The 56498-nt window shown below is 40.0% G+C and carries 64 protein-coding genes and 2 pseudogenes (2 of these 66 only partly in view); 25 read left to right on the top strand and 41 right to left on the bottom strand.

Features of this window, described 5'->3' with window-relative positions:
* The 7 genes from clpP to ACFOU2_RS21245 all read right to left on the bottom strand — a co-directional run.
* Positions 1-496: the 5' portion of an ATP-dependent Clp endopeptidase proteolytic subunit ClpP gene (clpP, locus tag ACFOU2_RS21275; protein WP_377918289.1), read on the bottom strand. 98 nt of this gene lie to the left of the window's left edge; the window shows 496 of its 594 coding nt (coding positions 1-496); its start codon is at positions 494-496; its stop codon lies off the left edge, out of view.
* Positions 497-510: 14 nt separating this feature from the next.
* A complete protein-coding gene (locus tag ACFOU2_RS21270; RefSeq protein WP_377918288.1) occupies positions 511-1206 on the bottom strand; it encodes a sigma-70 family RNA polymerase sigma factor in 696 nt (231 codons plus the stop codon).
* A 370-nt stretch (positions 1207-1576) separates the two neighbouring features.
* Positions 1577-1876, bottom strand: coding sequence for a YxcD family protein (locus ACFOU2_RS21265; RefSeq protein WP_377918287.1), 300 nt, complete (start codon positions 1874-1876; stop codon positions 1577-1579).
* The gene (locus ACFOU2_RS21260; RefSeq protein ID WP_377918286.1) at positions 1864-2313 is read right to left on the bottom strand and encodes a hypothetical protein; all 450 of its coding nucleotides are present in this window, start codon (positions 2311-2313) and stop codon (positions 1864-1866) included. Before ACFOU2_RS21260 ends, ACFOU2_RS21265 begins: the two co-directional genes overlap by 13 nt.
* Before the next feature lie 176 nt (positions 2314-2489).
* Positions 2490-3245, bottom strand: a complete 756-nt coding sequence (locus ACFOU2_RS21255; protein WP_377918694.1) for a divergent polysaccharide deacetylase family protein — start codon at positions 3243-3245, stop codon at positions 2490-2492.
* A 166-nt stretch (positions 3246-3411) separates the two neighbouring features.
* Complete coding sequence (locus ACFOU2_RS21250) at positions 3412-4608, bottom strand: hypothetical protein (RefSeq protein WP_377918285.1); 1197 nt, start codon at positions 4606-4608, stop codon at positions 3412-3414.
* An 87-nt stretch (positions 4609-4695) separates the two neighbouring features.
* On the bottom strand, positions 4696-5955 hold the full coding sequence (locus tag ACFOU2_RS21245; RefSeq protein ID WP_377918284.1) for an erythromycin esterase family protein: 1260 nt from the start codon (positions 5953-5955) through the stop codon (positions 4696-4698).
* Positions 5956-6188: 233 nt separating this feature from the next.
* Here ACFOU2_RS21245 and ACFOU2_RS21240 point away from each other — a divergent pair, with 233 nt between their 5' ends.
* Positions 6189-6347, top strand: a complete 159-nt coding sequence (locus ACFOU2_RS21240; RefSeq protein WP_377918693.1) for a YjcZ family sporulation protein — start codon at positions 6189-6191, stop codon at positions 6345-6347.
* Between the two features lie 437 nt (positions 6348-6784).
* Here ACFOU2_RS21240 and ACFOU2_RS21235 read toward each other — a convergent pair whose 3' ends face one another.
* Positions 6785-6976 carry a cold-inducible protein YdjO-related protein gene (locus ACFOU2_RS21235; protein ID WP_377918283.1) on the bottom strand — a complete coding sequence of 64 codons (192 nt, stop codon included), beginning with the start codon at positions 6974-6976 and terminating at the stop codon, positions 6785-6787.
* A 499-nt stretch (positions 6977-7475) separates the two neighbouring features.
* Here ACFOU2_RS21235 and ACFOU2_RS21230 point away from each other — a divergent pair, with 499 nt between their 5' ends.
* Positions 7476-8237, top strand: a complete 762-nt coding sequence (locus ACFOU2_RS21230) for a 3D domain-containing protein (RefSeq protein WP_377918282.1) — start codon at positions 7476-7478, stop codon at positions 8235-8237.
* 268 nt (positions 8238-8505) lie between these two features.
* On the opposite strand, the gene ACFOU2_RS21225 is transcribed toward ACFOU2_RS21230, so the two are convergent.
* The 3 genes from ACFOU2_RS21225 to ACFOU2_RS21215 form a co-directional block, all read right to left on the bottom strand.
* Positions 8506-8967: a hypothetical protein gene (locus ACFOU2_RS21225; RefSeq protein WP_377918281.1), complete on the bottom strand. Its 462-nt coding sequence runs from the start codon at positions 8965-8967 to the stop codon at positions 8506-8508.
* A gap of 288 nt (positions 8968-9255) precedes the next feature.
* Entirely contained in the window at positions 9256-9339 is an 84-nt protein-coding gene (locus ACFOU2_RS21220; protein WP_377918692.1) for a putative holin-like toxin, read from the bottom strand.
* A 413-nt stretch (positions 9340-9752) separates the two neighbouring features.
* Positions 9753-10691: an FkbM family methyltransferase gene (locus ACFOU2_RS21215; protein WP_377918280.1), complete on the bottom strand. Its 939-nt coding sequence runs from the start codon at positions 10689-10691 to the stop codon at positions 9753-9755.
* A 173-nt stretch (positions 10692-10864) separates the two neighbouring features.
* On the opposite strand from ACFOU2_RS21215, the pseudogene ACFOU2_RS21210 reads away from it, so the two are divergent.
* A pseudogene (locus ACFOU2_RS21210) lies at positions 10865-11608 on the top strand (alpha-amylase family glycosyl hydrolase); the annotation flags it as partial.
* 77 nt (positions 11609-11685) lie between these two features.
* Here the strand turns inward: ACFOU2_RS21210 and ACFOU2_RS21205 are convergent.
* Positions 11686-12153 carry a GNAT family N-acetyltransferase gene (locus tag ACFOU2_RS21205; protein WP_377918279.1) on the bottom strand — a complete coding sequence of 156 codons (468 nt, stop codon included), beginning with the start codon at positions 12151-12153 and terminating at the stop codon, positions 11686-11688.
* A 290-nt stretch (positions 12154-12443) separates the two neighbouring features.
* On the opposite strand from ACFOU2_RS21205, the gene ACFOU2_RS21200 reads away from it, so the two are divergent.
* Entirely contained in the window at positions 12444-13628 is a 1185-nt protein-coding gene (locus tag ACFOU2_RS21200) for an aminotransferase class I/II-fold pyridoxal phosphate-dependent enzyme (protein ID WP_377918278.1), read from the top strand.
* 180 nt (positions 13629-13808) lie between these two features.
* On the opposite strand, the gene ACFOU2_RS21195 is transcribed toward ACFOU2_RS21200, so the two are convergent.
* Both ACFOU2_RS21195 and ACFOU2_RS21190 read right to left on the bottom strand, forming a co-directional pair.
* A complete protein-coding gene (locus ACFOU2_RS21195) occupies positions 13809-14006 on the bottom strand; it encodes a hypothetical protein (RefSeq protein WP_377918277.1) in 198 nt (65 codons plus the stop codon).
* A 294-nt stretch (positions 14007-14300) separates the two neighbouring features.
* On the bottom strand, positions 14301-15218 hold the full coding sequence (locus ACFOU2_RS21190) for a DMT family transporter (RefSeq protein WP_377918276.1): 918 nt from the start codon (positions 15216-15218) through the stop codon (positions 14301-14303).
* Between the two features lie 149 nt (positions 15219-15367).
* Between ACFOU2_RS21190 and pdxR the strand changes: the two genes are divergently transcribed.
* Positions 15368-16804 carry a MocR-like pyridoxine biosynthesis transcription factor PdxR gene (pdxR, locus tag ACFOU2_RS21185; protein ID WP_377918275.1) on the top strand — a complete coding sequence of 479 codons (1437 nt, stop codon included), beginning with the start codon at positions 15368-15370 and terminating at the stop codon, positions 16802-16804.
* Between the two features lie 134 nt (positions 16805-16938).
* Positions 16939-17199 (top strand): hypothetical protein, encoded by a 261-nt coding sequence (locus ACFOU2_RS21180; RefSeq protein ID WP_377918691.1) that lies wholly within the window; start codon positions 16939-16941, stop codon positions 17197-17199.
* 199 nt (positions 17200-17398) lie between these two features.
* Here ACFOU2_RS21180 and ACFOU2_RS21175 read toward each other — a convergent pair whose 3' ends face one another.
* From ACFOU2_RS21175 to ACFOU2_RS21150, 6 genes are all read right to left on the bottom strand, one after another.
* Positions 17399-18595, bottom strand: a complete 1197-nt coding sequence (locus ACFOU2_RS21175; RefSeq protein WP_377918690.1) for a YeeE/YedE family protein — start codon at positions 18593-18595, stop codon at positions 17399-17401.
* Positions 18596-18934: 339 nt separating this feature from the next.
* Entirely contained in the window at positions 18935-19858 is a 924-nt protein-coding gene (gene cysK, locus ACFOU2_RS21170; RefSeq protein ID WP_377918274.1) for a cysteine synthase A, read from the bottom strand.
* A 143-nt stretch (positions 19859-20001) separates the two neighbouring features.
* Positions 20002-20508 (bottom strand): hypothetical protein, encoded by a 507-nt coding sequence (locus ACFOU2_RS21165; RefSeq protein ID WP_377918273.1) that lies wholly within the window; start codon positions 20506-20508, stop codon positions 20002-20004.
* Between the two features lie 116 nt (positions 20509-20624).
* A complete protein-coding gene (locus ACFOU2_RS21160) occupies positions 20625-22640 on the bottom strand; it encodes a DUF6449 domain-containing protein (RefSeq protein ID WP_377918272.1) in 2016 nt (671 codons plus the stop codon).
* A complete protein-coding gene (locus tag ACFOU2_RS21155) occupies positions 22615-23514 on the bottom strand; it encodes an ABC transporter ATP-binding protein (protein WP_377918271.1) in 900 nt (299 codons plus the stop codon). Before ACFOU2_RS21155 ends, ACFOU2_RS21160 begins: the two co-directional genes overlap by 26 nt.
* Entirely contained in the window at positions 23507-23896 is a 390-nt protein-coding gene (locus ACFOU2_RS21150; RefSeq protein ID WP_377918270.1) for a GntR family transcriptional regulator, read from the bottom strand. Before ACFOU2_RS21150 ends, ACFOU2_RS21155 begins: the two co-directional genes overlap by 8 nt.
* 254 nt (positions 23897-24150) lie before the next feature.
* Between ACFOU2_RS21150 and ACFOU2_RS21145 the strand changes: the two genes are divergently transcribed.
* The gene (locus ACFOU2_RS21145; protein WP_377918269.1) at positions 24151-24327 is read left to right on the top strand and encodes a hypothetical protein; all 177 of its coding nucleotides are present in this window, start codon (positions 24151-24153) and stop codon (positions 24325-24327) included.
* A 311-nt stretch (positions 24328-24638) separates the two neighbouring features.
* Here the strand turns inward: ACFOU2_RS21145 and ACFOU2_RS21140 are convergent, their stop codons facing one another.
* From ACFOU2_RS21140 to ACFOU2_RS21130, 3 genes are all read right to left on the bottom strand, one after another.
* Positions 24639-24857, bottom strand: coding sequence for a multicopper oxidase domain-containing protein (locus ACFOU2_RS21140; protein WP_377918268.1), 219 nt, complete (start codon positions 24855-24857; stop codon positions 24639-24641).
* A 195-nt stretch (positions 24858-25052) separates the two neighbouring features.
* A complete protein-coding gene (locus ACFOU2_RS21135) occupies positions 25053-25274 on the bottom strand; it encodes a hypothetical protein (RefSeq protein WP_377918267.1) in 222 nt (73 codons plus the stop codon).
* Between the two features lie 81 nt (positions 25275-25355).
* Positions 25356-25580, bottom strand: coding sequence for a hypothetical protein (locus tag ACFOU2_RS21130; RefSeq protein ID WP_377918266.1), 225 nt, complete (start codon positions 25578-25580; stop codon positions 25356-25358).
* Positions 25581-25944: 364 nt separating this feature from the next.
* On the opposite strand from ACFOU2_RS21130, the gene ACFOU2_RS21125 reads away from it, so the two are divergent.
* On the top strand, positions 25945-26280 hold the full coding sequence (locus ACFOU2_RS21125; protein WP_377918265.1) for a hypothetical protein: 336 nt from the start codon (positions 25945-25947) through the stop codon (positions 26278-26280).
* Between the two features lie 651 nt (positions 26281-26931).
* On the opposite strand, the gene ACFOU2_RS21120 is transcribed toward ACFOU2_RS21125, so the two are convergent.
* Together ACFOU2_RS21120 and ACFOU2_RS21115 are read right to left on the bottom strand one after the other, a co-directional pair.
* Entirely contained in the window at positions 26932-27087 is a 156-nt protein-coding gene (locus ACFOU2_RS21120; protein ID WP_377918264.1) for a hypothetical protein, read from the bottom strand.
* A 225-nt stretch (positions 27088-27312) separates the two neighbouring features.
* Positions 27313-27444 (bottom strand): DUF3954 domain-containing protein, encoded by a 132-nt coding sequence (locus ACFOU2_RS21115; RefSeq protein WP_377918263.1) that lies wholly within the window; start codon positions 27442-27444, stop codon positions 27313-27315.
* A 204-nt stretch (positions 27445-27648) separates the two neighbouring features.
* Here ACFOU2_RS21115 and ACFOU2_RS21110 point away from each other — a divergent pair, with 204 nt between their 5' ends.
* The 4 genes and pseudogenes from ACFOU2_RS21110 (at position 27649) to ACFOU2_RS21095 (ending at position 30612) form a co-directional block, all read left to right on the top strand.
* Positions 27649-27816, top strand: coding sequence for a hypothetical protein (locus tag ACFOU2_RS21110; protein ID WP_377918262.1), 168 nt, complete (start codon positions 27649-27651; stop codon positions 27814-27816).
* A 581-nt stretch (positions 27817-28397) separates the two neighbouring features.
* Positions 28398-28685 carry a hypothetical protein gene (locus ACFOU2_RS21105; protein WP_377918261.1) on the top strand — a complete coding sequence of 96 codons (288 nt, stop codon included), beginning with the start codon at positions 28398-28400 and terminating at the stop codon, positions 28683-28685.
* A gap of 1079 nt (positions 28686-29764) precedes the next feature.
* A pseudogene (locus ACFOU2_RS21100) lies at positions 29765-29857 on the top strand (DDE-type integrase/transposase/recombinase); the annotation flags it as partial.
* 179 nt (positions 29858-30036) lie between these two features.
* Positions 30037-30612: an Arm DNA-binding domain-containing protein gene (locus ACFOU2_RS21095; protein ID WP_377918689.1), complete on the top strand. Its 576-nt coding sequence runs from the start codon at positions 30037-30039 to the stop codon at positions 30610-30612.
* Here the strand turns inward: ACFOU2_RS21095 and cysI are convergent.
* Both cysI and ACFOU2_RS21085 read right to left on the bottom strand, forming a co-directional pair.
* Positions 30575-32293 (bottom strand): assimilatory sulfite reductase (NADPH) hemoprotein subunit, encoded by a 1719-nt coding sequence (gene cysI, locus ACFOU2_RS21090; protein ID WP_377918260.1) that lies wholly within the window; start codon positions 32291-32293, stop codon positions 30575-30577. The genes ACFOU2_RS21095 and cysI overlap by 38 nt on opposite strands.
* Positions 32294-32320: 27 nt before the next feature.
* Entirely contained in the window at positions 32321-34135 is a 1815-nt protein-coding gene (locus ACFOU2_RS21085) for an assimilatory sulfite reductase (NADPH) flavoprotein subunit (RefSeq protein ID WP_377918259.1), read from the bottom strand.
* Between the two features lie 292 nt (positions 34136-34427).
* Between ACFOU2_RS21085 and ACFOU2_RS21080 the strand changes: the two genes are divergently transcribed.
* Positions 34428-35330 (top strand): LysR family transcriptional regulator, encoded by a 903-nt coding sequence (locus tag ACFOU2_RS21080; protein WP_377918258.1) that lies wholly within the window; start codon positions 34428-34430, stop codon positions 35328-35330.
* 54 nt (positions 35331-35384) lie between these two features.
* Here ACFOU2_RS21080 and ACFOU2_RS21075 read toward each other — a convergent pair whose 3' ends face one another.
* From ACFOU2_RS21075 to ACFOU2_RS21035, 9 genes are all read right to left on the bottom strand, one after another.
* Positions 35385-36038 carry a potassium channel family protein gene (locus ACFOU2_RS21075; protein ID WP_377918257.1) on the bottom strand — a complete coding sequence of 218 codons (654 nt, stop codon included), beginning with the start codon at positions 36036-36038 and terminating at the stop codon, positions 35385-35387.
* 33 nt (positions 36039-36071) lie between these two features.
* Positions 36072-37415 carry a TrkH family potassium uptake protein gene (locus ACFOU2_RS21070; protein WP_377918256.1) on the bottom strand — a complete coding sequence of 448 codons (1344 nt, stop codon included), beginning with the start codon at positions 37413-37415 and terminating at the stop codon, positions 36072-36074.
* 212 nt (positions 37416-37627) lie between these two features.
* Entirely contained in the window at positions 37628-38542 is a 915-nt protein-coding gene (locus tag ACFOU2_RS21065; RefSeq protein ID WP_377918255.1) for an NAD(P)/FAD-dependent oxidoreductase, read from the bottom strand.
* Between the two features lie 395 nt (positions 38543-38937).
* A complete protein-coding gene (locus tag ACFOU2_RS21060) occupies positions 38938-39951 on the bottom strand; it encodes a metal ABC transporter substrate-binding protein (RefSeq protein WP_377918254.1) in 1014 nt (337 codons plus the stop codon).
* A 208-nt stretch (positions 39952-40159) separates the two neighbouring features.
* A complete protein-coding gene (locus tag ACFOU2_RS21055) occupies positions 40160-41335 on the bottom strand; it encodes a hypothetical protein (protein WP_377918253.1) in 1176 nt (391 codons plus the stop codon).
* Between the two features lie 185 nt (positions 41336-41520).
* Positions 41521-41721 carry a TIGR03943 family putative permease subunit gene (locus ACFOU2_RS21050; protein ID WP_377918688.1) on the bottom strand — a complete coding sequence of 67 codons (201 nt, stop codon included), beginning with the start codon at positions 41719-41721 and terminating at the stop codon, positions 41521-41523.
* A 424-nt stretch (positions 41722-42145) separates the two neighbouring features.
* Complete coding sequence (locus tag ACFOU2_RS21045) at positions 42146-43006, bottom strand: TIGR03943 family putative permease subunit (protein ID WP_377918252.1); 861 nt, start codon at positions 43004-43006, stop codon at positions 42146-42148.
* An 11-nt stretch (positions 43007-43017) separates the two neighbouring features.
* A complete protein-coding gene (locus tag ACFOU2_RS21040) occupies positions 43018-43890 on the bottom strand; it encodes a permease (protein WP_377918251.1) in 873 nt (290 codons plus the stop codon).
* A gap of 240 nt (positions 43891-44130) precedes the next feature.
* Positions 44131-45354, bottom strand: a complete 1224-nt coding sequence (locus tag ACFOU2_RS21035) for a DNA polymerase IV (RefSeq protein WP_377918250.1) — start codon at positions 45352-45354, stop codon at positions 44131-44133.
* A gap of 184 nt (positions 45355-45538) precedes the next feature.
* Here ACFOU2_RS21035 and ACFOU2_RS21030 point away from each other — a divergent pair, with 184 nt between their 5' ends.
* Positions 45539-45781, top strand: coding sequence for a hypothetical protein (locus ACFOU2_RS21030; RefSeq protein WP_377918249.1), 243 nt, complete (start codon positions 45539-45541; stop codon positions 45779-45781).
* Between the two features lie 30 nt (positions 45782-45811).
* Here ACFOU2_RS21030 and ACFOU2_RS21025 read toward each other — a convergent pair whose 3' ends face one another.
* The gene (locus ACFOU2_RS21025) at positions 45812-45934 is read right to left on the bottom strand and encodes a hypothetical protein (RefSeq protein ID WP_377918248.1); all 123 of its coding nucleotides are present in this window, start codon (positions 45932-45934) and stop codon (positions 45812-45814) included.
* A gap of 222 nt (positions 45935-46156) precedes the next feature.
* On the opposite strand from ACFOU2_RS21025, the gene ACFOU2_RS21020 reads away from it, so the two are divergent.
* Positions 46157-47326: an alanyl-tRNA editing protein gene (locus ACFOU2_RS21020; protein ID WP_377918247.1), complete on the top strand. Its 1170-nt coding sequence runs from the start codon at positions 46157-46159 to the stop codon at positions 47324-47326.
* Positions 47327-47502: 176 nt separating this feature from the next.
* Positions 47503-47949 (top strand): cupredoxin domain-containing protein, encoded by a 447-nt coding sequence (locus ACFOU2_RS21015; protein WP_377918246.1) that lies wholly within the window; start codon positions 47503-47505, stop codon positions 47947-47949.
* Positions 47950-48257: 308 nt separating this feature from the next.
* On the opposite strand, the gene ACFOU2_RS21010 is transcribed toward ACFOU2_RS21015, so the two are convergent.
* Together ACFOU2_RS21010 and ACFOU2_RS21005 are read right to left on the bottom strand one after the other, a co-directional pair.
* A complete protein-coding gene (locus ACFOU2_RS21010; protein WP_377918245.1) occupies positions 48258-48467 on the bottom strand; it encodes a hypothetical protein in 210 nt (69 codons plus the stop codon).
* Positions 48468-48553: 86 nt separating this feature from the next.
* The gene (locus ACFOU2_RS21005) at positions 48554-48754 is read right to left on the bottom strand and encodes a YqaE/Pmp3 family membrane protein (protein WP_377918244.1); all 201 of its coding nucleotides are present in this window, start codon (positions 48752-48754) and stop codon (positions 48554-48556) included.
* Between the two features lie 262 nt (positions 48755-49016).
* Here ACFOU2_RS21005 and ACFOU2_RS21000 point away from each other — a divergent pair, with 262 nt between their 5' ends.
* Positions 49017-49199, top strand: a complete 183-nt coding sequence (locus ACFOU2_RS21000; protein WP_377918243.1) for a hypothetical protein — start codon at positions 49017-49019, stop codon at positions 49197-49199.
* 249 nt (positions 49200-49448) lie between these two features.
* Here ACFOU2_RS21000 and ACFOU2_RS20995 read toward each other — a convergent pair whose 3' ends face one another.
* Positions 49449-49616 (bottom strand): hypothetical protein, encoded by a 168-nt coding sequence (locus tag ACFOU2_RS20995; RefSeq protein WP_377918242.1) that lies wholly within the window; start codon positions 49614-49616, stop codon positions 49449-49451.
* A 460-nt stretch (positions 49617-50076) separates the two neighbouring features.
* On the opposite strand from ACFOU2_RS20995, the gene ACFOU2_RS20990 reads away from it, so the two are divergent.
* From ACFOU2_RS20990 to ACFOU2_RS20980, 3 genes are all read left to right on the top strand, one after another.
* Positions 50077-50259, top strand: a complete 183-nt coding sequence (locus tag ACFOU2_RS20990; protein ID WP_377918241.1) for a Spo0E family sporulation regulatory protein-aspartic acid phosphatase — start codon at positions 50077-50079, stop codon at positions 50257-50259.
* Positions 50260-50662: 403 nt separating this feature from the next.
* The gene (locus tag ACFOU2_RS20985) at positions 50663-50854 is read left to right on the top strand and encodes a hypothetical protein (RefSeq protein WP_377918240.1); all 192 of its coding nucleotides are present in this window, start codon (positions 50663-50665) and stop codon (positions 50852-50854) included.
* 192 nt (positions 50855-51046) lie between these two features.
* Positions 51047-51247, top strand: coding sequence for a hypothetical protein (locus tag ACFOU2_RS20980; protein ID WP_377918239.1), 201 nt, complete (start codon positions 51047-51049; stop codon positions 51245-51247).
* A gap of 56 nt (positions 51248-51303) precedes the next feature.
* Here ACFOU2_RS20980 and ACFOU2_RS20975 read toward each other — a convergent pair whose 3' ends face one another.
* Positions 51304-51462 (bottom strand): Fur-regulated basic protein FbpA, encoded by a 159-nt coding sequence (locus ACFOU2_RS20975; protein ID WP_377918238.1) that lies wholly within the window; start codon positions 51460-51462, stop codon positions 51304-51306.
* 316 nt (positions 51463-51778) lie between these two features.
* On the opposite strand from ACFOU2_RS20975, the gene ACFOU2_RS20970 reads away from it, so the two are divergent.
* From ACFOU2_RS20970 to ACFOU2_RS20950, 5 genes are all read left to right on the top strand, one after another.
* Positions 51779-53317 (top strand): spore germination protein, encoded by a 1539-nt coding sequence (locus tag ACFOU2_RS20970; protein WP_377918237.1) that lies wholly within the window; start codon positions 51779-51781, stop codon positions 53315-53317.
* Positions 53314-54423 carry a GerAB/ArcD/ProY family transporter gene (locus ACFOU2_RS20965; protein ID WP_377918236.1) on the top strand — a complete coding sequence of 370 codons (1110 nt, stop codon included), beginning with the start codon at positions 53314-53316 and terminating at the stop codon, positions 54421-54423. The genes ACFOU2_RS20970 and ACFOU2_RS20965 overlap by 4 nt, the downstream gene beginning before the upstream one ends.
* A complete protein-coding gene (locus tag ACFOU2_RS20960; RefSeq protein ID WP_377918235.1) occupies positions 54407-55543 on the top strand; it encodes a Ger(x)C family spore germination protein in 1137 nt (378 codons plus the stop codon). The genes ACFOU2_RS20965 and ACFOU2_RS20960 overlap by 17 nt, the downstream gene beginning before the upstream one ends.
* Positions 55544-55903: 360 nt before the next feature.
* Positions 55904-56086: a hypothetical protein gene (locus ACFOU2_RS20955; RefSeq protein ID WP_377918234.1), complete on the top strand. Its 183-nt coding sequence runs from the start codon at positions 55904-55906 to the stop codon at positions 56084-56086.
* A gap of 248 nt (positions 56087-56334) precedes the next feature.
* Positions 56335-56498 carry the 5' portion of a hypothetical protein gene (locus ACFOU2_RS20950; RefSeq protein ID WP_377918233.1) on the top strand. Its footprint extends 532 nt past the window's final position, so only the first 164 of its 696 coding nucleotides appear in the window; its start codon is at positions 56335-56337; the stop codon falls past the right edge of the window.

Raw genomic sequence — 56498 nt, 5'->3', positions numbered from 1 at the left:
CAGGCTGGCCGGTTCGTTCTGCTATGATGTGATTGATATGCTCTTTTAGTTTCAAAATTCGTTTAGCGGATATTTCAATCTCCGTCGCCTGGCCTTTTGCTCCACCAAGCGGTTGATGGACCATGATTTCACTATTTGGAAGGGCAAACCTTTTCCCTTTTGTTCCGGCAAGGAGCAGCAGAGCACCGAAGGAAGCTGCCATCCCGATGCAGATCGTCCTTACGTCCGGTTGAATGTAGTTCATCGTATCAAAGATGGCAAACCCCGCAGAGGTGGAGCCGCCGGGACTGTTAATATAGATGGAAATGTCTTTCTCCGGGTCATCCGCCGCCAAAAATAAAAGTTGGGCCACCACACTGCTGGCTGTATGATCATTAATTTCATCACCAATGATAATAATACGGTCTTTTAATAAGCGGGAATAGATATCATAAGACCTTTCCCCCATTTTCGTTTGTTCAATGACATATGGAATTGTATTCATCTGTTCCTCCATTTCCTGCCTTTAAGTTAAGCAGCAAGTTTCATAGTCGGTTGAGAACCTGCATGTTTTCGCTGCGCCGGATAAATCGGCTTTACAGACTGCGCAGAAAGAAGAGTTGGAATGAAGCGGATGATTAGTTCCGGTTTTTGTGCGTGGATGGCTTCAACGAGCACTTCATATAACTCCGTTTTTTCTCCCTTCGTATCGTCCTTCTGTTCTTTCAGCGATTTCAATCGGTTTCGCGTGCGAAAAATTGCAGATTTGACAGCTCCCTCTGATGAGGAGAAGAGGTTGGCAATGTCTGATAGACTGTACTGAAACACTTCCTTTAAAACAAACATAACAGTTTGACTCGGAGTCAAATGGGAAAGCATTGCTTTTACCAATGAATCCAATTCAGGAAGATAAGTAAACGGGTCATAAGATGGTTCAGCGCTCAACTTGACTTCTCCCTTTTTTGTGCGTAGTTGATCCACCCACTGATTTCTGGCTACTTTGTACAATAAAGAAAGGCTGATGTCATTCTCTTTACAATCTTCCTTTACATATTTCTTATAAACTTTGGCTATCGCCTCTTGGGCCAAATCTTCCCCATCCCAGCGACTTCCTGTTAAATAACAACAATAGCGCTTTAATGCAGAATAATGTTCCATTATATAAGATGAATGTGGCTGTACAGCATCCATACTTGACGTCCGGCCATTTCCAAGCTTGGTTTTCACTATCATCACTCCTTTAGAGCTCTCTATAAAAGGAACGCAAAAACGACGTAAAAAGTTACGGGCAGGAAACACTTTTTTGTTAAGTTAAAAAAGGTTAGTAATGATGTTTAGCAAGATCACTGATTTAAAGGGATTTGTTATAAAGAGCGGTTGTTTTGTGGTTTGAGATGATTGAAAAAGGACAACGTGTAACGCTGCCCTTTTTATTGTTCTTTTTTAATTTTTAACATAGAATGAGCATTTGCCTGAAATTTAGATGACACTTTCATTTCTTCAACTATGTATCCTTTGTCTTTTTTAAATCCATGTTAACATGAAATATTGAAAACGATAACCTAAGAAAGAACGAGAGGATACCTCTCGTTCTTTGTTAACGGTTGATTCGCGCATAGGCAATGATGCCTTCGTCATCATCCAACTTTAGTTCCAACCCCGCGCCAAATGGATCTATACCGAATTGTGTATCGAGCCAAAGACGAAGAGCTTCTATAATATTGGCTGTAATCAGCACTTGTTTGCGCCCATGAACATAGGATTCAGCTGAGAAACCGTAATCGTCATCATACATGAGTTCGATTTCTACTTCCTGAGGTTCTACTTGCTTTTTATTCGCAATGTATAAACAAAGGGCATTTACAATATCCTGTTCTGAAATTTTTAGCCTCTCCATGGATTCATTTCCTCTTCTTTACGTTTCTTTTTAAAGTGGACAAAGATTTTACGAATGATGGAAATCAACAAGGCGATGGCCATGATATTAATAAATAGACCAATAATGCTGCCTAAGATGCCAAGGTTGCCTAAAAGGCTGCCAAGCAGCAATCCTGCAAGTCCACCGAATAGAAGACCTTTCATGATGCCTCCTTTTCTTGACTTCGTTACAGTACTTTTAGATGGAGTGGTGGATTTTTTATTGAAAAAGTTCGTTTGTGTGTCTTTCTTAGGCGTACTTGTTGATGCGCCGCTGTTGTTTAAATTAAATGATCTCTTACCTGATTTATATGATTTGGCACTTACTACAGTTGCCTCATCATGAAACACGGCTCCGCCAACAGGTGTAAACGCAATGGCTGCTGCCATAACTGCTGTCATTAATTTTTTGATCACTTTCATTTTCCCCCTTAAAATAAGCTGTATCATCTAATGTATTCAGGTATGATGCTAGAATCTGATCTTCTTCTAGTATATACGTATCTTCCTATTAAGAGGTTTCAAAAATTTTAAAAAAAGTTTTCTTGATCAATATTCCAAACATTGAATCAACAAACAAAGAAGCACGCCATTTACGGCATGCTTTTGTTAATCACTTTATATTCCGGAATGAGTTCTGATAACGGAACAATTTTTGCTTCGTGCTCGTAGACCGGAATGTATTGTCTTAATACGTTAACGACTTTTGGCCCCGTTATGCCGACATGGCCGATGGCAATCATTTGTTGATCATCTTTTAGTTTTCTCGCTAAAATGTTGGCTTGTTTGACGATATGCTGGGTCGTGTAGATATCATCAAAAAACAGTTCATTTTCTAAATAAGGAATGTTCAGCTCTTTCGCTAATTTGGGAATGACGCTTTTTCCCGTTGTTTTGCTATCAAGATAAAAAAGGCCTCTTTCTTTGCATACTTCCAGCACGATGCGCATCACCCGTTCATCTGCGGTGGCTTTTGAGCCCATATGATGATTCATGCCAACAGCATGCGGAATCGCATCAATTGCAGCCTCCACTCTTTTGCGAATCTCCTGGTTGCTTAAATCTGTCGTAATCGCACCTGGGCCGAGCCAGCTCTTCTTCCCTTTCATCGGTTCCATTGGCAAATGAACAATCACTTCATGTCCATATTGATGAGCTCGTTTGGCATCTTCCACGGTTGTTTCAAGGAACGGCATGATGGCAATGGTCAATGTGGCGGGAAGTTTTAACATCTCATCTGTCCCTTGCATATTGTTGCCAAAATCATCAATGACAATGGCTAGTTCCTTTTGAGGAATGGAAGTTTGAGAAGGCTTTTCTCCATAAACGGAAGTTGTGAATATAATCATGAGAAGAACGAAAGCCGAGATTGTTTTCAAATCACTCACTCCTTTTTCTTATCATGTCCATTTTTGCTAGAGGGAATCATCCCGGCGCTTGAAAGCTCTCACGCCCTCGCCTGCGCGATGAAAATGGCGGTCTGAAAACGTAAAAAACATGCTTCCAGGCGTCCTCTTACCACCATTTGAATCCATCTTCCTGCAGCAATTTGTGAGAAACTTTCGGTCCTCTTGATCCTGCCGGATATTCATATAATGACAGGCCTTCTTGAAAAGCATCCAAGATTGGCTGAACAAACTTCCAGGCTGCTTCTACTTCTCCCCAACGGGCAAAGAAAGTGTCATTTCCTTTAAATGCATCAAAAAGCAAGCGTTCATATGCCTCTTGCACATCTTTAGATGCCTCTTTGAAATCGAGCTCCACTTGTTCTGTTTTTTCATCCTCAACTAAATCTTTACTATTAATTCGGAATGAAACGGTATTGGATGGACTGATTTGGATTTCCAATAAATTCGGTGGCAGCCCTTCATTCTTTTGATTCGATGATCTATTTATTGGTTGTTTGAACTCCACGACAATTTTCGTCATCTTTTTGTTCATGCGCTTACCTGTTCGAATATAAAAGGGAACCCCTGACCAGCGGGGATTATCGATATATAAACGGGCAGCGATAAATGTTTCGGTTTGGGAAAGAGGATCAATGCCCGGTTCTTGCCTATAAGCGATTACGCGATGACCATCCGTTTCGCCTTGTCCGTATTGTCCCCGAATGATGTGTTTGGCTGTATTGTCCCGATGAATGGGTCTTAATGATGTCAAGACGTCTTTTTTCTTCTCATGAACTCTTTCGTCTGTTTCTCCATTTGGGGGCTCCATTGCGACCAACATCAAGATCTGCAGTAAATGATTTTGAAACATATCACGAAGAGCACCTGATTTCTCGTAATAATCCGCTCTTCCTTCCACTCCTACTAATTCACTGGCCGTAATTTGAACATTCACGATATGATGATGGTTCCATAGAGGTTCAAATATCGAATTGGCAAACCTTAATGTTTGAAGGTTTTGGACCAATTCCAGCAACTTGCGGTAATCTGTCTTGTTGCGGGCATCAAGGGCACAATAATGAAACATATCAAGAAAATCGTCAAAGTTCGGATCCAGCTCGTCCACTTGTTTTGAAAAGGTTTCTAAGGAGTCATGAATATCGGCACGAAACTCTTCATCTGTTTTCTCCCCTTTTGCCGACCCGATGATCGCTACAGAGGAAGGGAGTTTTTGCTCAAGAAATAACTGATACAACGCAGGAAAGATTTTTCTTCTAGCTAAGTCTCCTGTTGCTCCAAAAAGAACAAAAGTCATCGATTCCATTACATCTCCTCCAATGAAAAGAAAGTGTCTGCTTTAAAATGTTCATTATGGTCAAGTAAATGACTATTATGCTTTCATAAAATCTTTTTAGGACAAAGCTCTCTCGGTGATGAGCGGATTTAGAGCTTTTGTTTCGTCTATGTAGATAAAAGCATCATATCGATCCGACATTTTTGAAGGAACATAGTTCCCAAGATATTCATATTCAGGATGATAGACGACTCCGATGGCGCGATGTCCGATTGGTTGACTAAATAAGGCTCTATTTTTCTGATTGAAAAGTAAGATCTTATTGAAGGCCCCTGTTTGATGCATCAAATCTTCCCAACTTCCCTTTTCAGCTGAAGGCACCGGCATCTTTTCGATTGCCTCTCCCCATTTTCTCGCCGCAATGACGGTTCCTCTATGGGTACCAAATCCAAGAGAAAATACATTTTTATGACCCGCTCTTTCACGCAAAATTTGACCTACATTTACCAATCCTTCATCAACCATATCTGTTGCTCTTGCGTCTCCAATATGGGTATTATGTTCCCAAACGATGGCTTTCGCATCATCCCCGTAATACGATACAATTTGCTCCAGGGCACTGACCATATGATGGTCACGGATATTCCAATCATCCGGTCTGCCCTGTACCATCGCTCTGTAATATCGTTCGGCATTCACTGTCACCAGTCCGTTAATCTCAAGGTTTAAAGCGGTCTCATGTTCATCTTGGTATGTCAGGCGATTTTGACGGATTTTGATCAATAGTCGCATCACTTCATCGACGCAATCTTCCCCGTAAAAGGCAGCATGGATGCCGTAGTTTTCAGGTCTGCGATCATGTGCCTCAAAACAAGAAAAAGCTTTTTTCGCCGTTTCGATATCCTTTGATCCCTTTTTCTCAAGTTGGTGGATGACTTCCTCCATGGATTCCCAAAGACTATAGACATCTATTCCATAAAACCCTGCCTTTTTTTTTGATGATTGATTGTATTTTTGAATCCATTGTATAAAGGATAAGATTTCTTCATTTGCCCACATCCATGTAGGCCAGCGGTCGAAATCCTTTAAAGCATCTAATGGAGACATCCTATCGTATCCCTTTACATAGCGGTTTACAGTAAAACTGGAAGGCCAGTCTCCTTCTACAGCTACAAAGGAAAAGTCTTTCTTTTCAATTAATTTCTTGGAGAGCTCTGCCCTTACTGTATAAAATTCGGATGTACCATGGGAAGCTTCCCCCAGCAAAACATATTTTGCCTCTCCAATAGCTTCTACGATTGCATCTAAATCGTCATAATGATCAAATCGGATAGCCTGTTCTTCAATTGCCTGGACCATCGTTTGGTAATCGGACATTTTTTCACCTTCCATCCCATTTTTCTTATGATTTCCTTGAAACCACCAGAAAAGAAATGGAAAATTTATCATGATATGATTCATCTTAACCGGAGTTCCAGGAGGCCTGACTGTAAGGGGTAAACTCATTTTTTAACAAGACTGGCTCATAAATTCCTTCTATACGTACTATAAAGAGAATCATTACATTACTGCTTAGTGATTCCTAAAGAATCCAAGTTTAAAAAGGAGGAATAAGCGTGAGTGCTCCGGTTGCAGGTGCAGCTACAGGTTTCGGTTACGGTGGAGGCTTTGCTTTATTAGTAGTGTTATTTATCTTATTAATCATCATTGGTGCTAGCTGCTATGGCGGCTGCGGTTGCGGCTACGGTTACGGATATGGTTTTTATTAATAATGATTAAAAGAGGCTGTCCCATAAGTCTCTAATCAATGGCAAAAGTTGATCTTTACTGAAAGGACCCGTCACGGAATTCTTTGAATTTGCAGGATTTTCATGACGGGTCCCTTTCAGGAGGATGACTCAAAAGGTATGACAATAATATAATTATGTAAACATATCTGTTTACGGATTCTTTCATACGCTTAAAGAGGAAATTGATGGACATGCTTTCTAGACTATAGGATAATTGTGTGACTCTTGTTTGATTTTGATTTTTAGTTTTAATTGTTTATTTAGCACACAGTTCAATCGCCTCATAAATAGTTTTTGTTTGGGTTTGTTCAAATGTGCGAATAAAGCCACACCAAACAAAAAACAGCGCGATAGTAATCGCGCTGTTTTTTGTCATGATTTGGGAAAAGCAAAAAAAGGATCTTTTCCAATCGTTTTTAATCCACTTTTATTTTTGGTAATCCACGTACTTCTGCTTTCATATCGCTGCCACAGATTGGACATGATAAATCCGGTGTAGAAAATTCCTCTCTCATCCAGCCGTTGCATGTATCGGATTCGCATGCATATACATTTGTATCTTCAATTATGTTAACAATCTCTTCTTTCCCCTTCTTAGCAAAGTACATGAGCAAAACTCCTTTTTTCTTAGTATGCACAGCTATTCTTTTTTTATCCCGTTCTAACGACACAGTCCCCAGCCGAGTGAAGTTCCCTTTATTATAAATTGGATGTCTCAAGATGTACCTTTTCTAGTGTGTCACCCGATTTTTTTGTTTCTCTCTTTTGATCATATATAAGCCAAACAGCAATGCAAGCAAATGAAGAAAATCCCCGAATTGAATTGATATATAAAAATGATTGTTTACATTAACATCTTCCAAACTTCTCATCTATATACTTTTCGTTTTTATTTCTGAAAATCCTTTAATAGATATGGCTAAATGGCAAAGAAAAGCCTTTCTATTCAATCTTCTAGTAACTCAGCAAAAAAATGTTACAAAGGAAAAAGGCTCTGTATTGTTTTTGTAACTTAATTAATACTCCCCTGTAATCGCTTTGTCTTTTTAGGTTGCTAGAATGGGAAACAGAAATCGAGAAAACATAGAAACGAAGGGGAGAATACATATGAAAAAATTAGCACTAACAATGGGAACAGCAGCTATGCTGTCAGCGGGATTTTCAGGACAAGCATTTGCAGATACGCATCAAGTTAAAAAAGGCGACACATTATGGGGGATTGCACAGGAACATAACACGACCGTCGATCAATTAAAAGACTGGAATAAATTAAATTCTGATTTGATATATCCTAAACAAGTCTTAACCGTTTCTCCAGAAGAAACGACTTATATTGTCAAAAAGGGAGATACTTTATTTAAAATCTCTCAAGCTCATGGAGTGTCTGTCAAAGACTTAATGAACGTGAATGGGCTTTCTTCCGACTTAATCCATCCTGGTGATTCATTAACCATTAAAACCGGCGGAAATGCAATCGCGCCGGCTAAGCAAGAAATCGATGCCGCGACAAGCGTGCCGGCGCCAGCCCCGCAACCGGCTGCTCCTGCAGCAAGCCAGCAACCAGCACAGGAGCCTGCCGGTAAAGAGATGACGGTAACGGCTACAGCTTATACAGCCAATTGTGAGGGTTGCTCAGGTATCACGGCAACAGGTGTGAACCTAAAAGAAAATCCATCATCAAAAGTCATTGCTGTTGACCCATCTGTCATTCCATTGGGTTCAAAAGTGTATGTGGAAGGCTATGGTTATGCGACAGCTGCTGATACGGGATCAGCGATTAAAGGAAACAAAATTGACGTTTTCTTACCTTCTCAGGACCAAGCAGTTCAATGGGGAGTTAAAACAGTGAACGTCAAGGTAGTTGAATAATCATGAAAAAGGGTTACTTCTTTAGGAGGCAACCTTTTTTCATCATTTTAACAGCATCCTAACTGAGAATTTGATTTCTTCTTCCTGCGTTTTATGATATGATGGTATTATAAATATAATGATACTAAAAAGACCGCAGTTGCTGCCAACAATTGTGGTCCCCGCCGTCGTTTCTTTCGGGAATCGGCCATATAGTGTGAAAAATAGACCTCTTCCTTCGAATTTAGCGGTTCAAGAGAGGTCTATTTTTTATGCCCTATCCAAATCTTTATTTCAATCTCAACGAATGCATTCTTTCCAAATCGTCTCTCATTTTTTCCTGATCATACCCTAACAGCTCACAGTAAGCTAAAATGCTCCCTTGCATTCTGGCAAAATTGACTTCTGCATCATTTGTTTTAATACATAATGAGTAGCATCTAAGAAGCTCTCTCAGCTTCCTTTCTACCATATCCCTGCTTATATTTTGATCGATTAAAATCAATCTCTTATTTTCCTCAATGGTATCTTTCAATAAAAATTTAAAGTGAATCTCATCTTTTGCTTTTTCCAAGCAATTGATGGCTGCTTTACTGAATTCAATATCATCGATATGATAAAAATGGGAATATTGCTTATATAGCTCTCTTGCCGCATTTAAAGAGTAATTTGTAACATTTGGCATATTACCTCCAAATTCACTCAAATATTTTTTGAGCGGCAATGGCAGCATGTATTGATTTAAATCCACGGTTCCTTCTCCCCCTATGTCAAACTCCTTCTCCTCTATCATATTAAAAAATAGCGGTCAGATGGTTTTACTTTGTGGTTACATTTCCATGACAATCTGTAATGGAAAAAAGGAAAAAGGACCGGGGTCATTTGGCATAATAACAAACATAAACGTATCAGTTAAAAAGAGAAAAGACCGCAGTTGCTGCCAACAACTGCGGCCATACAATAGTCGTTCCTTTCGGGAATCGGCCATATAGTGTGAAAAATAGACCTCTTCCTTCGAATTTAGCGGTTCAAGGGAGGTCTATTTTTTATGGTTAAACATCAGTATGGCAATGATGAGTGTGGCAAATGAAATCATTAATGTTAGTGCTTCGTATACTGACATAGGCATCACCCCCTTTCTTTGAGGGGCTAGCCGACCACCCTTGAGAAACGAACTATTGAATACTATCATTATAGCACATTTCGGTCAGAAAAATAAGAACATACATTCCATTTTTGAGATTGGTAGATAGGACCTAAAGAGAATTTGTAAAAATTGGACGAAAAATCGAAATCAGACTTTAAGCAAACAAAAACAGAGCCTCGTAGGAAAGCCCTGTTTAACTCCATGATCGTTATAGCATTTGTTCAATCCTTTTTCAACATGATATAGTAAGTAAATCCTAAGCAGACAACACCTGTTCCGAACAACGAGTATTTGAGAATATCCAATAGTTCCATTTGATCAAACCTCCAGGATTATTTATTGGTAGTTTTTCACAAATGAACCGTTTCATGCATTTCGCTTTTTTACGACTAGTATACCTCCAAGTTCAGCTGTCTTTCCATGCTCTCATCAGACATAAGCAAGAAGTCTGTATGAACATAATCGGATTTAAACAACTCTTTTAGATTGCCGTAGCTCACAATGGGCATCTTGATGAGCCGGTCATTTAAATCGTAAACATAAATGATGAAATATCGTTGTAAAAACGTTAAAAACTCATCGATTTCCACGCCGGAATTTTCTATATAACGGCTATCATATTCAATAAACCCCACTCCTGTTCGACAGTTTTGAAACAAGGTCTCCATCCCTTTTAAAACGAATGCCTCAAAACCTTCCACGTCGACTTTAAACAAAAGGTGGTGAGACTGTAATGATTCCTTTTCAAAAAGTGAATCGATCGTAATCGTCGGCACGATGCTTTCTTCAATCATGTTATGTGAAGGCATATAGGAAGCAGAAGATGTTCCAGACCAATGTGTGTCGATATAAAACAATTGGTCCTCTTTTTCTTGATCAGACGCAAACGCATGGACTATATGAATTTGTGATTTATTCGGGTGTTCTTCCCTCGATTTCACGATATACTCAAGCAAATATTGATTTGCTTCAATCCCATATACTTTTGTTTCGAAATGATAATTTGCCGAAAAAAGACATTCACCGTAATTGACACCGACATCGATGACTAAAGATGGCTCATAAAGCTCAACGGCTTTTCTCCAAAATTCCGTCAACCTTTCTTGGGTCACTCCCTCTTTAATCAATAAAGCCCGGCCCCTGTTCTCGCTTGGATTAATATAAAGGATGTTTGAGGAAGGTAGTTTAATAAAGTTAGGAAGTTTGTGGATGTTCAATGTTTTATACTTTAAAAAGATACCTGTATCAATTAAAAACTTCCATACTTTCGGATATTTTTCCCACATTCTCATTAACAGCGATTTACGAATCAGTGCTTTGGAGACCATGTTTATATGTTCCTTTCCCTTTATGTAATGATGGCTCATGAACGATATATATGTAGATGTGTCCTTTCCCTTTCCTACATGTTTCTTGCTGCAAAAGATAAATCCCTTCCCTAATCCATATGCTTAACAATTCTTTAACACCCCTTTAATGATCGCTTAACAATTTATATGATGTAACCGATTATTACAATATCAATCCTCAATATGGAAGTCTGGAAGATTTTCGTAAACTGATGAAAGAAGCCGATAAGCGGAATGTGACATTTATTATGGACCTTGTTGTCAACCATACGAGCAGCGAACATCCCTGGTTTTTGGAAGCGCTTAAAGATAAAAACAGTAAATACCGCGATTATTATATCTGGGCAAATGAACATACCGATCTTAATGAAAAAGGCTCATGGGGACAGCAAGTATGGCATAAAGCTTCAAACGGAGAATACTTTTATAGTACTTTCTGGGAAGGAATGCCGGATTTAAACTATGACAATCCGGAAGTACGCAAAGAGATCATCAACATCGGAAAGTTTTGGCTCAAACAAGGTGTCGATGGTTTTCGCCTTGATGCCGCGATGCATATTTACAAAGGTCAAACAGAAGAAGGTGCCAAGAAAAATTATGAATGGTGGAATGAATTCCGTACAGCGATGAAGGAGACAAATCCAAACGCTTATTTAGTCGGTGAAGTGTGGGATCAGCCTCAAACAGTAGCACCTTACTATAAATATTTAGATTCCCTGTTTAACTTCGATTTGGCAGGTAAAATCGTCAACTCCGTCAAAAATGAGAAAGATGAAGGAGTAGCGAATTTAAAGGTTTCACATAAAGATAAGGTGATTTTCTCTACGGAAAAAGGAGCAGTGAAAGTAAAATCAACTTTAGCCATCCCTGCTTACACTACGGTTTTATTAAAATAAGTTCAGGTAACCCTAAACAAAAGAGCCCTGCCTTTTGGCAAGAGCTCTTTTGTTTAATAAGATGGTTCCCCCGTCACTTATTCTCCGATTAACTTTTTCTCAAAGCAGCCCACTTGATTTTTTCCAAGCGGCTTTGTGGTGTAATGCTCAAAACCGAGCCGCTCCCAAAACACGCGCGCTCTCGGATTTTGTTGCAAAACACCTAAGCGCAATGCGGATATCCCTTGATCTAGCATCTGTTGTTCAAACATTAGATAAGCCTGTGTTCCATATCCATAGCCGTGATAATCACTATGAATCATGAAAGAACCGATCCATGGATAACCATCTTTCGGATTTTTCAGCATATAGTCAATGAAACCGATATATGTATCATCCGCTTTAATAAACAAACTGATCGTTTCTTCGTTCATGTACTCTTTACGCGTCACTTCCATGGTGCGTGTTTCCTCACCATTTTCCAAACGGTTATATTCCATGTTGGAGTTTAATAGCTCATGGGCAATATATAATGTTTCTTCTGTTATCGGCTCAAATGAAATCACGCGATTCTTCCTTTCCTTTTTACTTCCTAATGGTTATTATAAAACATTAGGATAGGTTCCCGGTAGAAGGTATATCCATTTTCAGACCATTCCATCTGTTTTTTAGCTTAACTCTGTTATCATTTTATATTGAACTATCAAATGAAAAAGTAATTTATCATTAATTATGTGATTGCTAGAGAAGTAAATAGGGTGTATATTTATAAAAATAAGTCATTTTAACCAATTTATATAACTGTTTTCTCTTATCAAACATTTACTATTTCTTCAGTTAGTGAGGTATGTGAAACATGAAACACGTATTAAATCCCCAGGTCCAACAAATCGAAATTTCCGGCATTCGTCAGTTTGCGGAAAAAATCAATTCTTATCCCGATGTCATTTCTCTTACAATTGGTCAACCGGATTTCCCGACACCGAACCATATTAAGGAAGCGGGAAAGCTCGCCATCGATCAAAACATGACATCGTATGCCCATACAGCTGGATTAATTGAGCTAAGGGAAGCGGCGGCAATCTACTTCTCTTCTAAATATGGTTTGCATTATAGTCCATACAGCGAAATTTTGGTAACAAACGGTGCAACAGAAGCGATTTTTATCGCGCTTAGAACGATTTTAACCGAAGGCGATGAAGTGTTACTGCCGACTCCTGCTTATTCAGGATATGAACCGGTTATCACATTGTGCGGCGGTAAAACGGTTTGTGTGGATACAACCGATACTGCATTTAAATTGACGAAAGAGCAAGTATTAAAGCACCTTACTCCACGCACAAAAGCGGTCATTCTCGGCTACCCTTCCAATCCGACAGGAGCCATTATGTCCAAAGGGGAACTCGAAGACTTAAGCATGGTATTAAGAGACTTAGATATTTACGTCATTACAGATGAAATTTATAGTGAACTTGTTTATGGACAACTACACGCATCCATTGCCACCATCGATGGAATGAGGGAAAAAACGATCGTGATTAACGGTTTATCTAAGTCCCATGCGATGACCGGCTGGCGAATCGGCTTTACTCTCGCTCCTGAGCATTTAACGAAAGAAATGATGAAAGTTCATCAATATGCGAATACGAGTATCAATACGATCGCCCAAGTGGCGGCTGTTTCTGCTTTAACAGCCGGTAAAGACGATGCTCTTTTCATGAAACAAGAATATCAGGCACGCCGTGATTACTTGTGCAGTGAACTAACTGCGCTTGGATTTGAGCTGTTTGTACCCGAGGGCGCTTTTTATATTTTCCCGTCCATCAAAAATTTCCATCACGATTCATACGAATTTAGTGTTCAATTATTGGAGCAAGCAGGCATTGGTGTGCTTCCGAGTACGGTCTTCACGAACGGTGGAAATGAACATATTCGCATTTCATATGCCTACTCAATGGAAAAACTAGAAGAAGCGATAAAACGATTGAAAACGTTTCTTAGTACGTACGAGAAGCCTGTAAACCTGGTATCCGTGTCCTAAGGAAAAAGACAGCTCCCCCCATTAGGAGGGTACTGAAAAAGGGGGTGACTCAAAAGGAGAAAAATCGCCCCTTTTGAGTCACCCCACGCAAAATGGACCGTTATATAAATCCATTAATACCAAGGGTTTTGATTGACGGTCCATTTTGCATAAAACATAAAACCCATCATTTTTTTGAACTTATGGGTCAGCCTCTTTTATAATGTTGACCTTATCTAAAAATGTACAAGCCCCTGCCACATGAGGCAGGGGCTTGCTCGATTTAATTTTACCATTCTCTTTGTGTTCGTCACGATGGCGGTTAGAAGCGATTGGATGGCCATACCGAATAGCCAGCCCCACATATTTAGCCCTGTCTAGCCCTTGAGCCTGTTTCATCTCCCCATTCTTTGCCTCAATTTCATATCGAATTCTCTTTCGTTCTTGGAACTCGGGTGTCTGTTGATTCTTATTCGTATTGTTTCACTTCCGACCATGAAACCAAAGAACGGTTTCATGGTCAGACGCTCCAACGCCTCTCAAGAGTGTACAGTCGCCTCCGCTTTTCTTGTTGTCTAGCTCCGGCTCCTAATCTTTCGGTCGTTTCACTTCTGACCATGAAACCAAAGAACGGTTTCCTGGTCAGACGCCCAACGCCTCTCAAGATTGTACAGTCGCCTCCGCTTTTCTTCATTACATCGCTTTTTTTAGGAGCTTTCCTTGTTTCCAATACGTTTGAAGGGTTGAGCGATTTGCTAAAAATACCCCTGTCAAAATGAAAAAAGCCCCGATTCCTATCACTGGATTGATGGGTTCGTCTAAAAATAAATAGCCTGCAATTACAGCAATTAGCGGTGACACATAAAGCCATGTAGATGGAAATACCGGATTGGTTTTGGAGATGAGCCAATAATATAATCCGTGCCCTCCGATGGACCCGATAAAAATCAAATAGAGAATCGGCCACTGCACATCCCATGAAGCCAAGACAGCGGGATTTGGCCTCTCCATAAATATGGAAAAAATAAGCAGCATGAACCCGCCGTAAAACATTTGAATTCCATTTATTAAAAATGGTGACACATCCGGCAGATCTGATAAAATCTCCTTTGAAAGGATGGAACCCATTCCATAAAACAGCTCTCCCCCCAATATAACAAGACAAGCAATTCCCCATAAATAAGAAAGCTCCTGGTGAAAGCCCGGCAATGAAATACAACTCACTCCTACAAGAGCCATCATAAGAGCGATAAATTGTTCTCCTTTAATTTTTGTTTTGCTTCTCTTTACTTGAAGCAATAAAATCATCATTGGGCCGGTAGCAGAAAGAACGGCTGCCAATCCGGAGGTGATATGCTGCTCTGCCCAATATAAAGTTGAGAAAGTCATGAATGTAAGACAAAAGCCGGCATACATGATTCTCTTGGATAAAAGGTAAGATACAATGCGCTCACGTTTCAAGGCAAAGTAAGCCATAACAATAATTCCCGCTGAAAAGAACCGGACACCTGCTGAAAAAAGAGGCGGCGTTCCTGCATCGATCCCCATTTTGATGGTTAAAAATGTGGTGCCAAAAATTATACAGATGAGAACATAGTTGACAATGACCATTTCATTTCCCCCTTATAGCTGATGAGATGAGTATAGAGGAAACGATGTATAACAGTACATCACACCATATAACAGTTCCATAAGAATTTAGTTGATTATAAACCCGTTTTCCGTTTAACTTAAACTAAAAAAGAAATTCGGGTGAGATGATGAAGTTTTTGTTACATCGGCAATCTAGTACACCGCTCTATCAGCAAATTTTTACTTACATTGTCCAACAAATTCAAAACGGAATGCTAAAAGACGGTGAACAACTCCCTTCCCTGCGAGCATTGGCTGATGATTTAAATGTAAGTGTATTGACTGCACGCAAAGCGTATAAATGGCTGGAAACAAAAGGATATGTATTCATACAGCCTGGCAAAGGAGTCTATGTAAGGGGCAAAAAATCGATATCAGTCCAAATAGAACGGCCTTACGAGTGGCAGCGATCTTTATCAACCAATGTCGTGAGGTCCCAATATTTAATCAATCGAAAAAAGCAATATTATGATTTTTCACAGGCGGTTGTTTATCCGCGTCTTCTACCCACTCAGTTCTTGGCAGATGAAATGCAAAAAATATTGGATAAAAACAAAATGATATTGGCCACATATGGATCCGTTCAAGGTGACGAAGAACTTCGATTGGAAATGGCAAAATACTTAAGAGATCATCAAGGATTGAATACCCATCCTTCTAATCTTTTGATCACAAGCGGTGTCCAGCAAGGAATCGATCTGGTCGCTCAAACCTTATTAAAACCCGGGGATACAGTTGTCGTGGAAAGCCCTTGCTACGGGGCGGCAATCGATGTGTTTGTCAATAAAGGAATAAACCTGATTTCAATTGAGCTCGATGAACAGGGAATTCGATCTGATGCATTGGAAGAGGTTTGTCAAAAAAAGAAACCCAAATTGATATATGTGAATCCTTCCTTTCATAATCCTACCGGTACTTTGATGAGCGAACAAAGACGGCAGGAACTCGTTGAACTAGCTGAACTTTATGGTTTTTTCATTATAGAAGATGACTCGTTTGGAGAGATTTATTTTGATCACGTGTTCCCTCCTCATCCGATTAAATATTTTGACCGAAATGGATATGTGATTTATTTAAAAGGATTCAGTAAAACGATGGCACCCGGCGTTCGCGTTGCTGCCTTGCTCGCTGAAGGACCTGTTTTCGATTGGCTGTATGGGGTGAAAGCTTCGATGGATATTGGAAGCCCCCTTCTTACCCAGAAGGCCATTCTTCCCTTTTTACGTACGGAAAGGATGAAAAACCATTTGGAGAAACTCCGGATCGCATTGCAAATTCGCCGTGACACAGCTGTGGACATTATGTCTTCTTTAACCGGCATGGTCGAACTTCGAGTTCCAAAAGGCAGTCTTAATCTATGGATTTCCCTTCCTGATTCTGTTCATCCGCTTAGACTGCTCGAAAAAGCAAATGAAGCGTCCATTTCATTTTTGCCGGGTTCATCTTGTTTTGTCCATGAGCCGAAACATCACCATATTCGTATTAGTTACTCCCTGTTAAGTGATCGAGATTTAACGATTGGCCTGCAAAAGCTTTGCGAAGTGATTTTCGACTTTGGAGATTAAGAGTTATTCAATTAAATCCAAAAAGGGTAGCCGTAAAATGCTTACCCTTTTCTTTTGTTCTCATTATGTAAGTCTTTTCCATGTAAAAAGGCTGCCTTTATTTTTTTAAGACAATCCTCCAAAGATTCGTTTTAATTTTTCCCGCTCCCGTTCCCTATGTGAACATTAATATTTTTTTACTGAAAATAAATTCCTTTGAAAATGCTTCCGCCGTTAATATCGGACAAAACCTATTAGCCGAATGGCACAATTCTGATAAAAAAAATCAAGGATATGGTCAAAATTTTGGTGATCAGAGTGAGTTTGTGGCTAATCGGAGCATTGTGGATGACAGGGATACCGTTGACTCTCCGGCAACGTTTGAATCTACCCCCGTAACTATTGAAAGGGAGTGAAAAAATGAAGATACTACTATTCGATGAGAATAAAGATAGAAGGTAAGAATGGCAAGCAGCTTTTCTTGTTTAGCACATAGTAAAATTAATGAACAGATTATAAAAAACAGCGATGAGAAATTTATTTTCTCTCCTGCAGAATAACTTCTGTTCATAAAAAAAGCCGAATTCCCGATATAAATGGGAATTCGGCTTTTTATTAGCTTTTATATGCACAATAAGGACGAAGCTTAACACCGATGATGCTTCCGATAAACGCAGCGACAAACCAAAGCCAACCGTGCATGCTGAAAGAAGCAATGCCATCGAAGTAGGAACCGATGTTACAACCAAATGAAATACGGGCACCATACCCCATTAAAAGACCGCCAAATAGCGAACCAAGAGTCATGCGAGTCGGAAGCTTCCAGCGAACCGGCTTGCTGAAACGACCGGCAAGTGCAGCTGCCAAAAGGGCTCCGACCATTAAACTAATATCCATGACGGTGGTAATATCTAAATACAGCGGACTTTCCAGGGAAGCAGCTTTTGGCGGATCTTGCCAATATGCCCACGTTTCAGGCTGACCGCCAAATAATTGAACAAACTTGGCTCCCCAAAGAGCGAACGCAGATGTAACACCCCAAGGTTTTCCTTGAATCATTAATACAAGCGCGTTTACGACAGCCAGAGCAACACCGCCTAAAATAAGCGGCCACGGGCCTTTAAAAAGGGCCTTCCAGCCATTTGTGTATTCCCGCTTTTCAGTCATGAGTTTTCCGTTTCGGCGTTTCTCAATCACAATGGTTGCATAATACACGGCAGCCAACATGATCAATTGAACCAGAAAACCGGTCACTGTGCCGAAATGTTGAATAAGAGAAATCGGCTGAAACTGAGGTGTATTCATCCACCAGTCGAAATGGGTAGTCGCGATGACAGAGCCCGCGATAAAACCGATTAATGTGACCACTCCATTCGCATCGCCTCCGCCGATGTGATACAACGTACCGGATGCACATCCATCGCCCATCTGCATACCGATTCCAAAAATGAACGCCCCGATCAATACAGACATTCCTACCGGAGACACATATCCGGAAATAGGATGACCGAACATGTCTCCTTTAAGAAGCAACGGTAAGAATAAAGCATTCGCCACAAGCATCATGATCATTTGGGCACGAATTCCCTCTCCGTGACGATATAAAATAAACTTGCGCCATGCGGATGTAAAACCAAAGCGTGCTTGATATAAGACAAAGCCGCCGACGCCTCCCAACATATATAAAAGAGATTGGTTAAGAGAGACTTTTCCATATAGAAATACGGCACCGCCGACCAAAATGAAAAGTGAAAGAACCGTTAGCCAGTAATTGGCGTTTTTAGGAGTTCCTGTCGCTTTTCTTGTCGGAATCGCCGTTTCACTTTTTGCTAATGTTGCCAATTTGTATTCCTCCTTTTCACAATCATATAATATACAATAAATCTTATAAGTTTTCTAGGGTTTAGCTCAAAAAAGAAAAAAGTCCCATTTCAGACTGTCACATAGTCTATATTTGCATGTCCTTGTACTTTTGATCATTCCTAGAACCCGTGCGTTCAAGTAAGGAGTTCAGCCCCTTATAAAAAATCATGTTTGCAAGCTGAAATGAACCGTTAAGAAAATCCTGATTTTCGCTGGATCTATCATAACGGTTCATTTTCGGGAGACTGACTCTAAAGCATGTTCTTTATATTTTGGAGTCACTTTCTCTTATCCTGGGAACAAATCAGACGACAAATAGCGCTCCCCTGTATCAGGAGCCATGGACAGCACTCGGGCACCTGCCGGAAGCTTTTTGGCGATTTCAACCGCAAAATGGGCAGCGGCTGCTCCTGATGCTCCAACAAAAATACCCTCTTCTGCTGCCAAGCGCCGCGCCATCGTTTGGGCGTCTTCGTCTTTGATCAGTAAAACCTCATCATAAATGTCACGGTTTAAGATGGTCGGGATAAAACCGGGTCCTGTTCCTGGAATTTTATGAGGCCCTGGCTCGCCGCCTGATAAAACCGGTGATCCGTATGGCTCTACTACGTAAATTTTTAAATTCGGTATTTGTTTTTTAAGCTCTTCACCCGTACCTGTCACGGTGCCCCCTGTACCGGCCGTTAACACAAATGCATCAAGCTGTCCATCAAATGCTTCCACAATCTCCACTGCCGTTGTCCCGCGATGTGCATCCGGATTGGCTGGATTTTCGAACTGCATAGGGATAAAGCTATCCGGGATGTCAGCTGCAAGTCGGTTTGCCTCATCGATTGCTCCTTGCATGCGCAAGCTAGCAGGGGTTAAATATACTTGTGCCCCGTAGGCCTTTAAAATTTTCACACGCTCCACGGTTGCATTGTCGGGCATTGTAATAATGCAGCGATATCCTTTCGCGGCACATACCATCGCAATGCCGATCCCCGTATTGCCTGATGTCGGCTCAATAATCGTACTTTTACCGGGCTCAATTTTCCCTTCCGCTTCTGCACGTTCAATCATGGTCATGGCTGCGCGATCTTTCACGCTTCCGCCTGGATTAAACGATTCAAGTTTAATATATACATCCGCTCCGTTCGGATCGGGAATATTGTTCAATTTGACAATAGGAGTTTTTCCTACTAAATCAAGAATAGAGTTATAAAGTTTCATCTTTGATCCAACCTTTATTTGTATTATTCCTATATGATTATAAAGCATTTGTTATTTAAACGCTAATTTTCTGTTCTTTTAGTTATACCAAGGGTTTCGGTGTCAAGAAAAAAGACGATGCATACGCACCGCCTTTCTTCTTGTTAAGAATTTATGATTTCTTCAAACTTTGGAGGACTTGCTTTCCTTGCCAGCTTACCCCCATCATAAAACTTCCCATATTTCCTGATGATATCTGTCACCTCTGTAGAGGAAGGGATTTTTCCATCTGCGGAATAAGTAAGATAGTACGTTTTCGTATTCCTTCGATGGATAACCCAGGCAAAGAATTTCATGGCAAAACCATGAGAGCTCTTATTGCGGAATTTCGGCATCGACTTCCCGTCCCACACGGTCATGGTTTGCCCGCTCCCCTTCCCATTCTTTAGTTCTCCATTCAATTCCGCATAAACGAGTCCAGGAGCTTTCTTCATCTGGTTCATGACCATTAATGTTAACATCTGATTAATAAAAAGCTGTATAAAATTCAATCCTTCCCCTCTCGTAAGGGATATAAAAGCATTTGCTGGAAGTTGTTCTGGCCTCTCTCCTAACCTCAATGTACCAAAGCCTCGCTGACCTTTCTCCGTGGACCACTTCTTTTTTTCCATACTATTCCTCCTGTCAAAAAAGCCCCGTAAATGAATGGGGCATTCCTTTTTTTGGGAGGAGCAATAATCAGCAGAAACATGTTCTTTATTCAGCATAATTATGAAGCATCAAGCCATTATTTAGTGAAGTGCTGTTTAATGAACGCTGGTACACTGCTTTCATCAAAAACTTGAAAATCAGGATAAGGATCTCCCATAAAGTAGAAAGCAATGACATATGCACCCTGTTCTTTTCGTTTAGCTTCACGCAAACACTGTTCTAATTGTTGTTTATCTTTGATCTTGAATGCGTCTGCACGGTCCTTAAATTTCTCTTCTACTTCATTCGCCTGAATGAAGTGATGAATCTCTTTTCCTTCTTCGTTTCTAATGGCAACCGCATAGGCTAAATCAGACGGCATCACACGGGCATCTTCTAAAAGCCCGTTTTCTTTCAGCCATTGCTCTACTTGGGTGTAGGACTTCTTCCATGCCATGTTCATTAGTTTGTTGTCGCTGTATAAAAACTCGATATAGCCCCATCCTTCATTTTCGTCAAATATTTGTTGTGACGTTTCTGCTTTTAGTTCCTTTTTCACCACAGATGTAAACTCTTTTATTTTTTGAGGATCTGTAATTGCCGCTCTTTTACCTGTCGGACCATCAGGTTGAACCGTAATCTTATCAATATCGGACGGGCTATCTGGACGAAGAAGCGAATAACGATTTTCCTTGAACTCATTTGATTCCACAATCGGCTTATACAATGGTCTATAGGCATCAAACGGAATTTCGTAGTGGCGCACAATCTTTTGGCCATTGTTCAATTCATAACCGATTACAACAGAACGAGTATTGCGCGAGTTAGTAGTCGCTGGTTTTTCTTTTATGATCTGTTGATGAAGGTTAAAAATATGTTTGATGTTTTCTTTATCCTCGAAGAAAAACTCTTGTTCATTGTCTGCGTATACAACCCTTTGCGCTGCATCTTCTTGTTTTTGCTTCTGGTATCGATCGGTTAGCGGATAAACGGACTCTCCAAAATACACACGCTTTACATCCGCTAATTGAGGCACTTTCTTTTCATAACCAGTTACATCCATTTGGAGCAGCATGCCAAAAACGAACATCACCAGAGCGAAATAGAAATACCCTTTCCATCTATCAAATACACGCCATGTTTTTTGGAGAATCATCTCCGCTATCAGGTAACCGATTAACGAACCGATTATCAGTCCAAAGAGAAGCCATCCAAAATCACTTTGAGTTTCTCCGAAATAAAGACCGCCAAGAAGCATCGTACAAAACGTGACTCCATATTTAAACACCGGTTGAAGAGACCGAAAGGCGATTGCTTGTGTTGCCGCTTCAATGTGCCGTTTTTTATAGACCACTAATGACAATGCATAAAAAATGATAATGAGTAAAATGTACACGAACACTTCCTTTGCTGTTAAAGGATTTCGGGTCATGTCAGTTGCCCGAACAATTGGGATGATTTGCTCACTATTTGCATCCAAATAGTAATCAACGGCAAAACCAAAGAGGAAATATTTTGCATTCATGAATGTCAATACCATAATCCCAGCCGGGAATAATAATAAAATGTAAGTAAGTGCCCCTTGCAGTACCGACATTCCCGTGAATACGGCGACAAACACACCGGCAAAAAAGACGAATAAATCCCATAATATAGTCACACATACCCAGTGACCGATTTCGCCTTTCGGAAAGTAATCGCTAAAATCAAGAACGCCGTATAAAATCCAAAGAATGATACCTGTTAATACGACTGGAACAACTAGTATGAGAGAGCCAAGCAGGACCTGTTGGTGGAATAACGTTTCTCTTCGAATCGGCAAACTGTGAATATAATCAGCCGATAGCTTCACTTGCATATAGCGGAACAAGAAAATGGCCAATAATACAGGTAAAACAAACATCAAGAGAATCTGAAACTCCTGCATGAATTGATGATCCAAAAGACCTTTTGCATTATAATAATATGCTCGCTCCTCATTTGAGCTGATCATTAAAAGTTGCAGAGGTAGTGCGAAGACTAAACAAAGAAAATAAACCAAACCGATCCAGCCGACGTTTCGGACATTTTGCTTCCAAATACCGCGGTTAAACAATAATGTTTTCGATTGCATATCCGACATCCCCCATTTCATATACAAAAATTTCCTCTAATGTAAGCGGGAGTATGTCCATGATGACTGGACGAAGGGAGGTAATATAAGAAGTAATGCGCTCCTCTTTTCCCCTTATAATGCAAAGCAAGACACTGCCCCGCTGTTCTTTATATAAAATATCCAAGTCTTGTAAAAATGCCTGCGGCACATCCCCCTTGAATGCCACTTGTACTTTGTGTACATCCGATTTTAAATCGTCCAGCTCTTTTTCGATAATAAGCCGACCGTGATGCAAGATCCCGATATGATCGCACAAGTCTTCTACTTCCCGTAAATTGTGCGAGGATATGAGAATGGTCATTTCGCGTTCTGCCACATCCTGGACAAGCAAGTTTTTCACTTTTTGTCTCATCACCGCATCAAGTCCATCGAGCGGCTCATCCAAAATCAACACATCCGGCATGGCCGATAATGCAAGCCAGAAGACCACTTGTCGCTGCATCCCTTTTGACAGACGGTGTATTTTCTTTGTCACCGGTATCGGAAATACTTCTCCCAGCTTTTGAAACCTTTCCTCGTTCCATGATGAATACATGTTTTTATAAAACTGGGCCATTTGCCTAATGGTCGTTTGCGGAAAGAAATACAAAGAATCCGGAAGAAAAAGTGCTTTTTGTTTAATTTCTACATTTTCAAAGACGGGCTCCCCAGCAATCAAGACCTCCCCTTCATCCTGCTTATAAATACCGGCGATCATTTTTAAAAGAGTGGTTTTCCCCGCACCATTCGATCCAAGCAGCCCGTAGATGGAACCTTTTTCAATATGTAGAGCCACTCCATTGACCGCTTCGATATCCTCAAACTCTTTCCGAACGTTTTTTAGCTCAATCATGATCCTCTCCCCCTTTCACCGTTTGCTCTGCCAATTCAATAAGAGATAGAATCTCTTCCTTTTTCAGCCCTAAATACAGCGCTTCTGAAATCAGCTTAACTAAATCCTGTTTCATCTTCTCCACCTTTTCATTATTTTTCGTTTCGGATTGTGGTGAAACAAAACTTCCCTTACCTGGAACGGAATAAATATAACCTTGATGTTCTAACTCGCGGTACGCTTTTTGAATGGTGTTCGGGTTAATCGTCAGTTCTTTTGCCAGTAATCGAACAGAAGGAAGCTGTTCGTCTGCTTTGAACACTTCGTGGATGATCAGTTCTTTCAGCTTATCCACCAGCTGCTCATAGATCGGTTGGCGGCTGCGAAGATCTAAATTGAACATCGTGTTCCTCCTTTCATATGAAACTGTCTTAACTGTATATAGTGTATTAACTGTATTATATATCGTATTACAGTTATTATTATATAATCTAAAATGAGTTTTGCAACTAGTAAAATGAAATTTTTTACAAAAGATGTAAAGAGATTCAATAAGGCTTAATCCATGTTTTAAAATGTCCATGTTAGGCAAAAAAGAAATAGGACAAGTGAATGGCCGTTTCATTTGTAAGTTAGAAGACAAGGAGGTTTAAGGGCATGTCGAAAAAAGCATTGGACCAATGTTTCCTCGAAATCCATGTTTCAGAAGAAGGGAAACCAGTCAGAAAAAAAAGAATCGAATTATCGGAGCGTGAAACCCAACTGATATTCGAAACATTGCAGAATAAAAGGGAAAGCGGCATTGACGAGGACATTGAAGATATTTTTTCTTAATGTACAAAAGCCGGTTCCCTCTAATGAGAAAACCGGCTTTTGTAAGTATTCACATATTTATTCCATCTTTGTATTTCCTTACTAAGAGACGCCGGAGTTCCGCGAGGTGGGCGCGGATCGTTGGGTAGCGTGTCATTTGTTTAGGGAAGATGTGACCTTGAGGGGGCCGATAGGAAAACACCATGGACGTGAGAGTCCGTGGCGGAAAGATTCCTTCTGAGCCGCCTTCATTTTTTGTTTCATTTCATCCAGCATTCGTTGCCGAACGATTCGAGGATCGAGTTCAGGGTTCAATTGTAATTTTTTATCGATTATAAATGGATCATTCTCTCCTTGCTATACTTTTCTACATCGAAAGCTCTGCGGTCTAATACTTGGAAATCAATTAAATGAATATGAATAGGGTGTGTATCGTCAGTTAAGTTGATGAGGTACCATACTTCGGTTGATCCCAATTTTGGATTTTCTGTTATCGGAGCATCCCACTGTTTATTATCCAGTAGCATGAATTCACGACCGTATTGACCCATATTATCATTTAATGTTAGGTATCGTATCTTTGAAGCTGACTGTTCTGTTATTTCAAGTAATCATATCAACCCAGCCTTGAATTTGTTGTCCATAACGTTTGATGCCTTCTTCATCACTTTCCCATCCATTCTCACGCACCTTTACCAATGTTGTGGTCGCTTCTAATGGCTCTAGCTCGATTTCTACAGTAGTTTCTACCCCACTAACATTTGAAAAGTATTATCCATCATTTGAAATACACTCTTTTCTATCTTAAAAAATCCATCTTCACAAAAAGACGCTTCACGAACCTTTAGGATATGGGAGTTAAGCAAGTCTACGATTTCCTCTTCATTCATTTCTTTTTCAAACACAGATTTATTTTCACCTTTAAGATAAAATTTAACTAATATATATGTATATCCCTTTTTTAACATAAACGTCCTCTATCATTTCGATAAAAGGAGATAGTTTCCTGCAAAATAAAAAAGCACCCCGAAGGATGCTTGACACATCATTTAAACAGATTTCAAATGCTTCCTTCGCTCTACTTTCAATTTCTTGACCGCCATCTGAACAGCTTTTTGTTGACTATAAGGATGCTTCCCTTCTTTGGACGCTTTTGGATCATTGTCATAAGCAGCATAAGCACTGTATCCTTCATTATCCTGATAAACATCTACACGAATTGAAAGACTACCGTCTTTCATTGGATATGCTCCGCACCAGTATACCTCTAACAAGTTCATCTCCTCCTCTTCAATGAAGGAGTTCAACTATTCACTTGCTTTTCCTTGTTAATTTTTTGTAAATTATCCACAACCGATCTGTTTACTTTTACACACCGTAAAATCAAGGACGAAATCTTATCATTCTGCTATGTGCGCCAAACACAGCTGTGTAGCATCTATATTTCTATGCTTCTTTTTTTGCTTCTCGCTCTTCTTCTACAGATAGTCATAGATCCATATTTTTACTCCTTTTGAGGAAAATAAAAAGCACCTCATGGGGACTTTGATAGAGGTTTGTGATTTTTAACACCAAAAGTGTTCGATTCCTAAAGAAAGGCATATATATCTGTATATTTAATAAAAAGGGGGATAGAAAATGCCTATCATTACTTTATTGGAACACCTAAAAAATACAAAAAAACGTCCCAATATTCTCGTAGGGCCCGTTACACTAAATAATGCTATCATTGATAGTTACAGTATAAACTCTGATGTTTTGTGGATCCTTACAGATCAAGAAAATGAAATTGAAGTAAATATTGAGGATTTTAGAAAAATAGATTTTGACGCTATTGTTTCAGAAGCTGAAACTAGTATTGAAATGATCCGATGTTTTTATGATCTTGCAGAATCAACATCATATAATGCGTATTTAAGAGATTTTAACAATCGATGCATCATATCATTCCACGATATTCCAGCAGATTACTGATATATCAGCAATGGCTACTTTTCCTAATTAAGGTGGCCGGTTCATTTTATTTCCCCCTTCACCTATCTCCAAAACAAACACGAAACCACTTCTTTCTACCTCAAGCAGAAAGAAGTGGTTTCATTTCCTTCGAATAGATCCACGAACCCTTCGATACTTATCACGTTTGGCACCTAACGTTAATCTCCTCCCCCTCCCCCTGAATCGCCGCCTCCTGAAGAATCTCCGGCATCGTAAGAAGAGTCACTATCATAATAATCATCAAAATCGTGCACATGGGAACCTTTAGTACGGGAGCTAACATTTGAAAAGCATTATCCATCATTTGAAATACACTTTTTTTCCATCTTGAAAAATCCACCTTCACCATCGGGTTTCGACCCTTTATGATGAGATTTACTTGTATACCCTGTAGGCAATAAATAAAAAGCACCCTGCAAAAGGATGCTTACTTCATTAACTTAATCGATTATTAATTCCATAATACCTACAATATCCATAACCGGGAAATCTCTTTCCATGTGTCACGCCTCCTTTCAAACAGATAAAAATCTTAATCTACCTTGCGACCTGTAAATGTAACTTTGATATTTTTCAGAAATCTGTTGTTAACTTATTACCACAACTTACCCAACGAATAAACCTGCTTTTTCATTTATTTTTTTCCTTCATACACCGGGCAAACAACCACATAACAACTGCTTCCTTCTGCCATGTGGCCCAAACACAATTACGGCATGGATGTTGTTCGTACGTTTCTTTCTTAGATTGAATCTCATATTCTTCTAAAGAAAGGGCTATCCTCATCTTTATTCCCCCTTACTCTGGTAAGACAATTGCTTCACTATAGATTCCTCCCTTTAAGTTGATTATTTAGCACATAGTTTTGTTAAAAATACATTTAAGTAAGTAATACAAAAAGGACACCAAACAAACGCCCATGCGTTTATTCAGTGCCCTCGGTTTTTCCGATCAGCCTATTAAAATTTAATATCCCGTCTCTAGTTTTCCGTGACAAGGTTTACCGCCTTGCTAACTAATCACCTGCTTTCCATAACCAGCTGCAGGTTGAGGAACCTCTTGAATTTTTCCATCCTTTATGATGTAGGTTGCATTTTTCATCAAGTCTATTTCAGCCGTCATTTTTTCTATGTTCACGTTCACCAGGCCCCCCTCCCAATGGTATAATTTAATTGGTTAGGCCGGGAGAAATCCTGGCTTTTTTAGTTTTTTGGAAACTTAATCTATCTTTTGTTTCCTTTTGTCATATTTTGTATATTCATTAAATATTTTGTAGAAAACATTCAAAATGAAACAAATATCCTATATACTAAAACCGGTACTATTTTCACAAAAGGAGTCTTAACTATGCTTCAAGATGATGAAATACTCTTATTTATTCAAGAACTTGGTCGTTTATTAAACGATTATAATAAATGTGAAGAAAAAGCCATCAAACAGGAAATTTACCAAGATATCTTACTTTTAAGTGGTGTTATTACAATTAGTAAGGAAGACGCCAACCTTCTCCAATAAACAAAACTTATTGTTTTGTTTCCTAACCATAAAGCAATAAGCCTGTTTAACATAAATTTCGTAATATCTGATTATCAAACATTAGAGGTAAATTCATTTATGATAAAAATTTCATTGGGTTCACTTGTTCTTGCAATCATTGCAGCTTTATTATCCAATCTTGGTATCAGTCTTTCACCATTTTTATAAGCAAAGAGCCGAAACCTCCCACCTTTATCCCTATTGGTAAATTAAGAAAATTAGGTATAAATATTTAAATATATCCCAAAATATGGTAATATCGGAATGTCGACCACGACATTTTTATTTTTACTGAGGCTAGAAGATTATTCTTCTGGCCTTTTTGATGCCATAGTCGGTTAATGACTATAACTACAGAACTACAATTTTATTTAGCGAAAAACCTCAAATTTCAAAAAAAAGGTTCAAAAACCTCCAATTTTTTCAAAAAATTCAAATATATTATTCCATTTTGTTAAATTGATGATAGAATTTATCGTGTGAATTTTATCTATAATTTCAAATACATAATTAAGTCCTAATTGGTTATACTACGAAAAAATGAAGGTGGTGGTACAAATATGGACTTTCCAACTATACATACAAATTTTTGGGACGCAGTTATTGGTGTCCCTATTGTTTTGATTCTCACCCAATTAATTAAAATTTTCTTAAAGGTGAAAAGGAAATTTATACCTACTATCGCTCTAATCATCGGTCTTATTATTTCTGTGTTTTTTAGTCACCCACATAATCTAATTGCTGGTATTTTTATGGGCTTTTTTTACGGCTATGCTGCAATTGGTAGTTATTCATCATTAAAAACCACTATTTTGTCATTTAGGAAAGATAAACGTACATACAGATAGAAGAAAACTGTTTTAATTAACTACATGCACAAATGATTTTTGTTTTACATATAATGTTCCCGAGAGAACAACATCTTTTAAATCATCCATTTTCTCTAGTTACTATTCAGGCTGAACTGAAAGTCCAAGGGCTTTCAGTTTTTTTTTAGGAATCACAATTAGGAAACAGAATACAAATTTTGATTCTATATCAAATACCCACGCTGACTTCCCTTTAGCCGTTTCCACAACAGTTAATCCATGCTCTGACGCTTCAACCTTCGTTGCCGTTCACTACATACTGCACAAAACTAAAACAAGTACTTTTTTACTTTCATTACTTTCAATTTGCTGCTGAATGGATATATCATATACACTCCCTTAACTTGACATTTAACGTTTGTTCTATATCGGGCATTCTACATTCCGCATATCATGTACTATCCTGCTCATATTTTTCTTTAACGCTTAACGAATAGCGAGGTGATTTCATGATGAGTCTGACATGGCATTGGATGTATCACTACATTTTCACCAAAGACTTTATGGAAATTGTTTCACTGTATCTTTCATCACTGGGATTTATGATTATGTTTATCTATGTTCTTCTATCCGTTAAAAGTAAATGAATTTTTTGTAAGCGCTACCAATATCCGCGTTTTATTTTGTTAAACACTTCTATCTCCCCAAACCCCTATGACCTTTATGAAACAGAACTATCATTTAGTGTCCTTAGACTGCTCAACCACAAATTTTAGCAGGTAATCTGGCGCCTCTACCTTCGTTGCCGTCCCCATATAATTCATTTAATCCCCTCCTCGTGATAAAAAATAGATATATAATAACTAAACACCAATACCATTGTCACATTCTTTTTATATATTCTCTTACGTTATCCTCATTACTATAATACTAATTTGTTTAAAATCCTCTATCACTACCCATGCATCCCTTTCTAAACTATCGTTATTAGGACTCCAATACTAAGTAATAACAATTCTAATTATCTTCCAAATATTAGATTAAATCTTGAAATTTATTGCAAAAGCAGTTCCCCGCATTGTTCACTGGTCGCTATAAACAGAAACAACTTTCTTAAAAAAGGAAAAGGTCAATGGATGTATTTATATCGTGCAGTCGATTCACAAGGAAACACCATTGATTTTTATCTAAGTGAATCAAGAGAAAACAAGCACCCAAGCAATGGAAGGAGTAAATCGGAAACTTTGAATCGGTTAGGTAAGCGAATTACCGTGACGGGTCATTTGTAATGTAAGTGAAATTTTTGAGGAATAATTGCCCACTTATATTCAGCTAAAACCCGGGATTTTGTTGAAGTTTCGAATCATCCCGGCGGTTATACTAAACTAGTATAAAAACAACCGAACGGTACCTACACATCTTTGGAAATGAACTTACCCGTTTTCATGTCACAGATCCTGAAACAGGAAAACGAAAAGAGATTTCAAAAGGTGGATTTAAAACGAAGAAGGAAGTTTCTACTGCTTTGACTCAGGCATTGGCAGAAGTAGAAACAGGTGGTTGTATAAAGCCCACTACCCTGACATTGATCGACTTTTATAAGGAGTACGTGTCTACCAGAGTAGAAGGAAACTTAAGACCTAATACAATTAAGAGTTACCGGGACGCCCAAAAGCATGTAGAGCGAATAATCGGTCATGCCATACTAGACAAACTAACCGCTTTACACCTTAATCAATTCATCAAAAAACTAAAAGATGAAGGTTATCAAACCCACACTAAACACATGGTAAACGTGCAAATGGAAAACTCATTCCTCCCCCCCCCAGCTATAAACAATTTATCTATTTGGTTAGTAAGTGGCATAGAAGCTACGCATATGCTTAAAAAGAGACAGGAAACTTGTTCCTGTCTCTGGTGCATCTTGATCAATCATGAAAATTCGTGCCGTCTGTCGTTGCTTTGACGACGCCGGTGCGAATAACAAAGTCACCGAAGTGCTCGCCTTCTTCCCGTTCTTTTGCGTAGCGGGAAAGAAGTACACGCAGTTCGCTTAAAATTTCTTCTTCACCGATGTTTTCACGGTACATTTTGCTTAGGCGGCTTCCGTCAAAAGCTGCACCGAGATACATGTTGTATTTGCCGACCGCTTTACCGATAAAGCCGATTTCTCCGAGTGCATGGCGGGCACAGCCGTTTGGACAGCCGGTCATACGGATTGTGATTTCTTCGTTGCGCAAACCGTTTTCATCGATAATGGCATCAATTTTATCAAGAAGAACCGGTAAATAGCGTTCTGCTTCAGCCATCGCCAAGCCGCACGTAGGAAGTGCCACGCATGCCATTGAGTTGCGGCGAAGGGCTGTATGATGTTTGCCATCTGTCAAACCGTACTGTTCGATCAGGTCACTGATCTTTTTCTTTTCTTCGCTTGATACATTTGCAATGATCAGGTTTTGATTTGCTGTCAAACGGAAATCACCGGTATGGACTTTAGCAATTTCCCGAAGGCCGGTCATTAGCTTATAATCCTCAAAATCTGTCACGCGTCCGCCTTCAACAAACAGCGTGAAATGCCATTTTCCTTTAACGCCTTCCACCCAGCCGTAGCGGTCGCCGTTATGATCGAAATGATACGGTTTTGCTTCATCAAGGCTCCAGCCGAGGCGGTTTTCCAATTCAGCCTTGACCGTTTCAAGTCCGAGTCGGTCCACTGTGTATTTAAAGCGAGCATTTTTGCGTTCGGAACGGTTTCCGTAGTCGCGCTGAATCGTGATGATTTTTTCCGCTACATCATAAATTTTATCCGGCGTACAGAAACCAATGACTTTGGCCAGCTGCGGATATGTTGCTTTATCACCGTGTGAGAAGCCCATTCCGCCGCCGATTGCGATATTAAAACCGATAAGCTTTCCGTCTTCTACAATCGCAATCAAACCAAGATCCTGTGAAAAGACATCAATGTCATTGGAAGGCGGAACAGCGATGCCGATCTTAAACTTCCGCGGCAAATATAATGGTCCGTACATTGGTTCGACTTCTTCCGTTTCCGGAGTGCCTGCCACTTTCTCTTCATCCAGCCAAATTTCATGGTATGCTCTTGTGCGCGGTAACAAATAGTCGCTTAATAATTTCGCATATTCATAAACTTCCGTATGAATCTCGGACTGATATGGGTTCGGATTGCACATAACATTCCGGTTTACATCGCCGCATGCTGCAATCGTATCAAGAAGGGAAGCATGGATTTGCTGAATTGTGTTTTTCATATTCCATTTTAAAACCCCGTGCATTTGAAATGTCATGCGCGTTGTCAGCTTCAATGTGCCATTGCCGTTTTTTTGGGCAAGCTCGTCCATGACAAGCCATTGGTCTGGTGTGGCTACACCGCCCGGCAAACGGACGCGGAGCATAAACTGATATGCAGGTTCAAGCTTTTGCTTTTGGCGCTCATTGCGGAGATCCCGGTCATCCTGCAAGTAGCTGCCATGAAATTTCATCAGGCGGTTATCATCGTCGGAAATTCCGGCACTGATCGGTTCTAACATTGATTCCGCCAGCGTGCCGCGCAAATAGTTGCTTTCTCTTTTAATGCGCTCTACATCGCTTGGCGGGCCTTCAGGCGCTTTTAAAATTGGGTTCACCATGTTGTAAAGACTCCTTTCAATCTAAACTCAATATACATCACGCTGGTAGCGTTTTTGCTTTTTCATATCATTTAGGTAAGCTTCCGCTTCTTCACGGCTCATGCCGCCTTCTTTTTCAATGATTTGAAGCAGAGCCTCATGAACGTCACGCGCCATGTTGGTTTTATCTCCGCATACATAGAAGGCTGCTCCTTCTTGAAGCCATGCAAACAATTCCTTACTGTTCTCAAGCATACGGTGCTGCACATATACCTTTTCATCTGTGTCACGTGAAAACGCAACATCCATTCTTGTCAGCACACCGTCTCTTACCCATTTTTGCCATTCTGTCTGGTAAAGGAAATCTGTGACAAAATGCTGGTCACCGAAGAACATCCATGATTTTCCTTTTGCTCCTGTTTCTTCGCGCTCCTGCATAAACGAACGGAATGGTGCCACCCCTGTTCCCGGTCCAACCATAATGATCGGTGTATCAGGATTTTCAGGCAGTCTGAAGTTTGGACTGCGCTGAATGAAGATTGGCAGCGTATCTCCCGGCTGCACACGCTCTGCACATAAAATAGAGCAGACGCCTTTTCGCTCACGGCCGTGTGCCTCGTACCGTACAGCGCCAATTGTCAAATGCACTTCATCCGGATTTGCGGATAAGCTGCTTGCAATAGAATAAAGGCGCGGCGGCATTTTCCGGAGAATGGAGACAAACTCCTGGGCTGACGCTTTCCATGGACCAAAATCGCGAATCAAATCAATTAAATCGCGTCCTGCAGTATACGCTTTTAATTTTTCTCTGTTTTCCGGCAGTACAAGCTCACGCAATTCCTCGTTTGTTGAGAACTGAGAAGCCTTTTCAAGCAGAGCTTTTGTTAAAACGGTAATTTCAAAATCAGAGATAAGCGCTTCTCTAAGCGGACGAACCTCTCCCTCTTTATTGACTGTTACCTTTTCTTCCGGATTCCACTTCATTTCCTCAAGAAGAAGGTCGACAAGCTCCGGATCATTCTCCGGATAAATACCAAGGCTGTCGCCCGGTTCATATGTGAGGCCAGATCCTTCAAGAGACAGCTCAAGGTGGCGCGTTTCTTTATTTGAACCACGGCCGTTTAGGTTTATATTTTCAAGCACTTCCGCTCTAAACGGATTTGTTCGGGAATATGCTGTTTTCACTGCTTGAGGCGCCGCTGTAGGAGCAGGTGCAGCACTTCCGCCCTGGCCTTCACTTAAGCCGTCGAGAACTGCTTCGACCCATTTAGCTGCCGGTTCCTCAAAGTCAACATCACAGTCAACTCTTGGAGAAATCCGTGTGCCGCCAAGTGCCTCAAGCCTTGTGTCAAAGTCTTTTCCTGTCTTGCAGAAAAACTCATACGAGCTGTCTCCGAGCGCCAGTACTGAAAAGCGGAGACCTTCAAGCTTCGGTGCCCGTCTGCCATGAAGGAATTCATGGAACGACATTGCGTTATCAGGCGGCTCGCCTTCTCCGTGTGTACTCACAACAATAAGCAGGTTTTCGACTTTCTTTAAATTATTCGGTTTAAAATCGCTCATGGAAGAGACGGTTACGTTAAAACCGCGGCCCTTCAATGTTTTGGCTGTATTCTCGGCAAGTTTTTGCGCATTACCTGTTTGTGATCCGTAAAGGATGGTTACTTCTTTTGAAATGGTTTGTCCTGTACTCCCGGCAGAAAGTTCTGCCGCCTGGGCTTCTGGTGTTCCTGAAACGGAAGCAGACGCGGCCAGATAACCGCTCAGCCAGATTTTTTGTGATTCTGTCAAAGTCGGCAGAAAGCGGTTAAGGAGCTCTGCCTGCTCCTGATTAAACGGACTGTTTATTACCTGAAGTTGCAACGATATCCACCTCACATAGGAATATAAACCTATCATACATTATTTTAATTAAAATGACTGGTTTCAACAATTTTTACTATTCACTTTTCAATGAAATAATGATTAATTTCATCGTATCTTGATTATTCCTATAAATCAAGTCGGTTTTGGTTATAAAAACCATTAAAAAATGCTTATAAATAGATTCCTCAAATAAGTTTCTAATTTAAACTTTACCGGAAAACACAGCATTAGTAAAATAGATATTAATTATTATAGCTATTAAGATTACTAATAATAAGGTGGGATTCTTTTGTACTACGACGCGTTAAAAACATTTGTAACCCTTGTAGAAGTCAAAAATTTTACAAAAACAGCCGAAATACTTCTCATGTCACAACCAAGTGTAAGTTTACATATAAAAAATTTAGAAAAAGAATTCCAAACTAAATTATTTTTACGTTCTCCAAAATTCTTAAAAATCACCCCAACTGGTGAGATTTTATACGATCGCGCAAAGCAAATGATCACGATTTACGAACAGACTAGACAAGACATTTTGGAACATCACAACTGCATAAAAGGAGAATTAAAGATAGGCGCAAGTTTTACAATCGGCGAGTATATATTGCCTTCTTTACTTTTTGACTTTCAAAAAGACTATCCGGAACTTGAACTTCAAGTTGTCATTGGAAATACAGAAGAAATCGTTCAATATGTCCGGCTTTATCAAGTAGATATAGGTTTAATTGAAGGTCAAACAAATGAAAAGGAGCTTTCCGTACACGCTTTTATGCAAGATGAGTTATTTATTGTTTCTTCGAACAATCATAAACTCGCTTGTAAAGATGAAGTGACAATTGCTGACCTTCAGAATCAAGCATGGGTAACCAGAGAAGTTGGATCAGGTACACGTGAATATCTCAACCACGTCATTCGTTCAAATGGTTTGAAAGTTAAATCGCTTCTTACCATAAGCAGTAATCAAGGAATTAAAGAAACACTTATGAATGGTATGGGGCTATCTCTCCTATCCCGTAGTGTCATTGAAAGAGACGTTGAGCATAGGAATCTTTCTATTATTCAGTTGAAAAATCAGTCCTTTAACAGAACGCTTTCCTATGTTTATTCCCCCATAATGCAAGATAAAAAGAACGTTAAGACATTTATAAATGCATTAAACAAAAAATGGCCTAACAAACCCAAATCGACATAATGATTATTATCGACCTTTTCAGACTCAATCTGTTATATTCTGAAACAATGTCTATTATTCCATGTTTGCAAATCTCTTCAAATCCTCGTTCTTTCCAATGACAACAAATATGTCTCCTTCATGTACGTCTTGATCAGGCGATGGGGAAATGATGATGTCCCCGTTTCGATGAATGGCAATGACACTTAAATTGAAACGGGCCCGAACATCCAGTTCACGCAGGCTCTTTCCAGCCATACACGATGGGGCTTTCATCTCCTCTACACTATAATCTTCGGAGAGTTCAATGAAATTGAGAACATTTGGTGACATGAGATGATGAGCCAAACGTTCCCCCATGTCCCGCTCTGGGAAAATCACCAAATCAGCTCCTATCTTATTCAGCACCTGGCCGTGGCGCTTATTAATCGCTTTAGCAACGACTTGCTTAATTCCTAAATCTTTTAATACCATGACTGTTAAAATACTGGCCTGGATGTCATCCCCAATGGCCACAATGACACAATCGAAATTTCGAATACCAACTGCCTTTAAGGCCGTTTCCTCGGTAGAATCCGCTACAACAGCATGTGTCACACATTCCTTATTATCCTCAATCCGTTCCTCGTTCATATCGATCCCCAGCACATCGTTCCCGGCTTCAAACAATGTATGGGCTACACTTGAACCAAATCGCCCCAGTCCAATTACAGCATATTCCTTTATCATATAGAATCCCTCCTTCAACCAGTTTCCTAAGTGCTAACCAATCATGATTTTCCCTTTCGGATAACGGAATGGATCACCGTTTCGGCGCAGTGTAACCGCATAGGCAAACGTCAACGGTCCCAATCTCCCGGCAAACATGGTCAGAATGATGATGACTCTTCCGATTGGAGTCAGTTCAGGCGTAAGTCCCATCGATAGTCCAACTGTTGCAAAGGCAGAAACGGCTTCAAAAAGAATCATTAAAAATTCTTTGCCTGTTTCCGTGATGGTCAATACCATTGTGACAGCCATTACGATAAAGAGTCCGCTTAATGTAACGGTCAGAGCTTTATAAATGGTGTTGTAAACAATTCTTTGCCGAAAGAAGATGACATCTTCTTTCCCCTTAATTTGCGACCATACAGCTCCAAGCAAGGTGGTGAAGGTCGTTGTTTTAATTCCTCCGCCTGTAGAACCGGGAGAAGCACCAATAAACATTAAGAAGATAATTAAAAACAGCGTTGACTGTCTCAAGTCAGGAATATTCAATGTATTGGACCCGGCCGTACGGGGTGTAACGGCTTGATATAAGGAACCTAACACTTTTCCAGATATTGAGAGCGGCTGCAATGTTTTCGGGTTGTTGAATTCCAGGATAAAAATAATGATGGTCCCAAGAATCACTAATAAGGCGCTTGCCGTAAGCACTATTTTTGTATGCAGCGAAAAACGTTTTGTTCTTCGATATTCGTAAACTTCATTCATGACAATGAAACCGATGCCGCCGAGAATAATCAATGCAGATACGACTAACGTTACCAATGGATCTTCTACATATTCCGTCAGACTTCTGAAGTCTCCCATCAAGTCGAACCCTGCATTATTGAAGTTGGAAATCGCATGAAATAATCCATAATAAATCGCCGTAGGCAGCGGCATATCAAACGAGAATCGAATGGCGAGCAGAATCGCTCCGATTAATTCAATGACAAGTGTAAAGATCAAAATTCTCCTTACAAGCCGCACAATTCCCTCAATGGATATATTGTTTAACGCCTCTTGCAGCAACAGCCTCTCTTTCAACGAAATCCGCTTTCCTAAAAGAAAGGCAAAGAAGGTCGCAAATGTCATGAAGCCCAGCCCGCCGACTTGAATCAGTGACAGGATGACAAGCTCGCCAAACATTGTAAAAGTGGAACCTGTATCTACCACGACAAGACCTGTGACACAAGTCGCCGATGTAGAGGTAAACAAACCATTTAGCCACGTTAACCCTTTCCCATCTTCTGTGGCAACAGGAAGGGTCAACAGGAACGCTCCTAGTAAAATAATGAGTGCAAACCCGGCAACCAACATCTTAGGAGGATCCATATATAATTTTTTTGTTACATTTCTCATATTCCTTCCTCCCTTCCATATTTATCCCGCATTAACGGGCAATAAGACCCCCACTGATGGAAGTTTCCTTTATCCTGCTCTAGCGGTCCCGGTTCCGTCTTCCCAAGATCTCCTTCGCGCTTTATGTAAAGTTACCTTTCCAAACACAGATAATCCTCACTTTATCTTTTGTGTTTTTCCCTTCTTTCATACCCTTCTTAGGAAAAATTAACTCATCCGTTTTCCGACTCCAACAGCCTTTTATGAATCCAGATGGCGGCCTGGGAGCCATCTCCCATTGCGATGGTCACCTGTTCAGAATGGGCAACGATATCCCCTGCAGCCCATACATTCCGGATATTCGTTTCCTTCGTCCGAGGGTCAACTACGATATGTTTGTTATCCATTACCTGGACGCCCAGCTGCACGGCAAGTTCACTATGTACCTGATTTCCTCCAAATGCCGTAAAGCCGCGATCCGCATGCAAAACCTTTCCATTTTGCAGTTGGACACCTTTAAAAGTCGAGTCGCCTTCTGTTATCACTTTGTCGATTCTTTGATGGATATAGGCAATCCCTGACCGAGCAAGCTTCTCCTTCAATGAAGGTTCTATATCCGGTTCCTCATGATTGATATAAGAAATATCCTTTGTCCAATACGTTAAAGTCAAAGCAAGATTCGCTCCCGCTTTTCTTGCTCCCATTACAACGACACTTCGATCTGCCACCTCGTATCCATCACAATCCGGACAAACGTATACAGTAAGACCAAGACAAGGCTTGATGTTTGGAATATCAGGAATCCGATCCATCACCCCTGTTGACATAAGGAGGGTTTTCGTTTCATAGAATTTTCCCCTTTCCGTTTCGACCCCTATTCCATCATCCTGCTCTATACACTTTGTAACTTTATCCTCTTTAAAGTGAATGTCGTATTTCTCCGCATGCTTTCTCCCAAGCTCTCTTAACGTGTCACCGCTCACCCCGTCAGGCCAACCTAAAACATTGTGATAACACCTGCATAAAGTAGAGCGTCCATAACGGGAATCAATCACGAGTACATCATGTTTGTATCTTCCCAATTGAATAGCGGCTTGAAGCCCGGCAATCCCTCCTCCGATAATGATGCAATCATACGTAATTCCCATTCTGCCTCACCCCGAAATCATCATTTTTTTAAATAAACATCCTCACTTGCGGTTACTTAATAATATACACAACACATTTCCAGGTTATTTGTTCCTTCGGTTAAAAGTACGGATGATTCGTCGGATAGCCTCCTTTCTCCCTTCTATATACCCATTCACATAAAGGAAAATTCCATCAGTGGGGGTTTTCCTTCATCCCCTACTGATGGTTAGTTGATCTTATACTGCCCGTTAATGCGGGATAAATGATTGCTTTGAAACCACAAATAAGAGGCGTTCCAAAAAAAGGGTTTGGAACGCCCCATCAAGCTGCCTTACGTATGAAAGCAGAAAATCCATCGTATATTGCGATGGATTTTCTAAGACTGTTAAGATTTACTCAACGGATTCATAATTTAATTTAAAGCTTTCTTCAATGTGTCGATGTTGCGCTTCATTAAGCTGACGTAATCTTCTTCATTTTTCACATCTTGGTCTGTGATCGATTCCAAGTTGTGAAGCGTCAATGGCTCAGCATTAAGTTCATTTTTGACGATTTCAGCTATGTTCGGTTTCACGTTTTGCTCAAAAATAACGTATTTTACGTTTTTTTGACGTGATTCCTTGATGATAGATTGCAATTCTTTTTGTGACGGCTCGTTCTCTGGCGAAAGGCCCGCAATGCTGATTTGTTCTAAACCGTACCGATCATGCCAATAACCGTAAGCGGAGTGTGCCACAACAATTTCTTTTGTTTTTCCTTCTTTAATCGTGTTACCGAGCTCTTTATCAAGCTGCTCCAATTCTTTTTTCAATGTTTCAAAGTTTTTCTCAAAGGTTGCTTTTTGTTCCGGTTTAAACTTGATAAGTGTATCTTTAATGTTTTCAGCCATTGTCATCGCACGAATCGGGTCCAGCCAAACGTGCGGATCAAGGTCACCATGATCATGGTGTTCTTCTCCTTCTTCATGTCCTTCGTCCGCCTGTTCATCTTCATGGCTTTTCTCATGCGACTCTTCCCCTTCATGATCATGGTCATGACCGCCTTCAATAAATGTCACGCCATCTGCCGCTTCAACAAATTTCACTTTTTCATCTTTTAATGCTTTAGTTGCTTTATCTACAAACCCTTCCAGGCCGGCGCCGGTGTAGATAAATGCATCCGCTTTAGCGATATCGACCATCGTTTTCTGCGTCGGTTCAAATGTATGAGCGTCAATGTTAGGAGGGTAAACACTTTCCACTTTCACGTAGTCTCCCCCGATTTTTTTCGTAAAGTCTTCAAGCGGAAAAATCGTTGTATAAATGATCAATTGATCTTTCGTTTCTTTGCTTTCGTTGCTTTTCGTTGCAGTTTCTTTACTGCTGCATCCTGATAAAAATAACGCTGTTACTAGTATAGTTGTAAAAAATAAGGCCAGTTTTTTCATCGTATTCTCCCTTTCTTCTTTAAAGACATTTTATATCGCCATATAACGTACGATTCTCTTAGGCAGGTATTTAACTGTTACATGTTAATAAAGAAAAGCCGATCTTATCGGACTTTTACACGATGATTCAGGAATCTGTCGATTAAATGGATGATTTCATAAAAAGAGCATTGTGCCCACTATGCATAGATCATGAAGCAATGAATGATCATAAGCTGCTCACGATTCGACCGGCTGCCTGGCGCGCCCCGGAAATATTGCGGGCGATCGGCCCGATTTCAAGCTCTGCCAGAGCACCTGTTACGTACAAATTCGGCCCCCACTGCAATGATTCGGTGACGATCGGATATCCGCATTCAGCACATTTTAGATGATGCTTGCGTATCATCGGCACCAGCCATTCCCTTTCCGGCAATGTTGGCTTAAAGCCCGTCGCCAATAAAATCGTTCCTGCTTCATAAATCACGTTATCCTGATGATCATGCAGTAGGATTTGTCCGTTGTTTGTTGTTGCATGCTCCACTTGACCGTCTTTAATACGAAGGATCCCATTTTGAACATGACGGTGCAATTTAATATATAAATCATGTGGAATGGAACCTTTATGGCGCGCATTCATTATTTGCTCCCGTCGTTTTTTGTAACTTGCCATTTTACGGAATGATAGCTGATTTTTCGGACCGAGCCAAGCTGGATCGCTGTCAAAGTCATGAATTCGGAATGGATGCCGTTTTAAAAGTGTGACATCATTTGGGAATAAGGAGCTTAATTTGATTGCCAGGTGAACGGACGTAATACCGCCCCCGATAATGGTAAATGGGCGTTTTAATCGTTCAAAGCCAGGCAGATCGGAATCAAAAATATGATAGATGGAATGATCGGTTTCTTTTTTTAACGTTTCCGCCCAATGAGGCCAAAAAGGCTGCTCCCCAATCCCGATGGCCAATACGAGATTTTGCCCGATCAGTTCCTGTCCATCTTGCAGTTGAACACTCCATCCGTTTGAAGTCCGATTGGCATTGGACACGCGTCCTTGAATCCAGGCATCCCTTAACGACAAGTCGTCGATGATATGTTCACAATGCTCGTTAAAAGCATGAAGCGCAGGGCGTTTATACCTTCCATAAAAAGCGGTGTTCCAATCATAAAACTTCTCTTTCACAAATGCTTGCAGGCTGAACGGTTCCATATCAAGATGATGAACGGAAGGAGAGCGCAAATACGGCATGGAAATGACATTGGTGCAATGCTTCCAGTTCGCAAGCGGTTCCTTGTGCGGATCGACAATCGCAAGCTCATCAATCGTTGTTTTTCCTCCTTTCAGCAAAAAGGAAGCCACTGTAACGCCTTGAATGCCGCCGCCTGCAATAATCCATTTATACATATGTACAGTCTCCTTTTACAAATCGTAATCTTTTCGATTTATATGAACACAAATGATAATTTATCACTTTTTCCTACAAAGAACAAGTACTTTTTAATGAAAAAGCATGGCAATAAAATATGCACACGATGTTTCCCTATCTGAGCGAAAACAAAAAAACCTATCGAATAAAGACGGTGGGTTGACTACGGGGTTATAAGCCGCTCTCCCTCATAAAATTCATACACATACGGGTTTTTCGGGGGCTTGATTCTCTCAATCTGTTCAATTTGAATGTAAGGCAAGAGCGAGCCCGAATAGGTTATGTCGGATAAAGTCCCCTTTACCTTGATCCATTCGTCTGTTTTAAAAATTAGTGTTTCAGCTAAAGATAGCTTCTCAAGCATGTCCTTTCTAATACTTAAAATTTCCTCACTATTTAATATCTGTTCCGCTGTCACCTCATCTACTGGCTTTGATAAAATGGAAACAAATTCTAACAAAGTTTATATGATATTGCCAAATGGAGTCCGTTGTCCCAAGCCAATTCGATTTCTTTCCATTGTCCTTTTGCCTTCCCCTCCCCCTCGCTAACAATTGGCAGGAACATGAAGGCAAAAATTAAACGTTTTGTCTCTATGGACAATCTTTATATCATGAATGGAAGTTATTTGTACAAGAAGTAAAATATCTTTTTCTCCTATCCAATTAGAGCAGATGGCCCAAATCATCTTTAAACAGCTTGGAAACAGAAAGTTGAGTGCAATAGAAAATTAAAAGGATAGCTTAAGCAAATCAATTTCTGCTTAAGCTATCCTTTAGTAAATAAGGTTAATACTGTCTATATACATATTCATCGCTTGGCTTATTTATATAGTTCCATGTTTCGACTTTCAACACCGGGATTGTCTTTTTAAACGGCTGATAGTACATAGAACTTAATTTTCCATTTACGTGTATCCATTCATCGTTATGGAAGGTGGTTTTTTCTGGAAATTCCACCAACATTCCGTATACGCCCGAATCGGCTACACAGTGAATGATACCAAAACGGAAAACAAATATTTGATTGTTTTGGATGTCTTTGCTATTAAAAGTAAAACCATCAAATTGAACGTTATTTCCCATAAAAGACCCGGGATAGTTGTAGATGACTTCCATGCCTTCTAAAAAGTTCTGATCATCCAATACGACGTTGTCTTTGTTTCCATAACGCTTCATTAATTTATCCAGCATCTTTGTATAATCCTCGGCACCATAATAAGAACTAGTATCAGGCGCAAGAATCTGATGCATACTAGAAGGGTCATTATCCTCAAGAATTGGGAAGTGGAAGCCCTTCGCTTCTACCATTTTGGAATTAAGCGTTGCAACGGGAAAAAACAAAACAGAGATAATAGGAAACAACAAAAGAGGATAAATGAGTAATTTCTTATACCATTTATCTTCTTCCTTTTCATGATCGTGATCGCAACAGCTGCAAGCATCATGGTCATGATGGTGGTGCTCCTCCTTGTTTTTATCGCTCTTTAAATAGAAATACATTTGGGCGATGGTTAAAAACAGCAACACGAAGATAGTGATAAACGAAATATTACCATATTTCATATTAATATATTTTGAGATATCCCCGGTCGCGTGCAAATGCATAAAAATAAACGTGAAACCGATTAAGACGAAAATTCGTAACATAAGCTCACCTTCTAAGAAATAAAGATTGCTCCAATAAATGTGAAAACAACTGTATAAATCAATAAGGAAAACACCAATTTTTTCTTGAATGTTCCCATCATCATCAGTAAATTTTTGATATCAAAGATCGGTCCAAATACTAAAAAGGCCACAATCGAGCCTGTTCCGAACGTGCTTCGAAACGACGATGCGATAAAGGCATCGGCTGAAGAACACACTGATAGGATAAAAGCTAAGCCCATCATAACCAAAATAGCCGTATATTTCCCATGTCCGATTGATAACAATGTCGAAGTTTTAACGTAAGTCTGCATGGCAGCAGCGATAAGTCCTCCCATAACCAGGAATTTTCCCACCGAGAAGAACTCGTCAATCGTATGGCGAATCATTCCTTCTAATTTTGATCGGAAGCTCATTTTATGAGATGAGTGATGACTCAGTTCTTGCTTTAATTGACCGTCTTCAAATTGAAAAGATAATATCAATCCGATAACAAGAGCGACAAAAAAGGATAGACCGCAGCGGTACCAAACCATTCGCCAACTGTTCCCAAAAGCTGCAAATGTACTCATGACCACAACGGGATTGATGACAGGACCGGTTAACATGAACCCAGTTGCAGCGTGAAGAGGAACCCCCTTCGAAATTAACCTTTTTGTAATAGGAACAATTCCACATTCACATGCAGGAAATAACGCCCCTAATAAAGTTGTCACTAAAACGGATAGAAAGCGATTTTTAGGAATGATTTTTGCCAGCATCTCTTCTGTCACAAACATTTGGATAATTCCAGAAATAATGACTGCTAATAAAATGAAAGGCAGTGCTTCAACAAGGATGCTTATAAATACTGTATTCATTTGTAAAAAAGATTGACTTGACATAATAATTTCCTCTCTAAAAATATAACTATTTTACGCTGTTTCTTTGTTAATAGTGCTAATCTGGCGGATATCATATTATTCAAGTTCAACATAAAAGCATAATAATATTCTACCGAAAAATCTTGAAGAAAGACATAGGTATTTTTATTGAGTAATAGAAAATTGTGCCTAATAAACTATTTATTTCATTGGCGTTATATCATTCATCACATGTATATGAATCCACATAAAGACATTCCTTTATATCCTTTTGTTATGGTTTTGATGCCCTTTTGAAATAAGATCAGACCCCTTTTGGATAATAAAATCCCCGAATTTCTGTTTTAACTTATCAACCGCTTCCAATAATGGTTCCTGTTTTGCTTCTTCTTCGAAAGAAAATAAATCCAATTGCTTCACTGCGTCATTCTTCTCCATCACATCCAAAGCCGTCACGCCAAGCAATCGAACAGGATTGCCATTCCAGTGTTTTTTAAACAGTTGGGAAGCCGCTTCGTAAATCTCACTAGCTTCTAAAACCGGGTTAAGCAACTTCCGGCTTCTTGTGATTGATTTAAAATCGCTATATTTAATCGTAATCTGAACATTTTGCGTGATCACATGTTTTTTCTTCATTCGTTGGCTAACCGATTGAGACAACTTAGCCAGCATATCCAGTAATGCACGCTGTTCGGTGACGTTTTTTGGTAAAGTAGTCGAATTTCCGACAGTCTTAATTTCATATACCGAATCGGGATCAACCGGACGATGATCGATACCGTTCGCCCGTTCCTTTAAATGGACGCCTGTAATTCCAATCAAGTTTTGCAGCACGGTGGAATCTGCCTGTGCCAGTTCTCCGATTGTCCGGATACCCATACCGTTTAATTTTTGGGCTGTTTTCTCGCCGATTCCGTGCATTTCTTTAACTTGCCTATCCCAAAGTATATGCGCGACATCCCGCTTGCGCAATACGGTGATTCCCATCGGCTTTTTCATATCAGAAGCCGTCTTGGCCAAAAACTTGTTAGGAGCAATGCCAATGGAAACGGGAATATTTAGTGTTTCAAGCAGCCCTTTTTGAATTTGCCCGGCAATTTCAAGCGGTGACCCTAACTCATAGAGATCTGTAATATCCAAATAACTTTCATCAATGGAACTCGGCTCGATTTTATTTGTATAAGTTGACAAAAACTCAAACACTTTGGCGGACGCGTCCCTGTACAACTCAAAATTAGGGGGTTTTATCACAAGATCAGGGCACTTTTTCTTTGCTTCCCATAATGGCATGGTCGTATAGATACCGAGTGCACGGGCGACGTAATTACATGTAATGATAATGCCGCGCCGCTCATTTGGATTTCCGGCAATTACTAACGGTTTATCCTTTAAAGAAGGGTCATACGCCGTCTCGACTGAAGCATAAAACGCGTTACAATCCACATGCAGGATGACTCTACCGTTACGAGGATACATCGATTTCATAACATCACCCTTACGATGAAATAAGATTATCAATGTTTTTATTATACCGTTTAGGGCATTGAACCCCAAATCGTTTAACCTCAATAGCTTCAGTTTTCCTGTTATGCATCAGTATAGGTTTACCTTCCTCTCTAAAGTGATAGATAGTAAATAAGCAATACTATCTTTATGCGAGGTGAAAAAAGTGTTAGAGACATTCAAAAAGAATTTTAGTAAGCCTGAGGGAGTATATGGGGCCATCGCTGGTAAGATTATGGCTTGGGAGAACAAAACGATTAATGAATGGGCCATTGTTCATTTAAACCTCAAAGCGGGTGAGCATATTTTAGAGGTAGGATTTGGTCCGGGATATAGTATGGAACAATTAGCATTCCTTGAGGAAGGGGTATTCTCGGCTGATTCTGATAAAAAAGGCACGAAAAAGTAGTTTCAACTTCTTTTTCGTGCCTTTTTCCCTTTATCCTATAGCTTCTTTTTGCCCCGTTCGCGCCACAGAGATTCCCGTCGTTTCTTCAAAATCATAAAGATTTGTCGGTAAGTCCGTAAAACGTTCCAGCTCATTATAAGCCGGGATACACATAAATTTTGCCGTCCCCATCTTCACCGGTTTGGGCCGATTCAATGATGGTTTTGATGGTACGCTCTACCATTCATCTCATTACTGATAGAGTCTATCCCTTTTCAGAGAGTTCGGTTTCACGGTATGATAGACGGTATGATAGATGGAAGAACTCCTATATTCCCATAGAAATATTTGTAAAAAAATCATCCTGCATCTATAAGGAAAGGAAGAATTTACAACATGTCAGAAAAACTTTATTACACTTCTCCCAAAACAGCGAAATGGTCGACATCAATTACAAATATTGTTGAACACGATAATGAAATACTTGTCACCCTGCAAAAAACGGCTTTTTACCCTGAAGGAGGCGGTCAGCCTTGTGATACCGGGACAATTGGCGGCATCGAGGTGCTTCATGTTTTTGAGGAAGACAATGAAGTCTATCATCAAGTATCAAAACGGCCGGAAAAGATGGAAGTAGAATGTGAAATTGATTGGAAACGCCGATTCGATCATATGCAGCATCATACCGGACAACATTTGTTGTCGGCCGTATGTATTGAACTTTATGATGCGCACACGGTTGGTTTCCACTTGGGAACAGACACTGTGACCATTGACTTGGCGGTTTCTTCTTTAACGTCCGAGCAACTTTCACATATTGAACGCCGGGTGAACGAATATATTTACGATAATAAAGAAATCAAAACATATACGATAACCCACGATCAAATACATACGGTTCCATTAAGAAAGCTTCCGGATGTCGGTGAAAACATCCGCATAGTAGAAATCAGCGGGATTGATTATTCAGCTTGCTGTGGAACACATGTAGCCCATACAGGAGAAATCGGATTATTGAAGCTTTTAAAAACAGAAAAGCAGCGCGGCAATACCCGCCTGCATTTCAAGTGCGGTGTGAGGGCTCTCGCGGATTATCAGGAAACCCTCCATATCCTTACCTCTATCGCCGCAAAATTCAGTACAGGCCGACAAGCTGTCATGGAGCGAATCGATAAAATGGAGCAAGAACAAAAACAGCTTCAAAAAGAAATAGAGCAATTGAAAATAGAAACAGCTGCTTTTATTGCAAAAGAGTTGATTGCTAAGCGAAATGGCCAAGTGGTGGCTCATCTGTTTGATGATCAATCCATGAAAGATTTGCAAACACTGGCAAAACTAATTATAGAGCAAGGTGAATATCTTATTTTATTCGCCTCTACAGTGGATAATAAATTATTACTAACCCGTAATAGTGACTCTTCCGTTCATTGCGGCCAGCTGTTTAAAGAGCATTTGGGGGCTTTTGGCGGCAAGGGCGGAGGGAATGCAAGCCAAGCCCAAGCCGGTTTTAACAATCAAGAAGAGCTTGAACGTTTCTTCTCTTTTATCCAGCAGCACATTGGATAGAGTGAACCTTAGATAAATAAATCAAATAATAGACAACTCCCCTATCCCTTTCAGCATACATATTAAAAAGATAAAGAAACCTGGCTAGTACCAAGCTTCTAGCCACAGGTGATCGCCTAGTTGTACTTATGCGGTTAAGACTTCTTTTTAACCAAGCTGATTAAGGAGGGAGTTCTATGAAGGTTGTGTTTATTCAAAAGAAATGGTTTTGGTTATTAGCCATCTGTATCACCCTGTCCGCTGGAGCCTGGTATACGGCAAAGCTGGCCGCCGTTGAGACTGCTGGATCGTCACCCCCCGTAAAAGAATTCAAAATCAATATGGTCACTGGCGAATTTAAATCCACAACAGATGACGGAAAAGAAATCGAGGCTTACCGCTGGGATCCCGGGACCATTTATGTACCGAAAAAACAACCCGTGAAACTAAGCATCTACGGAGTAAACGGAAAGGCACATCCGTTTTACATTGAAGGTACCAATATTAAAGGTACAGTTAAAAAAGGCGAAGAAACCGTCTTAGAGTTACACTTTACAAAAGAAGGAATCTACCGGCTTATTTGTAAAACTCATTTAGATATTGAACATAACGGTCCCATGATTGCCTATATTGTGGTAGACTAAAACGCCGGAAACCTCTTCTGTTCGGGAATGGGAGAACCGCTGCGACCTCGTAACGGATCCTTGAACGCAAAAGTGCGGGAAAACCTTATGTATCAAGGTTTTCCCGCACTTTTTCATGTTCTTTATTTCATTTATCTGATTTAGTTGCATGGGCAGATTTGCAGGCATCTGCTCTGTGATATTCTTAAACCATTTTACGTTTTTCTTATTTAAAAGCTTTATTAAATTTCAGTGTTGGCTTTTAAAAGGGAGGCTATTGTCCGCTTGACAGGGATATTGAAACCATTCCACCTAATATTAACTTCCGGTTAATCAACGAAATACCCTTCTTTCTTTTTTTCCTTCTGTAATACCGTCTCGCCCATTAATGTCTCTCCAATTTTAGGTTTGGCCGCCGATTTATCTCCGCCTGTATCCCAATCGAAACCAGGTTCAGTCGTGCCTGTTGTCATTAAAGGCTGTTCAACGCCGTTTGTGCCTGAAGTATTTTCAGTTTTTTTGCTGTTATCTTGTGGCATACGATTTCCCCCTTTATTTGCAAAATCTCTCATATTATCTGCTGATTGCACTCTTCCTATACATTGCCAGGACATTGGTTAAACCGTCATTCTCTTGTTTTGGCAATCAGTTCAGCTTGTTTCCGCATGCGCTTGTCATCCTTTTTATCCTTGACCACTAAGATAGCGTGGATAGCACCTGGGAACCAAAAGATACAGGTCAAAATTAGATTTAATATCGCCTGAAACGGCTTACCTATGAATAACACCGCTAACGGTGGACAAATGACTGCCAGTAAATACATCATGCGTATTCGCTCCTTTTATTGTTTTACCTTATGTACGTGTAAAAAATGGAAAAGTTTCATGACTATAATAAGGATAGGCAACCAAAAAGAAAAAGCCCTCTCGAACGATAAGGCCAAGTACTCTTTTTCATGCCGCATTTATGGCATTCACGGGTGAATTGAAAATTCTTCACTCCTATCAGAAATCTTAATTGAAGATTATTTGTATGATTTTTACGCTAAGTGGCAAGTATAGAGCTGAATAACAAAAAGGAGGAATTAGATGGAAACGAGCATGAGTGTTGAAGAAGTGACTAACCAAATTTCTGCATTAATACAAAGGGATGGAAAGCCCCCTAGGAAGAAAGAGGTGAAGAAATCACATCCGGAACTCATGAAAAACGCGTTGTATTATTTCCCTAGTTGGGAAACTGCAATAGAACAAAGCATTGATTCTCAAGCTTAAATCATACATAAAAAAATCCTTATTTACTACTTAGTTCAAGAAGACCCGAAGATAGCCGCCTGTTAAATAGGCGGTCTTTTTGTTACAGCCCAAATTGATATCAAACAATAACAAAGCCAATAAAAAAACCTCACTCCGTATAGGAACAAGGCCTCTATTATTCCTCATCAATCTACACAATCCAAACCATACTTCTGCTTTAATTCCCCTGCTTAATACATAATTCAAACAGATTCCAAATGTCTCCAATTAATAAACTTTATAAACAATTATAGCTATGAAAGTCTCAAATTTACCATTATAAGAACCACTTACTTTGATATCAACATACTCGCCCTCTATATCATCTAAAGCGAAATTTATTCGTTCTTCTAATTTAATTGGATTAGAAGCCTTTACAACCTTCACTTTATGCATGTTATCTACCCCTTCTGGTCTATATTACATTATATGCCAAAAGGAGCTACTTTCCTGTAGTATTCCACCTATTTTACACACCCAGGAAACAAACAAAAAACCATACCTTCCTTTTGCCGTGTGCCCCAAACACCATTACGGCATGGGTGTTTCCCGTACGCTTCTTTCCTGGAATGAATGTCGTATTCTTCTAAAGATTCGTATGGTTTTACTTCTTGGTCATCCTCATCTCTAATAATGCTTATCTCAGGTCGTCCCGCTGCCGGTGATAAGTTTCAACGCTTCCCCCCCTTTGGTAACAGGATTATCATTTTGTTTAGCGAAAAACGATAATCTTCAAAAAAAGTTCAAAAGTCCCCAAAAAATATCAAAAAATGTCAAATAAACCATTCCATCTTATTAAATTAATGATAAAATTTACCGTGTGAATTTTAACCATAAATGGAGTGTACCACCTGTTATGTTGAACCTTTATAAATTTAAACCCGAATCAAAATCCCAAGAATTATTGAATCATATTAATGAGATGAAACAGCTTCTAATTGATCATGCTTTAACACATGGATTTACAAACCCATCAACTGTGAAACTAAGTCAAGAGCTAGATAAGCTACTTAACGAGATCCAGACTGACAGTAGATGACCAAGTTAATTTAAAGTAAAATCCGACATTCCTGATTAGGAATGTTTTTTTATGAAACAAACTTGCTATTTTGTTCCCTTACAAAAATAAATGAATAAATAACTTTTGTGTTTCATATAATGATAGTGTTGAAGGAAATCACTCCCTAAAAGCCTGCCTATTCTAGAGTTCATATCACGGGAAGCTAAAGGTCATTTGGCCTTTAGCTTTTTTATCTTTTAGCAAACACATGAGGTGCTATTTATGCAAAAGTGGATATTTACTCTTGTGTTTCCTTTATGAAATCCAAATTTGATTATGAAACACTTTGCTGCTTCGCTTCTAACACACCGCTAATCTCCATGTGCAATATTTTTTTATTTTGGGAATACTAACCACACTATTGCTTAGGAGGAATACTCATATGTTTGTAAAAAAACAATTGACTGCACTTATTTGGATGGGGATCGGGAGTGCCATATTATCAAGTATTTTTAGCGCGATTATTATCAGCAAAATCATGACTATTGATAAAAAGTTTTCCAAGTCGAAACAAGGGTTATTAAACTCCGATGAACAATCACCTCCACATCCTAGCTATAATAATTTTTGTTAAGGAAACCTTTCCTTCCAAATTTCATATTTAGAAAAGCTAAAGATTTTTTTGGTCTTTGGCTTTTCTTTACGGGATTGTTTTTATCATTAATCCCATACCGTTTTTTACTGGTTTATATTCTTCAAAATGCCGTATTGTCAGAAAGCCACAGGATATACTAAAAGAAAATCTCTAAGGCAGGTGTTGGTTTATATGAAATCATTACTACCGATTTTGGCCCACGTTGCTACAGCAGTTTTAGCTATTTATTGGAATAGACGTACAGAAAATAAACAAAATCGATACCTTTATGCTGCGTTAATGATTGGAGGTTTTATTTGGTCCCAATTACAAACTGAATATCTTATTTGGCGTATAAACAACAACACTGATCGCTCTTGTAAAAAAAACTAATTACTCCTTTGCTTCGTTGTAAATTTATTATTTGGTTATGAAACTTATCTATCAATTTACTCCAGAACATTCCGATATACTTCCTCAAGCTCTGTCAGTGTTAACTCGTATAGTTGTCTACCATCTACCATTTTGGTATATCCCGCTTCAATGAGTTGATCAATGAGATAGTTCTTACGCATTTGAATTGCTTGATTTAACATGCCTCTTTGCATATCTGAAACATGACTCCTTTCTTTTTAAACCGCTACTTTTTCCTTGCTCTCCTTATTGATAGAGTAATAGTTGCAATTCCTCATTTTCTCAATCCGGCTACTGATTCGCCCTTCTTTATATTTTGTGTCTGTTCGTCAATCGATAAATTGGATGTAAAGAGGGTGACGTTTTTGTTAGCCAATCGGAATTTTAGGCATGTCGAAATAAGCCTTTACGGGCTTTTGTTTCCCCTTGGTAGCCCCAATACATGTATATCGTTTTATCTAATGCCTCATAATAAACGATATAAAAATGCAGCCAGAAAAAGGTGAAAGTATGTCTTTTTTTCGTTATTTGCTGAAGAACACTCAAGCGCTCCATAATCAGAAGCAGGCCGATAGCATCCTAAACAGCTTAATTGCTCCTTCTATCTCTACAAACCTTCAGCAGGTAACCATTCTGTTTAGCGGCATTCCTGAGCTTACAACCCGTAAGCTTTCATTAAAAACAGGACAGCAAGCGGCTCTTGTGTATATGGATGGCTTGGTAGATAAGGTCATGATTAACACGGATATTCTTCGGCCGCTTATATATGGAGAATATCATGAAAAAGATTCGTTGGAATCCGCTGTGACGATGGGACAGATCAAACGAGTCCAGAAATGGTCTGAGATTGAACAGGCCCTTCTTGTTGGGAAAAGCATTCTATTTATGGATGGACATGACTATGCCCTTGAACTTGAAACACAATGCTGGCCGCAGCGGACGATTGAGGAGCCGCAAGTAGAGTCGGCGGTCAAAAGCTCACATTTGGGGTTTATTGAAACAGCCAGTCAAAATATTGCCATGATTCGCCGTTGTATCCCAAGCCGTGAATTAAAAGTGAAAGAATTGACGGTCGGGGAGCGAGGTAGTGTAAAAGTTTCGCTGCTTTATTTGGCAGATGTTGTGAATCAGGAGTATATCCAAGAACTTGAGAGTAGAATCACGCAGCTTGACACCGATACCATTCTCAATGCCGGTGAGATGGAGTCGCTCATTGCAGATAATCCCTATACCATTTTTCCTTTGTTTTCCGAGACACAGCGTCCCGATACGACTGCTTCTCATCTCCTTCAGGGACGCGCAGCTATCGTTGTAGATCGTTCGCCGGGCGTTCTCATTGGACCGATGACTTTTCCTGCTTTTTTCCAAACGGTGGATGATTATAGTGTGAGATGGATTATCGCTTCGTTTATCCGTCTCCTGCGTTTCGCTGCCTTTTTCATCGCGGTTTTTACGCCTGCTCTCTACATCGCGGCGATTTCTTTTCATTATGAGGCGATTCCGCTTCAATTACTTTTATGGATTGCCCAATCACGAGAGAGGATCCCGTTTCCGCCCCTAATAGAAGCACTGTTCATGGAACTTGTACTCGAGATGCTCCGGGAAGCAGGAGTCCGGCTTCCAGCGCCCATCGGTCAAACCATAGGCGTTGTCGGCGGGATTGTCATTGGCCAAGCGGCGGTTCAGGCCGGAATTGTCAGCAATATTATGGTCATTGTCGTGTCCATCACCGCGATTGCTTCTTTTATTATTCCGAATCTGGAAATGTCAGCGGGGATTCGGCTGCTTCGTTTTCCGATGATGCTCCTCGCCTCTATTTTTGGCATGGTGGGGATCATAGTCGGAGCGATGACGCTTATCGCCCATCTCCTCTCTTTAACATCCCTTGGGGTACCGTATAGCGCCCCCGTTTCACCGCTGCGTATTTCGGATATGAAGGATACATTTATTCGTTTCCCGATGTTGATGATGAAGAAGCGTCCCGTATCGATTCGGCCTCGCCAGTTACAGCGGCAGGGGGATAGAAGAAAGGGCAGGGAGGATCCATGAACAAGTTCATGAAGAAAGAAATAACATTATTACAGTATATTCTGGCTATTAATGGAACCCAGATAGGAACCAGCATCTTGACTCTTCCGGCGGAGTTGGCAAAAGTTGCAGGCACGGACGGGTGGATATCGATTATGATTGGGTGCGCACTGACAACGGTTGTCAGCCTGTGTATTGTTCATCTTATGGCCAAGCATCCGGGGGATACGATGCTTGAGCTGCTGACACGGTATATGGGGAAATGGGTTGGAAAAGCCGTGATGGTAATCTGGATTTTATACTCTTTACTCGCTGTCACAACCATTCTTTTTGTTACCCTAGTTGTTCTTCAAACATGGGGTTTACCTAGCACTCCCAGTTATTTATTAGTGGCACTGATCATGGTTCCAGCCTACATAATTATAAGCGGGGGTGTGCGAGTAGTGGCAAGTTATGCCGAGATTGTCTTTTTCCTGACTCTTTTGCTGCCGTTATTGTTACTCCTGCCACTTAAAGATAGCCACTGGGTTTATTTGCTGCCTATTTTGAAGGAAGGATGGATGCCCGTCCTTTATGCGGTTAAAACCACGGTCCTAGCCTTTCTTGGATTTGAAATGGCGTTTCTCTTCTATCCTTATCTACAAAATAAAAAAGCCGCAGCCAAAGGGATTGTTATTGCCAATATTCTTACCCTGCTCGTTTATCTTCAGATTACGTTAGGCTGTTTTGCTTATTTTAGCCCGGATGAAATTACGCAATTTTTATGGCCCGCCCTTACCCTTGTGAAACCAATCCAGTTTTCATTTCTCGAACGAATGGAAATTTTCTATGTATCACTTTATATTTTTCTTTTTTCGACTTCGGGGATTCCCTACCTTTTTTTTGTTACGGATCAGCTTTCACAGCTGTGTAATAAAAAGGATTGGAAACTGCCGTACCTTTTGCTTCCGCTCTTTGTGGTGGTTTCCTTCTTCTTTAGGCCGTCCTATAACGATGTTGGATTATTGAAAAAGTGGTGGGAGTGGATGTGTTATTTCGTCGTCTATGCGTTTCCCGTTGTGTTTCTTTTCTATGTAACGGGTTATACACATTGGAAGAGGAGGAAGATCGATGATAAAGCGGACTAAATTCATCCTGGCATGCTTTTGTCTGCTACTCATGTCGGCATGCGGGGATCGGATTGATGTAGAGAAAGCAACTGTATCTTTAGTCTACGGTTTTGATGTGGATGGAGGTGATAAGGTCATTGTCTATCAGGTAAACCCTGTTTTTGATAAGGAGGCGAAAAAAAAATACGAAGTGTATTGGACAAAAATGGATACAACCAGACAGGCGAGCGATGCGTTTGACAGTATGACTAACGGGCTGGTTGCAAAGGGGAAACTGCAGGTGATGATGTTTAGCAAGCAGATGCTGAAAAAAGAAAACATCCTACCCTATCTGGACATCATCTATCGCGATCCCAAAAATACAGGGAATCTGCGCATGGTCATGGTGAAGGAATCGGTTTCTTCCATCGTGAACAGTAAGTTTACCGATAAGCCGATCCTTCCTATGTACATAACGAATGTAATCGATGTAGGAAAAAGGTCCAATAATACGGCGTTTACCACCGTGCAGCAATTTCATTCGCTGGTATTCGATAAGGGGATTACACCTGCCATTTCAGAAATTAAAAAAGGAAAGAATGCCATTATTGTGACTGGTTCTGCGCTTTTAGATGATAGAGGATTATATAAGATGTCGTTAAACCGCCGAGAAAGCAGTTTGCTTCTTATGCTGCAGAAAAAGACACAGACGCCGATTTCACTTACCGTCCGTATGCCGTCTCTTTCATTGAAAATCCAGAATGTTCGCCAAAATGGAGAAGGGTCAGACTTTGTAACGATCAATATCCATAGGCTACGACACAGTATTTCGACCGATTATGAGAAGAACCATTTTTCATTTGATGTAAAAATGAATCTTGATATCTCCATAGCGGAACGTACATTTGATGTAAAGATGGAAAAAGAGCAGGAGCAGCTCGCTGCGATCATTGCCGATCAGCTCGAAAAAGAACTCAATGGACTCATTCGGAAAGTACAGAAGAAGCATCTTGATCCATTCGGATTTGGGTGGTATGCGCGTGCTTATCAATATCAGCAGTGGAAAAAGGTTGATAATCGCTGGCCGGATGAATTTTCACGGGCGGCCGTTACGGTAACACCAACCATAAAAATTAAGACATATGGTGCAGTTGAATAAAGACTATACGCAGCAGATACAAACCGGTTTTTCGCTAATCTTAATCTTTATTTTCTAATGTTTTCATGACACAAGCTCAAATATGTAATTGTCATTTTTAACTTGTTCGTAAAAGGACACTTTTACAAAAAAAGAAGCCCATATCCAATTGGTGAACTAACCCCTGTGAAGTAGACATCCATACAAAGCCCTAAGGAATGATTAGAAAACCTCCTATGTTCGGGAGGTTTTTTCGGATGGAGAAAAAACCGAAAAATATTATTTAAATCTTCAGAATTTTTTGTATAAATTTCCTGTTCATTCTTTTATAATAGAAAGAAAACTGAATGGTATTAGTCTTAAGCAATCAGGGGGATTTTTATGTTTGGCAGCCTAAAAGCTAAGCGGGATGACAAAGAAATCAGTCAGAAAAAAACCAACATCATTAATTTTGAAAAAAAGAGAAGGGAAAAAAGACGCTTCTTTTTCCTAAAATCGTATCAATTTTTCGGTAAATCACAAGAATTTACGGACTGGATAGAATGGCAGCGACGAAACAAATGAATATGAACTTCCATAAAAAGCTTAGCCCTCGAGCCAAAAGAGCATAAGCTTTCTTTTTTATTTTCGACAAGATACAGGAGGTCAACTTGTCGCATTCCCACTCCCCTTTTTACATAATTCCTCACATTTAACGAACATATGTATTCATTCTCGACTTTCTCCTTCTTTTAAAATGACAATAATACATGCAATTCCGAGAAAAAGGGAAATGATAAGATAGTACGAATTTTATGTTAGGAGGAGAAAGTATGAGTTTAGAATGGTTTTATCGCATGGAAAACGCAGTTCGTTTAAGTCTTCCTGACGTTTGTGAAGAGTTTGACGATTTTGAAATAGTATTTGATACAGATACAACATTAAATCATCCATCTTTCATTTTTTCCGTTGAAACAGTCGATACGGAAGATCAATT

It is taken from the genome of Bacillus songklensis, assembly GCF_042649685.1.
GTDB classification, from domain to species: domain Bacteria; phylum Bacillota; class Bacilli; order Bacillales; family Bacillaceae_H; genus Bacillus_BA; species Bacillus_BA songklensis.
This window is presented reverse-complemented; position numbering and strand designations above follow the sequence as displayed.

Bases quoted from the DNA above. Each gene is read 5' to 3' on its own strand.
- ACFOU2_RS20980 (WP_377918239.1), top strand. From the start codon at position 51,047: ATGAAATCATTACTACCGATTTTGGCCCACGTTGCTACAGCAGTTTTA.
- ACFOU2_RS20960 (WP_377918235.1), top strand. From the start codon at position 54,407: ATGATAAAGCGGACTAAATTCATCCTGGCATGCTTTTGTCTGCTACTC.
- ACFOU2_RS21040 (WP_377918251.1), bottom strand. From the start codon at position 43,890: ATGTCAAGTCAATCTTTTTTACAAATGAATACAGTATTTATAAGCATC.
- ACFOU2_RS21070 (WP_377918256.1), bottom strand. From the start codon at position 37,415: ATGAGAAATGTAACAAAAAAATTATATATGGATCCTCCTAAGATGTTG.
- ACFOU2_RS21160 (WP_377918272.1), bottom strand. From the start codon at position 22,640: ATGCAATCGAAAACATTATTGTTTAACCGCGGTATTTGGAAGCAAAAT.
- ACFOU2_RS21165 (WP_377918273.1), bottom strand. From the start codon at position 20,508: ATGGAAAAAAAGAAGTGGTCCACGGAGAAAGGTCAGCGAGGCTTTGGT.
- ACFOU2_RS21120 (WP_377918264.1), bottom strand. From the start codon at position 27,087: ATGAGGATAGCCCTTTCTTTAGAAGAATATGAGATTCAATCTAAGAAA.
- ACFOU2_RS20995 (WP_377918242.1), bottom strand. From the start codon at position 49,616: ATGCATAAAGTGAAGGTTGTAAAGGCTTCTAATCCAATTAAATTAGAA.
- ACFOU2_RS21065 (WP_377918255.1), bottom strand. From the start codon at position 38,542: ATGGGAATTACGTATGATTGCATCATTATCGGAGGAGGGATTGCCGGG.
- ACFOU2_RS21105 (WP_377918261.1), top strand. From the start codon at position 28,398: ATGGACTTTCCAACTATACATACAAATTTTTGGGACGCAGTTATTGGT.
- ACFOU2_RS21140 (WP_377918268.1), bottom strand. From the start codon at position 24,857: ATGGGTCAATACGGTCGTGAATTCATGCTACTGGATAATAAACAGTGG.
- ACFOU2_RS21245 (WP_377918284.1), bottom strand. From the start codon at position 5,955: ATGTCCGATTACCAAACGATGGTCCAGGCAATTGAAGAACAGGCTATC.
- ACFOU2_RS21200 (WP_377918278.1), top strand. From the start codon at position 12,444: ATGAAACACGTATTAAATCCCCAGGTCCAACAAATCGAAATTTCCGGC.
- ACFOU2_RS21155 (WP_377918271.1), bottom strand. From the start codon at position 23,514: ATGATTGAGCTAAAAAACGTTCGGAAAGAGTTTGAGGATATCGAAGCG.
- ACFOU2_RS21230 (WP_377918282.1), top strand. From the start codon at position 7,476: ATGAAAAAATTAGCACTAACAATGGGAACAGCAGCTATGCTGTCAGCG.
- ACFOU2_RS21215 (WP_377918280.1), bottom strand. From the start codon at position 10,691: ATGGTCTCCAAAGCACTGATTCGTAAATCGCTGTTAATGAGAATGTGG.
- ACFOU2_RS20955 (WP_377918234.1), top strand. From the start codon at position 55,904: ATGTTTGGCAGCCTAAAAGCTAAGCGGGATGACAAAGAAATCAGTCAG.
- cysI (WP_377918260.1), bottom strand. From the start codon at position 32,293: ATGGTGAACCCAATTTTAAAAGCGCCTGAAGGCCCGCCAAGCGATGTA.
- pdxR (WP_377918275.1), top strand. From the start codon at position 15,368: ATGAAGTTTTTGTTACATCGGCAATCTAGTACACCGCTCTATCAGCAA.
- ACFOU2_RS21055 (WP_377918253.1), bottom strand. From the start codon at position 41,335: ATGTATAAATGGATTATTGCAGGCGGCGGCATTCAAGGCGTTACAGTG.
- ACFOU2_RS21255 (WP_377918694.1), bottom strand. From the start codon at position 3,245: ATGATTATATTCACAACTTCCGTTTATGGAGAAAAGCCTTCTCAAACT.
- ACFOU2_RS20970 (WP_377918237.1), top strand. From the start codon at position 51,779: ATGTCTTTTTTTCGTTATTTGCTGAAGAACACTCAAGCGCTCCATAAT.
- ACFOU2_RS21010 (WP_377918245.1), bottom strand. From the start codon at position 48,467: ATGCCACAAGATAACAGCAAAAAAACTGAAAATACTTCAGGCACAAAC.
- ACFOU2_RS21250 (WP_377918285.1), bottom strand. From the start codon at position 4,608: ATGGAATCGATGACTTTTGTTCTTTTTGGAGCAACAGGAGACTTAGCT.
- ACFOU2_RS21015 (WP_377918246.1), top strand. From the start codon at position 47,503: ATGAAGGTTGTGTTTATTCAAAAGAAATGGTTTTGGTTATTAGCCATC.
- ACFOU2_RS21150 (WP_377918270.1), bottom strand. From the start codon at position 23,896: ATGTTCAATTTAGATCTTCGCAGCCGCCAACCGATCTATGAGCAGCTG.
- ACFOU2_RS21110 (WP_377918262.1), top strand. From the start codon at position 27,649: ATGCTTCAAGATGATGAAATACTCTTATTTATTCAAGAACTTGGTCGT.
- ACFOU2_RS21145 (WP_377918269.1), top strand. From the start codon at position 24,151: ATGTCGAAAAAAGCATTGGACCAATGTTTCCTCGAAATCCATGTTTCA.
- ACFOU2_RS21000 (WP_377918243.1), top strand. From the start codon at position 49,017: ATGGAAACGAGCATGAGTGTTGAAGAAGTGACTAACCAAATTTCTGCA.
- ACFOU2_RS20985 (WP_377918240.1), top strand. From the start codon at position 50,663: ATGTTTGTAAAAAAACAATTGACTGCACTTATTTGGATGGGGATCGGG.
- ACFOU2_RS21135 (WP_377918267.1), bottom strand. From the start codon at position 25,274: ATGTTAAAAAAGGGATATACATATATATTAGTTAAATTTTATCTTAAA.
- ACFOU2_RS21235 (WP_377918283.1), bottom strand. From the start codon at position 6,976: ATGTACTTTGCTAAGAAGGGGAAAGAAGAGATTGTTAACATAATTGAA.
- cysK (WP_377918274.1), bottom strand. From the start codon at position 19,858: ATGAAACTTTATAACTCTATTCTTGATTTAGTAGGAAAAACTCCTATT.
- ACFOU2_RS21125 (WP_377918265.1), top strand. From the start codon at position 25,945: ATGCCTATCATTACTTTATTGGAACACCTAAAAAATACAAAAAAACGT.
- ACFOU2_RS21050 (WP_377918688.1), bottom strand. From the start codon at position 41,721: ATGCTTGAGAAGCTATCTTTAGCTGAAACACTAATTTTTAAAACAGAC.
- ACFOU2_RS20975 (WP_377918238.1), bottom strand. From the start codon at position 51,462: ATGCAAAGAGGCATGTTAAATCAAGCAATTCAAATGCGTAAGAACTAT.
- ACFOU2_RS21035 (WP_377918250.1), bottom strand. From the start codon at position 45,354: ATGAAATCGATGTATCCTCGTAACGGTAGAGTCATCCTGCATGTGGAT.
- ACFOU2_RS21025 (WP_377918248.1), bottom strand. From the start codon at position 45,934: ATGTGTATCCCGGCTTATAATGAGCTGGAACGTTTTACGGACTTACCG.
- ACFOU2_RS21265 (WP_377918287.1), bottom strand. From the start codon at position 1,876: ATGGAGAGGCTAAAAATTTCAGAACAGGATATTGTAAATGCCCTTTGT.
- ACFOU2_RS21005 (WP_377918244.1), bottom strand. From the start codon at position 48,754: ATGATGTATTTACTGGCAGTCATTTGTCCACCGTTAGCGGTGTTATTC.
- ACFOU2_RS20965 (WP_377918236.1), top strand. From the start codon at position 53,314: ATGAACAAGTTCATGAAGAAAGAAATAACATTATTACAGTATATTCTG.
- ACFOU2_RS21060 (WP_377918254.1), bottom strand. From the start codon at position 39,951: ATGAAAAAACTGGCCTTATTTTTTACAACTATACTAGTAACAGCGTTA.
- ACFOU2_RS21045 (WP_377918252.1), bottom strand. From the start codon at position 43,006: ATGTTACGAATTTTCGTCTTAATCGGTTTCACGTTTATTTTTATGCAT.
- ACFOU2_RS21195 (WP_377918277.1), bottom strand. From the start codon at position 14,006: ATGAAACAGGCTCAAGGGCTAGACAGGGCTAAATATGTGGGGCTGGCT.
- ACFOU2_RS20990 (WP_377918241.1), top strand. From the start codon at position 50,077: ATGTTGAACCTTTATAAATTTAAACCCGAATCAAAATCCCAAGAATTA.
- ACFOU2_RS21190 (WP_377918276.1), bottom strand. From the start codon at position 15,218: ATGGTCATTGTCAACTATGTTCTCATCTGTATAATTTTTGGCACCACA.
- ACFOU2_RS21220 (WP_377918692.1), bottom strand. From the start codon at position 9,339: ATGTCAGTATACGAAGCACTAACATTAATGATTTCATTTGCCACACTC.
- ACFOU2_RS21075 (WP_377918257.1), bottom strand. From the start codon at position 36,038: ATGATAAAGGAATATGCTGTAATTGGACTGGGGCGATTTGGTTCAAGT.
- ACFOU2_RS21020 (WP_377918247.1), top strand. From the start codon at position 46,157: ATGTCAGAAAAACTTTATTACACTTCTCCCAAAACAGCGAAATGGTCG.